Here is a 57,671-nt window from a genome sequence, read left to right as displayed (position 1 = left end):
TGGGCTTGGCCCCTTCCGGAGGTCCGTAGAACATGGGCTGATCTTCCTGCTCCCGGCGCAGCTCTTCCACCTCGTCTTCCCGCTGAATCTGGATGTGGAAGAGGATCCGCACGGTCTCTTCCTTGAGCCGGTGGATCATGTCGTCGAAGAGTTCGTGGGCTTCCTTCTTGTAGACCACCAGCGGGTCCTGTTGGGCGTAGCCCCTCAGGCCGATGCCCTCCTTGAGGTGGTCCATGTTGAGCAGGTGGTCTTTCCAGAGGCTGTCCAGGGTCTGCAGGAGCACGTAGTTTTCCAGATCCCTGAGAAGCGGTTCGCCGAACTCCTTTTCCCGGGCGTCGTAGCGGTCCCGGATCCGATCCCAGAGCATCTCGCCCAGTTCGTCCTGGCTCACATCCTGGAGCTCCTGGGAAGAGGGCAGGAGGCCGGGGCCGAAGAGGCGCTGGATTTCCTTGGAAAGGGTCTCCAGGTCCCAGTCTTCCGCGTAGCTCTTTTCGTCCGTGGTGGCGGCCAGGATCTCGTCCAGCAGCTCCCGGGCCATGTCCAGGATGGTCTCCTTCAGGTTTCCGCCCTGCAGGGCTTCGCGCCGCTGGCGGTAGATGACCTCGCGCTGCATGTTCATCACGTCGTCGTATTCCAGCAGGTGCTTACGAATGCTGAAGTTTTGCTCCTCCACGCGGCTCTGGGCGTTTTCGATGGCCTTGCTCACCAGCCGGTGCTCAATGGGTTCGCCTTCTTCCATGCCCACCCGCTGCATGAGCCCGGAGATGCGGTCGGCGGCGAAGATCCGCATGAGATCGTCTTCCAGGCTGAGATAGAACCGGGACGATCCGGGATCGCCCTGGCGGCCGGCACGGCCCCGCAGCTGGTTGTCGATCCGCCGGGCCTCGTGGCGTTCGGTGCCCAGGATGTGCAGGCCCCCCAGTTCGGCCACCCCGGGCCCCAGCACGATGTCGGTTCCGCGCCCGGCCATGTTGGTGGAGATGGTGACCGCGCCCTTCTGGCCTGCCTTGGCCACGATTTCCGCTTCCTTTTCGTGGTGTTTGGCGTTGAGCACCTGGTGGGGGATGCCCTGGCGCTTGAGCATCTTGCTCAGCTTCTCGGACTTGTCGATGCTCACCGTGCCCACCAACACGGGCCGGCCCAAGGCGTGGAGCTCCTTGATCTCCTCCACCACCGCTTCGAACTTCTCCTTTTCCGTCCGGTAGATGCAGTCCGGATGATCCTGGCGGATCATCTTCTTGTGGGTGGGGATGATCACCACCTCCAGGTTGTAGATCTTGGCGAACTCCTCCGCTTCGGTGTCCGCCGTACCGGTCATGCCCGCCAGCTTGTCGTACATACGGAAGTAGTTCTGAAACGTGATGGTGGCCAGGGTCTGGTTTTCGTTTTCGATCTGGACCCCTTCCTTGGCCTCCAGGGCCTGGTGCAACCCGTCGCTGTAACGGCGTCCCGGCATGAGGCGGCCGGTGAACTCGTCCACGATGATCACCTTGCCGCCCTTGACGATGTAGTCCACGTCCTTTTGAAAGAGCACGTGGGCCCGCAGTGCCTGTTGGACGTGGTGCAACAGGTCCATGTTGCGCGGATCGTAGAGGTTTTCCACGCCCAGGAGCGATTCCGCCGCGGCCACCCCCTCCTCGGTCAGGGTCACCGTGCGGGTCTTTTCTTCCTTGGTGTAGTGCAGATCTTCCTTGAGGTTCGGGATGATGCGGTTGACGCGCACGTAGAGCTGGGTCGATTTTTCGGCGGGGCCGGAGATGATGAGCGGGGTTCGGGCTTCGTCGATCAGAATGCTGTCCACCTCGTCCACGATGGCGTAGTGGAGTTCCCGCTGTACCATGTCCTCCAGGCGGAATTTCATGTTGTCGCGCAGATAATCGAAGCCGAACTCGTTGTTGGTGCCGTAGATCACATCGCACCCGTAGGCTTCCTTGCGCTCCCGGTCGTCCAGCCCATGGACGATGCAGCTCACCGAAAGGCCCAGAAAGCGGTAAACCTCGCCCATCCATTGGCTGTCGCGCTTGGCCAGGTAGTCGTTGACCGTGACCACGTGGACGCCCTTGCCGGTAAGGGCGTTGAGATAGACCGGCATGGTGGCCACCAGGGTCTTTCCTTCACCGGTCTTCATTTCGGCGATCTTTCCCTGGTGCAGCACGATGCCGCCGATCATCTGCACGTCGTAGGGGCGCATGCCCAGGGTGCGCACCGCCGCCTCGCGCACCACGGCGAAGGCCTCGGGGAGCAGATCGTCCAGGGGTTCGCCCTGGTCCAGCCGCTGGCGGAACTGTCCCGTTTTGGCCTTCAAGTCGGCGTCGCTCAGGGCGCGGATGGACGGTTCCAGCCGGTTGATCTCGTCCACCAGCGGGGCGATGCGCTTCAGGTTTCTTTCGTTCTGGGTGCCGAAGATCTTTTTGAGCAGACCACCAATCATGGTGTGGGTTCTCCTTGGTTGTGAGGTAGCGGGCCCGGGTGCGGGCCATGGCTTCTATAACGCACCGGGTCGCTTTTTTCAACGCAGGGGAATGGGGACTCGCGCGCGGTGTGGGCCGTCGTCGGGCAGCGGGTGCCCAAGAACCAATGCCCGACGCATGGATGGCGGAAAAACGAAAAAACCGAGAACCACTCAGCGAGCACTCATGTGGGCCATGCGGGTGGGGCCTGAGGTGCGGGCCCGGGTGATCTCTCGGGCCAGGGTTTCTTTGCCGGCAAAGCCCAGGATGAGACGTCCGTTTACGATGAAGGCGGGGATGGCGTCGATGCCTTTGACTTTGGCTTCCTGCAGGTTGTCCTCCACGGCGGGGCCGTGGCGGCCGGATTCCAGGCAGTGGCGGAAGGTGCGGGTGTCCAGCCCGAGGGACGCGGCAGTGTCCACAAGCCGTTCGGGCGTCAGGTTCTCCGGGTCGCTCAGGGCGTAGAGGGCGTTTCGGTAGTCCAGAAACCGGCCCTGATCGGCGGCGCACCGGGCGGCCTCTGCGGCTTTTCGGGCATGACGGTGGCGGCGCAGCGGGTAGTCCATGAAGACCCACTGCACCTGGTTGCCCATCTCCTGCATCAGCTCCTGGACGGCCCCGTGGGCTTCCCGACAGACCGGGCATTGGTAGTCGGAAAATTCCACCACGGTCACGGGCGCGTCGGGCGGGCCCGCGGACAGGCCTTCCTGGGTGTCCACGATCACCATGGGTTGCGCAGGGTTGGAAAGGTGGATCTCGACTCCGTAGCGCTCATAAAGGGATTGGACGAACTGCTTCCACACATGCTGGCGCTTTTCCAGTAGGGCCTGGACCCTGAGGGTGTGGTCTTCTTCGCTGGGCCGGTTCCCGGCCGTTAGAAAGTCCATCTCCTCCGGGGTGAGGGTCACATCCTTCACGGTGCTCCGGTAGAGCTCTTCCGGGGAGATACCGCGGCGTTGGGCTTCCCGGGCCACCACCACCTGTTCCAGGATCTCTTCCAGCTTCTTTCGGCGGGTTTCGTAAATCCGGCGTTCCAGGCGGTAGATTTCCCCCGCTACCGTGCCGTCCAGTTGCGACAAAGTGATGGTGAGCTCACCGATGGAGGCCACCACCGGGGAGGCATCCACGTGGGCCGCGTAGAGCGCAGGCCGGGGGGAGGAGATGGGTTGGACGAAGACAAAGACCGCAAAGACCGCCAGGGCCGCCGTGGCGGCTTGAAGCCCTGCATCCTTTCGCCAGGACCAGGCGAAGGCGGCCAGCACCAGGAACCCATGGACCAGGCAGACGGGACAGAAGGTGCGGGTAGTCCACAGGATGTGCAGCAGCCAGATCTCGATTCCCGCTCCCAGACTCAAGGTGGGAAGGAACCAGCGGGATCGGGCGGCCCAAAGGGTCAGGGCCAGTGCATCGAAAAGGCATCCCCAGACACCCAGGGGAAGCCCCCACAAGCGGTAGTCCATGGCCTCACGGCATGCCGACGCCTGCCAGCACGGCACGTCCAGTTTCAGGGCGGCGGCCAGGGCCGTGAAGAAGGCGGCCACCAGGAGGGCGAACGGTATCCAGCGGCTCCTGCCAAAGGCAACCATGGGCTTCCTTCCGTACCTGGGTCTTGTGGGTTTGGAGACGGAATGGATCGTTTGACTCATCGGCAACTTGGGCGGATGGCTTGAGGAATTTTTGGGTTCCCTGTTTGGCGATCCACGATGAACGGACTCACCCCTTGCCCTGCACGACTCTTACGACGGCAAATTTGTTCTCGATAGGATGCGGTGGGTGTCCCCAGCATTTTGGGTCATTGTGAAGCAATCGAACACTGGTCGGGAAAAAGGGGCAGGTTCATCCTGCTTCCGTACAAGCCCGATGGATGGGCGGATGGGATGGATCGCGCCTTTCGGCGCTCCTACAGGCGTCCGAAGGGTGCATGGACTTTTTGTAGGAGCGGCGAAAGCCGCCACAAGGTCATCTCTGAAGGCGGTATGGTCGGACGTATCGGACAGGATGCGCGCCTTGGATGGTGCAGGTTCCGCTTATCTTGAGAAGGCCCCAGACAATGGTGCGTTTGCATCAACTGCTGGAAACGCTCCTTCACGGCCAGCACGACCCGACGCCAATGACATGGCGCACATGCGAGGCTTGCTCCCTCCCAATGGAGCACAATCGCCTTCTGTACCATGGGAGGAACAGTGACCAGCGATCATCGTGTCTTTTTCGGATGACTGATTAACCGGTCCTGGACAAATTCAGCGTACCATTCTTTCCTTGACAGGGATCGAGGGGCTCCGCTACGATCCAAATTAAAAAACGGTGTATCGTATGTCAGAACAGCGGGACCGCCCCAACGCCATCGAAAAGGCCCTGCAGCTGCTCCTGGCCTTCCAGACCCAGCGGGCCAGCTGGGGGGTGCGGGAACTGGCCGCCCATCTGGGCTTCAGCCCCGCCACGGTCCAGCGTCTCCTGAAAAGCCTCAAGGCCTACCATTTCGTGGAACAGGATGCCGAAACCCGTCAGTACCGTCTGGGCCATGTGTACTATCGGTTCCTGGAGGTCCTGCAGTCCCAATACCCGGTGACGCGCGAAGCGGCTCCCATCATGCGGCGATTGAGCTACGAAACGGGCGAGACGGTGCATCTCAACGTGATCGACGGCCGCGAGCGGCTCTGCATCGACAGCGTGGAGTCACCGCAGGCCCTGAAGGCGGGCATGCCCATCGGAAACCGAAGCCCGCTTTATGCGGGGGCTTCGTCCAAGTGCCTGTTGGCCTTCTGCCCGGACGCCTTTGTGGAAGCTTATCTGGCGGAGGAAGAACTCAAGCCTTTGACTCCCAACACGGCCCGGTCCGTGGGCCTTCTGCGCGCTGAGCTGAAATCCATTCGGGCCAAGGGGTTTGCGGAGAGTCTGGCCGAGCGCACCTTGGGCCTGGGGTCTTTGAGCGTTCCCGTCTTCGGCCACGGAGGCAATGCCGTGGCGGCGCTCAGCCTGGCCATCCCGGAACTGCGCTACGGCGACCCGGTCCACAAGGCGCGGTGCCTGGCGTTGCTCCAGGAGGCCGGCCGGGAGCTGTCCCAACGCGTGGGCCATACGGGGCCCTATCCCCCCGGATAGGGATGAGCCCCTGGGGATCCCGGCGGGCTGTGCCGTGTCATCGCCCGGGCTGCCGGCACCGAGCTCGGTGGCCCAAACGGCCATGAAAAGACCGCCCAGATTGCTGCCTGCGGGCCCGTGGGGTCGGCCTGGCCAGGCCGCCGTAGGGGCGGGTTCGGAACATGCCCCTACAAGAAGAGCCACAGGAAACAGTGGAATTTCAACCAGTTGGAATTCTACCGAAAGCCTGAAAGACCATTGTGGGACAAGCGCTGGTCGGCTGGGGTCCCAGGGGGATGGCGGACAAACAGGGGATGAAGGAGACGAGCATGGGCGTAGACAGGCCGCTGAGCGATGTGAAGGTCCTGGATCTATCTCGGGTTCTGGCGGGCCCGTATTGTTCCATGATGCTGGGGGACATGGGGGCGGACGTGATCAAGGTGGAGCGCCCGGGCTCGGGGGATGACACCCGCCAATGGGGACCCCCGGAGGCGGGCGGCGAGGCGGCCTACTACCTGTGTGTGAACCGCAACAAGCGCAGCATCGCCGTGGATCTAAAAAAGGAAGAAGGCCGGGAGATCATCCGGCGCCTGGCGTTGCGAAGCGACATCCTCATCGAGAACTTCAAGGTGGGCACCCTGTCCAAGATGGGGCTGGGCTATGAGGATCTGAAGCCGCTCAATCCCCGACTCATCTACTGTTCCATCACCGGATTCGGCCAGAACGGGCCATACAAGGACAAGCCGGGCTACGACTTCATGATCCAGGGCATGGGCGGGGTCATGAGCATCACGGGCGATCCCGAGGGGCCGCCCATGAAGGTGGGTGTGGCCATCGTGGACATCACGGCGGGGCTTTTCGCCTGCAACGCCATTCTGGCGGCCCTGCGCCACCGGGACAAGACCGGGCGGGGCCAGTACATCGACATTGCGCTCCTGGACGCCGTGGTGGCCTGGCTTGCCAACGTGGGCAGCAACTATCTGGTTTCCGGTGAAGTGCCCCCACGCTACGGCAACGCCCATCCCAACATCGTTCCCTACGAGCCCTTCCAGACCAAGGACGGCACCTACATCGCCCTGGCCGTGGGAAACGACCGTCAGTGGCAGGCCTTCTGCCGGCTGGCCGGCCTGGAGCACCTGACCCACGACCCGCGCTTTGCCACCAATCCCCAGCGAGTGGTCCACCGCGGGGAGCTCATCCCCCTGGTGGCGCAAGCCATGCGGCAGAAGACGGCCGATGAATGGCTGGAGGAACTGGACCGGCTCAAGATCCCCTGCGGGCCCATCAACACCTTGGATCGGGTCTTTTCCGACCCCCAGGTGCGGGCGCGGGAGATGGTGGCCGAAGTGGCGCATCCCACGGCCGGATCGGTGAAGCTGGTGGCGAGCCCCATGAAGTTTTCGGATACCCCATGCGGGATCGATCGCCACCCGCCGCTTCTGGGCGAGCACACCGACGAGGTGCTGCGCCGGGAACTGGGCTGCAGCGACCAAGAGATCGCCCGTCTGCGGGAGCGGGGCGTGGCGGCGTGAGACGTACGTGGTTCATCGGGAATTGGGAAGGGGTGAGCGGTGCGTCGTGAACTTCCCCCACTGGAAGGAAATTGCGGGGGGGGTGAGCGACCCGCAATCGAAAACCAAGGATGGATAACCATCCAACAGGAATCCAAACCAATGCGCGAAGCTTTTCTGGTCTTCTTGAACGGTGTGGGCGGCGTCTTTCTGGGCATGGCGGTCCTCTACGGCGCCATTCGCGTGATGAGCTGGCTGGTGGGAATGGGGGGCAAGGGGGAAGCCAAATGACGGATTCCGCAGTGGCCTTTCTTTCTCATCTGGGGATCACGGCCCTCAGCCCGGGCATGGTCTTCATGTGGGCGGTGTCCTTTGGGCTCATCTACCTGGCCATCGCCCGCCGGTTCGAACCGCTGCTCTTGCTTCCCATCGGCTTCGGGATCCTGGTGGCCAACCTGCCCCTGACGGGCCTCATGGAACCCGGCGAGGGATTGATCTGGCGCTTCTATCATTACGGCATCCAGTGGGAGGTGATCCCGCCGGTGATCTTCCTGGGCCTGGGGGCCCTCACGGACTTCGGGCCCATGCTGGCCCGGCCGTCACTCATCTTCCTGGGGGCGGGGGCACAGGTGGGCGTGTACGTCACCTTTTTCGCGGCCCGCGCCCTGGGCTTCACCCTGCCGGAAGCGGCCACGGTGGGGATCATCGGCGGAGCGGACGGGCCCACCACCATTTATCTGGCCACGCGCCTGGCGCCCCATTTGCTGGGAAGCTGCGCCGTGGCGGCCTATTCCTACATGGCCCTGGTGCCCATCATCCAGCCGCCCGTGATGCGGCTGCTCACCACGGAGGCGGAACGGCGCATCACCATGAAGAAGTCGCGCAAGGTGCCTAAGCGGGAAAAGATCCTCTTTCCCATCGTGGCCACCCTGGTGACGATCCTCATCGTGCCCGCCTCGGCGCCGCTCATGGCCATGTTCATGCTGGGCAATCTCTTTCGGGAATCGGGCGTGGTGGAACGCCTGGCCGGGGCGGCCCAAAACGAGCTCATGAACATTGTGACCATCTTCCTCGGGCTGTCGGTGGGCGCCACCATGAAGGCCGAGACCTTCCTGCAGGCCAAGGTGATCTTCATCTTCGTGCTGGGCCTGGTGGCGTTTGCGGTGAGCACGGCCTCGGGGGTGCTTTTCGCCAAGTGCATGAACCTCTTTCTCAAGGACAAGATCAACCCGCTGCTGGGGGCGGCCGGCGTGTCCGCGGTGCCCATGGCGGCGCGGGTGGTGCACCAGGTGGGCAGTGAAGCCAACCGCAAGAACTACCTGCTCATGTACGCCATGGGCCCCAACATCGCAGGGGTCATCGGAACCATCCTGGCGGCGGGCATCTTTCTTTCTCTGCTCCAATAGGAAGAACCCGTTTCATCCCATCCAACCGAACCACAAGGAGGCGGACAATGGCGGAAGAATTGCTGGCACCCATGGTGGGCAAGATCCTCAAGATCAAGGTGAAGCCCGGCGATGCGGTCCGGGAAGACGACGAGATCATGGTCATGGAATCCATGAAGCTGGAGACCGGCATCCATGCGCCCTGCGACGGGGTGGTGAAGGAAATCAAGGTGGCCGAAGGCGACCGGGTGGAGGAAGACGATCTTCTGGCCATCATCGAATAGGGCGAAAGGGGGCGGCCATGCGGTTTGAACTGACCGAAGAGCAAAAGATCGTGCAGGAACAGGCCCGGCGTTTTGCCGAAAACGATATCCTGCCCACCCTGGAAGAAGAAGAGCGGGACTATGTGTTCAACCGGGAGCGCCTGCGCAAGATGGGCGAACTGGGCTTTTTCGGCTGCGCCATCCCGGAAGAATACGGGGGCAACGGCATGGGCTTTGTGGAATCGGTGCTCATGACCGAACAGATCGCCAAGGTGTCCCCGTCCTGGCGGGTGCCCTTCAACATGCAAAATATCGGTCCGGCCATCACGGTGAACCGGTTCGGCACGGAGGATCAGAAGCGGGCCTTCATTCCGGCCTGGGTGTCGGGGGAGAAGGTGGGCTTTTTCGCCATCACCGAGCCCAACGCCGGATCGGATGTGGCCGGCATGCGCACCACCGCCAAGGACATGGGCGATCACTGGGAACTGAACGGCCAGAAGATGTGGATCAGCAACGCGCCCGTGGCCGATGTGGGCCTGGTCTACGCCTATACGGACAAGGAAAAGAAGTACAAGGGCATGACCTGCTTCATCGTGGATGTGGCCAACAACCCCAACATCGCCACCCGGGCCATCGAGAGCAAGCTGGGCCTGCACTGTTCGCCCACGGGGGAGATCCTCTTCGACGGGGCCAAGATCCCCAAGGACGCGGTCCTGGGCCAAGTGGGCGAAGGCTTCAAGATCTGCATGTGGATGCTCAACAACACCCGGCTCAGCTGCGCCGCCGGAGCCCTGGGGGTTTCCGGGGCGTGCGTGGATCTGGCGGTGAAATACGCCAATGAGCGCACCCAGTTTGGAAAGCCCATCTCCACCTACCAGATGATCCAGGCCCAAATCGCGGAGATGGCCGCCGAACACGAAGCGGCCAAATGGCTTGTCTACCACGCCGCTTACCTGAAGGATCAGGGCAAGCCCAACCAGCTCCAGACGTCCATCGCCAAGTACTACGCGTCCGAAGCGGCGGTTCGGGCGGCCAACGAGGCCATGAAGATCTTCGGATCCTACGGCTTTTCCACGGAATATCCCATCGAGCGGTTCTATCGGGACGTCAAGTCCTACCAGATCGTGGAAGGCACCAGCAACGTGCAGAAGATGATCATCGCCGGGATCACCTGTGGCCGCCAGCCCAACCGGTAGGGTGCATGGCAAGTGGGGAGCCGTTGCCCAAGAAGCGACTCCCACCCCTGAGATCCCGAAACAGATAATGGACAACCCACTGCCCCACAGGAGGTCTTTATGGCCGCGGATTGGAAGGAACTGAAAGAAAGGCTGGAGGCCGAGCGGGTGCGGCTGCGAGCCGGAGGCGGCCCGCCGCTCCAGGAAAAGGAACACGCCAAGGGAAAACGGACGGCCCGGGAGCGGATCGATCTTCTTTTCGATCCCGGGACCTTTGAAGAGATCGATCTCTTTGCCAAGCACATCGGGCGTGATTACGGCCTGGACAAGAAGGAGGTGCCCGCCGACGGTGTCGTCATCGGCTACGGGGAAGTGAACGGCCGGGGGTGTATGGTCTATGCCGAGGATTTCACCGTGATTGCGGGAACCTTCGGCGAGCGCCACGGCAAAAAGATCTGCAAGATCATTGACATGGCCCGCAAGTACGGCTTTCCCGTGGTGGGCATCAACGATTCGGGCGGCGCTCGGGTGACGGAGCAGATGGGGGCCCTGTCCCAGTACGGGCAACTCTTTTATCGGCATGTGGCCGCTTCCGGGGTGGTGCCTCAGATCGCCCTCATCATGGGTCCTGTGGCCGGCGGTCAGGCCTATTCCCCGGCCCTGATGGACTTCATCTTCATGGTGGAAAAGACGAGCGCCATGTTCATCGCCGGCCCGCCCCTGGTGGAGGCCGTGGTGTACGAAAAGACGGATGAACAGTCCCTGGGCGGACCCAAGGTGCACGGGCGGATCACGGGGGTTTCCGACGGCACCCTGGCCGACGATCGCCAGTGCCTGGAACACACGCGAAGGCTTTTGGGCTATCTGCCGTTGAACAATCAGGAACGGCCGCCCTACGTCACCCCCGAGGACTCCCCGGACCGGGAGACGTCGGAGCTGGAAGAGATCATCCCCACCGACCAGAAGCGCCTCTACAACATGCGCCGGGTCATCCAATGCGTTTTCGATCGCGGGTCCTTCTTTGAACTCAAAAAGGACTTTGCGCAAAACCTCATCATCGGCCTGGCGCGTCTGAACGGGCATGTGGTGGGGGTTGTGGCCAACAACCCGGTGAAGTATAATGGGGCCCTCGACTACAATGCGGCGGACAAGGGATCCCGTTTCATCCGCTTTTGCAACGCCTTCAACATCCCGCTCGTCAATTTCCAGGATGTGCCGGGATTTCTCATCGGGACCCGGTCGGAACACAACGCCATCATCCGCCACGGTGCTAAGATGCTCTACGCCTACGCCGAGGCCACGGTTCCCAAGATCACCTGCGTGCTCCGAAAGGCTTACGCGGGCGGCTACCTGGCCATGTGCAGCAAGGATCTGGGCGCCGACGTGGTCTTCGCGCTGCCCACGGCGGAGATCTGCCTCATGGGGCCCCAGGGGGCGGTGAACATCCTGTTCCGAAAGGAGATCGCCTCATCGGAAACCCCCGAGGAGACGCGGGCCCGGCGCGAGGCGGAATTCATGGAAAAATACGTCAATCCCACGTATGCCGCCGGTCTCCAGCATGTGGACGACATCATCCTGCCCGGCGAGTTGCGGCGACGCCTCATCCGGGCCCTGGAGATGACCCTGGACAAGGAGGAAGAGGCTCCCAATCGCAAGCACGGCATCATGCCGGTCTAGGGCCTCGCGGTAGACGAAGCGCCCCTTCGGCGGTCCCACCCGGGGGGGGCGGTCATGGAATATCGGTTTCACGCTTTGTGACTTGCGGTTATTGGATCGCCAATAGCGGATACGCCGTTTCATGATGGATTGCTGACGCTCCCTTTCGATTCTTTCTTCGCTTCTCTCGTTCTCTTTCCTGTGGCTTTCCTTTAGCGCTTCCTACGGCAGCTCGATGGCCATCTTCTGCTGTGTTTCCAAAACGGTGCACGGGGCCGACTTGCGTGCCTCTTCCTGGGGCCGGCAAGGGATCGGCCATGACGGCAAGGGGGTGTCGGCGGGCAAGAAGTCTCAGATGGCATGGAACGGATGAGCAGAAAGGAGGAAAAGCGATGAGGATGCGGAAGGAACAAAGGGGGACCCCATCGGTATTTTGGGCCCTTTTGGGATGCTTGGCGCTGGCCCTGGGCGGCTGCGCCGGGTGGATGACCAAAGGCCCCTCGGCGGAAGTGGTGCAATGTCCGGCCGGCATCACATGGGATGTGGCCGAGTCGGCGGCGGTCACCCAGTTTCAGTGCGCGGTCAAGCCCTTCAAGGGCAAGGAAATGCTCCAGTACCTGGTGGAATTGCAAAACGTGAGTGACCAGCCGCTTCGCTACCGGGTTCAGATCATCAACCCGGAAGGAAAGTCCGTCGGGGGGCTTATTCCCCGCAAAGGCAAACCGCCCGTGGTCAAGCCGGGCGAAAAGGCCCAATTCACCTATCCGGTGCCCGGCTATACGCAAATTCCTGACAAGCTGGAAGTGGTGGTCCTGGCCTTGGATTAGGCGGGGGCTTCAGGATGGAACGGATCCACTGCAGGAAAAAATAGAGAGGAGGAAACGATGGATCGCAGATACCGTTGGGTCATGATCGTCCTATTGGCGGCCCTGATGACCGTAGGCTGGGGGATGGGGGACCGGGCCGAGGCGCGCAAGCAATTCATTTCCATCGGTACCGGAGGTACCGGCGGGGTCTACTACCCCTATGGGGGGGCGCTGGCCGAGATCTGGACCCGGTATGTGAAAAATGTACAGGCCGTGGCCGAGGTGACGGGGGCTTCCGTGGAAAACGTGAGGCTGGCCAACAAGGGAGAGACGGTGGTGGGAGAGATCATGGGCGATGTGGCCTATGAAGCCTACAACGGTCTGGGCCGCTTCAAGGGCAAGCCCCAGAAGATCGCGGCCATGTTCATGATGTATCCCAATGTGTATCACGTGGTGGCGCTGAAAGGATCCGGGATCCATTCCCTTCAGGATCTCAAAGGCAAGCGTGTGTCCGTGGGATCTCCGGGAAGCGGCACCGAATACATGAGCAACCTGGTGCTGCATGCCGTGGGCGTGCCCTACGATTCGTTCGATGTGCGGCGTCTTTCCTTCGTGGAAAACGCCAATGCCCTGCGGGACCACACCATCGATGTGGGCATCTGGTGCGTGGGTCCGCCCACTTCGTCGATCATGGATCTGGCCACGACCCACGACATCATGATCGTGCCCTTCAGCGACGAGGACATTCAGAAGGTGACGGGCAAGGTCCAGTACTATTCGCCGTCCGTGGTTCCCGGCGGTGTGTACAAGGGCGTGGACCAGGATGTGCCCACGGTGTCTGTGTGGAACGTGGCCATCTGCACCCGGGATCTGCCCGAAGACCTGGTCTACAAGCTGGTCAAGGCCACCTTCGAGCATCAGGACTATCTGCTCAAGGTCTATCCGGGAGCCAAGTACACCACACCGGAAAACGCCGTGAAGTATTCCCCCATTCCCTTCCATCCGGGGGCGGTCAAGTACTTCCGGGAGCTGGGCCTGAAGGTGCCGGAGGACAAGATCGCCAAGTAGGCACACGCCTCCTTCTTGCGGACGGTCGCGGGGCTTAAGGCCTCGCGACCGCCGTCTCAATCTTTGACGCTTATGTGAGGAAACGAGTCTGCGGATGAAGGCCAAGATGTTCGCCACGGGATGGAGGATCCTTCCGATCCTGGTCCTTTTTCTCTCCCGGCCGGTCTGGGCCGGGCCGAACCCCGCCGCCGATCCCTTCCTGCTGCGCCTGACCCAATGGGCCACCCAGGACGTCCTTTTGGAACTTCCCCTGCGGGCCCACGAGACCTTTACCATCCGATACATCCATTCGGTGGACCATACCCCGGTTTTCGAAGTCTTCGAACTGGACCGTCGGGGGCGACTGGCCATCCGGGAGACCTACTTTAAGATGTTCGGAGCCGGCATGGGCCATTGGCAGGGCAGGGGGTACGTGGATTTCGACGGCACCTGGACCTGGATTCGGGATATTCACCAGACGCTGGGACGGTTCATTCTTCGGGTGGGATCTCCGGGGGTGGACCACACCGTGTTGTATCGAGGACGGGAATACAATTTGAGCGAACGTTGGGCTGGTCAGAGGGTGGTGGTGGAAGTGGTGGCCAACACCGGATCGTGAAACGGCAAGGTAGGAGCGGGGCAAACGATGGCGGAATCAGCGCTCAATCGATCTCTTTCCGGATTCCCAGGGACCATCGCCAAGGTGGTGACGGTCGTGGCCGTCTCCCTGAGCCTCTTTCAGCTCTATACAGCGGGCCTGGGTGCCATGACGGCCATGGTGCAGCGAAGTGTCCACCTGGGGCTCATTCTGGTCCTCACTTTCCTCACCCACCCCCTGCACAAAAAAGCTCCCAAGGACCGATGGCACTGGACCTGGGCGGTGGACCTGGTTCTGGTGGCCGCGAGCCTGGCGGTGGCAGGCTACATCGTCCTGGATCTGGACGGCATCTTTGCCCGCCAGGGCGACTGGAGTTCGTGGGACGTGACGGTGGGCATCCTTTGCATCCTTCTGGTTCTGGAAGCCACGCGACGCGTCATCGGACCCATGATGATGGCCATCGGGGTCATCTTTCTCTTGTATGGGTACTTCGGACCCTACATGCCGGATCTCATCATCCACCGGGGCTACTCGGTGGAGCGGATCGCCACCACGCTCAGCTTGACCACGGAGGGGGTTTTCGGCCTTCCCATCGGGGTGGCCGCCACCTTCGTTTTCATCTTCATCCTCTTCGGCGCCTTCCTGGACAAGACAGGCGGGGGGAACTTCTTCATTGACCTGGCCTATTCCCTTACGGGGCAATTCTCCGGAGGTCCCGCCAAGACGGCCGTGCTGGCCAGCGGTTTCATGGGGTCCGTTTCCGGCAGTGCCGTGGCCAACGTGGTGTCCACGGGAAGCTTCACCATTCCCATGATGAAGCGGGTGGGCTACCGGCCCCACGTGGCGGGAGCCATTGAAGCGGCCGCTTCCACAGGCGGCCAGCTCATGCCCCCCATCATGGGCGCCGGGGCCTTCCTCATGGCCGAATTCACCAACACGCCCTATCTTCACATCATCAAGGTGGCCCTGATTCCCGCCGTGCTCTACTACATGACCACGCTCCTTTTTGTGCACATCGAGGCGAAAAAGGAGGGGCTGGAGGGCCAACCCAAGGAAGACCTGCCCAAGATGGGCGAAACACTGAAAAAGGGCGTCCATTTTCTCATTCCTTTGGCCATCCTCATCACGGTCCTCTTGATGAACTTCAGCCCCATGATGGCCGGATTCATCGCCGTGGTGTCCGTCTACGCCACCGCCATGCTGCGAAAGCAGTCCCGGCTTTCCCTTTCGAAGCTCATCTCGGCGCTGGAAACGGGGGCTCGAAACGCCGTCATGGTTTCCATCGCCTGTGCCGCTGCCGGCATCATCGTGGGGATCACCAACCTGACGGGCATGGGCCTTCGCTTTTCGTCCATGGTCGTCTCGCTGTCCCATGGGATCCCGCTGCTGGCCATCGGGCTCATCGCCCTGGCGTCTCTCGCCCTGGGCATGGGCCTGCCCGTCACCGCCTCCTACATCGTTCTGGTCATCCTGGCCGGCCCGGCGCTCATGGACATGGGCATCCCGCTCATCACCGCCCACATGATCGTCTTCTGGTACAGCCAGGACGCCAACGTCACACCCCCCGTCTCTTTGGCCTCCTTTGCCGGGGCAGGGATCGCCGGATCCAGCCCCATGAGAACGGCCTTCACCTCCTGGAAGCTGGCCAAGGGGCTCTACATCATCCCCGTGGTCATGGCCTACCATCCGTTGCTGCTGAACGGACCGGCGGGGGAAGTGGTCCGCACCATCGTGGGCACCGCCCTGGCGCTCCTGGCTTTTGTGGTGGCCATGGAACGATACTTTCTGGCGCCCATCGGCTGGGTGGAAACGGCGCTCTACGCCGCCAGCGCCGTGGCCATGATCTGGGTGGGCCGTGGAATCAACTATGCCGGCATGGGGCTGTTCGCCCTTCTGGTGGCCTATCACGTGAAAACAGCGCGCCGGGCAAAGGCCACCTGACGTTTCACCCTTGCCTTTCAAGTTCTGACTCCCGTTGGCCGCCTGCCGTGGGTGGAGACCTGGTCAGACTCCTCTGAGGTCTTTCCTCCTTCTTTTCCGCGGTCTTGGGCGATGGCCGCGGCGGACGATCCCTGTGTGCCTATTCCTTCCCCCGGTGGGCCCCCCGCCGGGGGAAGTCGTTTTCGGCAGGGTCTTCCATCCATTGGAACTTGCATGCCGGCACGCGTTCTGCTATGTGAAAACCATCCCGATGCCTTTTTTATCCTGAACCCAACGTTTGTCCCTTTTCCTTCGCGCCCAGGGCGCATATTCGGAGGCTCCCCATGGGAGATCGATTTCTTTCCGCGCTGGATCAGATTGGAGATCTGATTTTCTATTACGATCGGCAGCTACAGATCCTGTGGGCCAACAGAGCGGCCTGCCGGTGGGCAGGCAAGTCCCGGCGGGAGCTTCTGGGAAGAAAATGCTACCGGGTGCTTCACGGGCGGAGCCGGCCTTGCGCGGACTGCGCCGTCCTCCAGGCCATGGAGAAAAGGGCGCCGGTTCGGGTGGAAAAACGTTCCAACGGCGGCCCATTCCGGCGCGGCCGGGCTCTTCCCTTTGTGGACTCCCTGGGAACGCTCATGGGTGTCTTGGAGTTCTTGGCGGACGCGGAGGGTCTTCCCCTGGACGACCAACCGTGGGAGGATCGGCAAACGTGCGGCCGGTTTCCCATGGAACAGATGCTGGACGGGGTCGCCGTGTTGGATGTGCGGCAGAAGCGGATCGAAACGGTCAACCGGTCTTTGGCTTCTTTGCTGGGCTACTCGGAGGAGGAGCTCAGGGGGGTGTCCCTGTCCGATCTTTTGAATGCTCCTCCCGATGAGGTGGAGGCGTGTCTGAACCGCACGATCGGGGCCTTGGACGGTCGGGTGTGCGAAAAGCGACTGCGCACCAAAGGCGGTGAAGAGGTCCCGGTGGAGATGACCCTCAATCCCATTGCCGACACCGGCAGGCTGTGTGTCGTGTGCCGGGACCTGCGCCCGCGGAAGGCCCGGGAGTGGGAATGGCTGCGGGTCCAGAGACTGGAAGCTCTGGGCATGCTGGCTGGAGGCATCGCCCATGATTTCAACAATGCCCTGGCGGCGATCCTGGGTAACATTTCCCTGGCCAAGGTGAGTGCGGAGCCCGGGAGCCGCGTGTATGAACGGCTGGTGAATGCGGAAAGTGCCTGCTTTCGGGCTCAGGCTATCACCCGCCAGCTACTCACCTTCGCGACCGGTGGGGAACCCGTCCGGGTCCCCCTGGATTCAGCAAAACTCCTTACCGAAACGGTCCATTTCGCCCTTTCTGGCTCGGCTGTCACGGCCCATATCCAAACACCAGAAGATCTCTGGCCGATCCAGGCCGATGAAGCCCTGGTGCGACAGGCCATCCACCAGATTACCCTCCATGGAAAGAAGCGAGCCGAACCGGGCGGCAGGATACAGGTTCGAGCCGAAAACGTGGTGATTGCGCAGGATCGGGAGGGGCTTCCGGCGGGACGCTATGTGCGCTTTTCCTTTCGGGATCACGGGCCGGCACTGGCCCGTGAAATGGTGGAGCGGCTGTTCGATCCCTACGGCCAGGGCCTCGGAGCGGGAATCGGCCTTTCGGTGGCCCATTCCGTGATTCGGCGCCACGGGGGGAGCATCTCGGTGAATTCGCAGAAGGGACAAGGAACGGAGGTCCGATTCTTTTTGCCCGCCGCGGCAGGGGAGTGCGCTGCCCAGGAGGGGCCGAGGGATCTTCCGGGATCGTCCCGCACGCAGGGCAAGGTCCTGGTGATGGATGACGAGGAGTTGGTGCGGGAGACCGTGGGCGAGATGCTGCGCTTGCTTGGCTTTGAGGTGAGCCTGGCCCGGGAGGGCTCGGAAGCGGTGGCCGCTTATCGGCGGGCGTTGGAATCGGGCGCGCCCTACGATGTGGTGGTCTTGGACCTCACGGTGCCCGGGGGCATGGGGGGGCAGGAAACCCTGGAAGCGCTGCGATCCATCCATCCCGGCGTGCGGACGATTGTTTCCAGCGGCTATTGCAACGATCCCGTCATGGCCCGCCACCGTGATTACGGTTTCGACGGGGTGGTGATCAAGCCCTACAAGGTGGAGGATCTGGCGGCGACCATCCGCCGCGTCATGGACGATTCCGGAGGGGCCGGGAGCCTGTCTGAAAAGGGCTTTCGGGCTCAAGATGCCGGGAAGTCTCCATTTCTCTCGTAGCAGGCTGTCTGAGAACGCCCAGGTTGTTGCCTTCTTGTGTGGACGAAAGTTTGGAACTGCTAGGCGGGATCGTGCTATCAGCCTGACCTTGCAGCAGTAGGGGCGGGTTCCGAACCTGCCCCCACAAGGCTCAAAAAGAGCCACGGGGCACGGTGGAATTGCGTCCAGTTGATAATCCCCCAGAAGGCCCAAAGGCCCTTGCCGGACAGCCCCCTCAGGCGGGTGACTGCTTCGGGGGAGCGGGCGCGGCCTTGTCTTCTTTTTGTTGTTTGGTGTGGAAGAGCTTGTCCAGCACACCGTTGACGAAGGAGCGGGAGTCTTCGGTGCCGAAGCGCTTGGCCAGTTCGATGGCTTCGTTGATGGACACCCGGGGGGGGATGTCGTCCCGGTGAAACATTTCGTAGAGGGCGATGCGCAAGATATTGCGGTCCACCGAGGACATGCGTTCCACGCGCCAGTTTTCAGAAGCCTCGGCGAGCCGCTGATCGATGGCTTCCTTGTGAAGGCAGACCCCGTCCACCAAGAGCTTGGCGAAGGCCCGGGGTTCCCGGGCCACTTCGAAGCATCGGCACACCAGATCGAAGGCACGTTCGGGCGCCATCTGGTTGAAGTCCATCTGGTAGAGCACTTGCAAGGCCAGTTCTCGGGCCTGGCGACGAAGTCCCATGGGCCTGTTCACCTAGATGTTTTTCAGTAGATTGGCCATTTCCACGGCGGCCATGGCCGCTTCGAAGCCCTTGTTGCCCGCCTTGGACCCGGCCCGCTCGATGGCCTGTTCCAGGGTGTCCGTGGTGAGCACGCCGAAGGTGATGGGAGTGGCCGCTTCCAGGCTCACCGTGGCGATCCCTTTGGAGACTTCGGCGGCCACGTAATCGAAGTGGGGCGTGGCTCCGCGGATAACGGCCCCCAGGCAGATGATGGCGTCGTAACGGCCGCTGGCAGCCACCTTCTTGGCCGTCAAGGGAATCTCGAACGCTCCCGGGACTTTGTAGACGTGGATATCCGCCTCACTGGCCCCGGTCCTGGTGAGGGCATCCACGGCCCCGCCCAACAGCCGTTCGCAGATGAAATCATTGAAACGGCTGACCACGATGCCGAACTTGAGCCCTTCCGCTCGCAGGTTGCCTTCAAACACTCTCATGCTTTTTCACCTCTTCGGCTGAATCCAGACAGTGGAGCACATGGCCCATCTTGGTGCACTTGGTCTTCAGATAGTCGTAGTTGCACGGGTTGGGTTCGATCTCGATGGGCACCCGTTCGGTGACGGTGAGGCCGTATCCCTGCAACCCGACGATCTTCTTGGGGTTGTTGGTCATGAGACGCATCTTTCGCACCCCCAGGTCCACCAGGATCTGGGCACCGATACCGTAGTCGCGAAGATCCGCCTTGAATCCCAGCGCCTCGTTGGCCTCCACTGTGTCGTAGCCTTGCTCCTGAAGGGCGTAGGCCCTGAGCTTGTTGACCAGCCCGATGCCCCGTCCTTCGTGGTTCCTCATGTAGAGGAGGACGCCGCTGCCTTCCCGGTCGATCTTGAGCATGGCGGCCCGGAGCTGGTCGCCGCAGTCGCAGCGCAGGGATCCAAAAACATCGCCGGTGAGGCATTCCGAGTGCACGCGCACCAGCACCTCGTCCTCGGGGCGGATCTCCCCCTTGACCAGGGCCAGGTGGGTGTATTCATCGATCACGTTGGTATAAGCGATCACTTTGAACTCTTCCCCGAAGAGACTGGGCAGGCGAGCCTCAGCCGCACGCTGCACGAAGCTTTCCGTCTGCATGCGGTATTCGATGAGATCGGCGATGGTGACAATCTTCAGGTTGTGTTCTTGGGCGAACTTTTCCAGGTCCGGCATGCGGGCCATGGTGCCGTCGTCTTTCATGATCTCGCAGATCACCCCGGCGGGCTTCAATCCGGCCAGGCGGGCCAGGTCCACCGATCCTTCCGTCTGGCCCGTGCGCACCAGCACGCCGCCCTTCTTGGCCCGGAGCGGAAAGACATGACCGGGGCTCACCAGGTCTTCCGGCTTGGCGTCGTCGGCTACGGCCGTCAGGATGGTGTGGGCCCTGTCCGCGGCGCTGATTCCCGTGGTGACACCGGTTCGCGCCTCAATGGAGATGGTGAACGCCGTCTCAAAAGGGCTCTTGTTGTCCCGGACCATCATGGGAAGCTGCAACCGGTCCACCCATTCGGGGGTGAGCGCCAGGCAGATGAGACCGCGGCCGTGTTTGGCCATGAAGTTGATGGCCTCAGGGGTGACTTTCTCGGCGGCGATGCACAGATCGCCTTCGTTTTCCCGATCCTCATCGTCCACGAGGATGACCATCTTCCCCTGACGAATGTCTTCCAAGGCTTCGGGAATGGTTGCCAGTGGCATGATCGGCTCCTTCCAGCAAAGGAATAGGGAGGCGGAAATCCCGCTCCCGCAAAGAACGACTCCCGACCCGGCAGGCGGGTCGGGAGTCCTATAACATGATGTTTCCCCCGATACAAGAAAGCTTCGCCCGTTACAGAAACCCGTGTTCCACCAGGAAGGCCGTGTCGATCCCAGGCGATGGGGAGTCCGCTTTGTCCTGGGCGTCATAGCCCTTGAGCAGGCGCTCCACGTACTTTCCGATGATGTCCGTTTCGATGTTCACCTCCTCGCCGATCTTGAGCTGCCCGATGGTGGTCACGTCCGCCGTGTGGGGGATGACGTTCACATAGAACCGGCCCGGCTCGCAGGTGTTCACCGTGAGGCTCACGCCGTTGATGGCGATGGAACCCTTGGGCACCACGTAACGGGACAGCTCCGGCGGGATGGCAAAGGTCAGCTTCCAGGACCTTCCTTCCATGGCCCGGTCCTGGAGTGTTCCCAGACCGTCGATGTGTCCGGTGACCAGATGGCCTCCCAGGCGGTCCCCCAGCCGCAGAGCCCGTTCCAGGTTGAAACGGGCTCCCGGACTCTTGGACCCCAGGGTGGTTCGGGAAAGGGTTTCGGCCGAGACGTCCACGCTGAAGGTTCGCCCTTCAAAGGAGACCACGGTCAGGCACGCCCCGTCCACCGCGATGCTCTCTCCCAAGGTGAATCCTTCCGGGTCGAAATCGGCGCGCAGGGCCATGCGCGCGTCCGGACCCCTGCGGTCGATGCGGAGCAGGGTGCCCGTTCCTTCCACCAGTCCCGTAAACATGTGGTTTTCCTTCCTGTGTGCTGGGTTGCTGGGAAGCTGTCCGGCGTTTCGGCCCGGCAGCGGACCGCCCGGGCTTCCCTTAAGCATCCGCGAGGCTTCAGATCTGCGGCAGGGCCCCTTCAGCAGGCGCTTGTGGAATCATGGCGGAGATCGCCTTTCCGGTGAAGCCCGCGGTCAGTAAAGCCCCTCCCGGAATCTTGCGGTGATCAGCAGGTCCGAGTCCATTCTTCGCACTTTGACGCCGTAAAGGCCGGCGGCGTCCTGCATGCTCCATCGGGCCCCGCCCTGAAAGACGGGGACTCCCTCGGCATCTCCCAGGATCTTGGGGGCCAGAAAGAGAACGAGCGTATCGGCCAGGCCCTGATCCAAAAAGGCGCCGTGCACGCGCGCACCGCCTTCCACCAGGAGGCTGGTGATCGATCGCCGCCCCAGTTCTCCAAGGAGCTCGGAAAGATCGCAGCCGGCTTCCGCGCGGGCAAGGCGCAGGACCTCCACGCCCTGGTCTTCCAATCGCCTTTGCTTTTCTTGGGGCGCGTCTTCCGCGCACACCACCCAGACCGGCGATTGAGAAGCGGTGCGAACCAGCTGGGAACTTTCGGGAAGGTGAAGAGTGCTGTCCAAGACGATGCGAAGAGGCTGGCGGCACCTGGTTCCGGGAAGGCGGGCGGTGAGTAGTGGGTCGTCCGCCAGGGCCGTTCCCACGCCCACCAGGATGGCGTCCAGCCGGTGCCGCAGCCGATGCGTATGGCGCCGCGACTTTTCGTTGGACACCCAACGGGCGTCGCCCGTTCGGGCGGCGATCCGACCGTCCAGGGTGGCCGCGGCCTTCAGAGTCACGTGGGGCACACCCTGGGTCACCCACTTGATGAAAGGCTGGTTGAGAAGCCGGCATTCTTCTTCCAAAACGCCGGCCACGACCTGGAGGCCCGCCGCCCGGAGTCTGTCCAGGCCGCCTCCCGCCACCTGCGGGTTGGGATCCAGCATGCCCGCCACCACCCTGCGGACGCCCGCCGCCAAGACCGCTTCGGTGCACGGAGGCGTCCGACCGTGATGGTTGCAAGGCTCCAGGGTCACGTACAGGGTGGCGCCCCGACAGGCGTCTCCCGCCTGGCGCAGGGCGTTCACTTCCGCATGGGCTTCCCCCACCCGGCGGTGGTAGCCTTCTCCGACGATGCGGCCGTCCCGGACCACCACGGCGCCCACCATGGGGTTGGGGCTGGTCCAGCCGGAACCGCGAGCGGCGATCCGCAGGGCTCGCCGCATGTAAAAGGTGTCCGTATCCATTGCGTTTGCGTTCACCCGCCACGCTCCTTGGGGCTCACCCCAGAAGGCTGAGTGGTTATGGGGTTTCGGTTTTCACTGGTCGGTCATCCGGCATCGGTTTCACGAGTTACGATTCCCGATGCATGACTTCATTTCCCGTGCTTACTTCTCATCTTGCCCTGTAGAGCCCGTCCGACAATGGCCTTTTAGATTTCTAACTGTCTGAAATTCCACCGTGCCCTGTGGCTCTTGTTTGAGCTGTCCAGGCCAGCAGCGCAAGCCTGCTTGAAAGTCCCAACCTTCCGTCCACACAAGAAGTGAGGAACCTGGGCGTTCTCAGACACCCTCCTAGCCTTGAGCCGAAAGAACGTGGGAGTGACTTCCGGGGTCGTGCAGCGGAAAGTCATCACAAAAAGAGGCCACCTGGCGTTGGAGCGCCGCCAGGCGTGTCTCGTCCCCCATGGCCGACAGGGCTTGGTGGATAAAGCGGCCGATCTCCACCATGTGGGAAGGTTCCATACCGCGGGTGGTGACGGCCGCTGTACCGATCCGGATACCGCTGGTGACATGGGGCTTTTGCGGATCGAAGGGGATGGAATTCTTGTTCACCGTGATGCCCGCCATGTCCAGGGCCTCTTCGGCCTGCTTGCCCGTGATGCCCTTGTTGCGAAGATCCACCAGCATCAGGTGATTGTCGGTGCCGCCGGAAACCAGCCGATACCCGAGGGACAGGAGTTCCTGGGCCAGAGTGCGGGCGTTTTCCACGATCCGCCGTTGGTATTCCTTGAAGCAGGGCTGCAAGGCTTCCTGGAAGGCCACGGCCTTGGCGGCAATGACGTGCATGAGCGGACCGCCCTGGATGCCGGGAAAGATCTGGTTGTCCAGCTTCCTGCCCAGCTCGGCCCCGCTGAGAATCAGACCCCCGCGGGGTCCGCGCAGGGTCTTGTGGGTGGTGGAGGTGACCACGTGGGCGTGGGGCACCGGATTGGGGTGCACCCCGGCGCTCACCAGCCCGGCGATGTGGGCCATGTCCACCATGAGATAGGCGCCCACTTCATCGCAGATTTCCCGGAAACGGGCAAAATCGATGATCCGCGGATAGGCGCTGGCGCCGGCCACGATGAGCTTCGGGCGATGTTCCCTGGCCAATCGGGCCATCTGGTCGAAGTCGATGGTTTCGGTGTCCGGTTTCACTCCGTAGGCAACCACCTGGAAGAGCCGTCCGGAAAAGCTCACCGGGCTTCCGTGGGTGAGATGGCCACCCTGACGCAGATCCATGCCCATGATGGTCTCACCGGGCTGCAACAGGGCGAAATAGACGGCCATGTTGGCCTGGGACCCGGAATGGGGCTGCACGTTGGCATACTCGGCTTGGAAGAGACGGCGGGCCCGTTCCTGAGCCAGCCGTTCCGCCACGTCCACGAACTGGCATCCGCCGTAGTAGCGCCGCCCCGGATAGCCTTCGGCGTACTTGTTGGTGAGCACCGATCCCTGGGTCAGCCGGACGGCGTCGCTCACGAAATTTTCCGAGGCGATCAGTTCCAGCTTGCTCCGCTGCCGGTGCTCTTCGTCCCGAAGGACTTGGGCGATTTCCGGGTCCGTCGACTGGAGTGAATGCATGTCCATCCTATCCTCGTGCGTTGTGATGTCAAAGATGAGGGCCCGTACCGTCCTTGCCCGTGTCTCGGTCCAAGAGGGTCACGCGCCGGCTGTGGCGCCCCCCTTCAAAGCCTTCGGCGAGCCAGGTGTCCACGATTTCGAAGGCCAGGTCCTGACCGAGAAAGCGGCCCCCCAGGCACAGGACGTTGCTGTCGTTGTGGCGACGGCTCATCTTGGCCGCGTAGGGCTCGCAAGCCAACACGGCACGTACGCCCGATATGCGGTTGGCGGCCATGGACATGCCGATCCCGCTGCCGCACACCAAGATCCCCCGGTCCGCGTGGCCGGCGGCCACGGCCCGTGCCACCCGGAAGGCATAGTCCGGATAATCCACCGAGTCCATGCTGTGGGTTCCGATGTCCTCAACGGGATAACCGGCCTGCTGGAGCCGGGACACGATCTTTTGCTTCAGTTCGAAGCCGGCATGGTCGGCGCCGATCATGATCTTCAGCATGGTTTTCCTCTTTCTGTCTGGATACCGGCAAGGGGGCTCCTGGAGCTTGTCCGGCAATGGCCTTTCGGCCTTTTGGTGGATTTCCATCGAGCTGAAATTCCACTGTGTCATGTGGCTCTTTTTGAGCTTTGTAGGGGCGGGTTCGGAACCCGCCCCTACCGCGGCATGGCCAGGCTGACAGCACGGGCCCTTATGGTAGCCCCAACCTTCCGTTCGCACAAGAAGGGAGCAGCCGGGGCGTTCTGAGACGATCTCCTAGCTTTCCGTCCACTTCCTGAAAACCACGGTGCCGTTGGTGCCCCCAAAGCCGAAGGAATTGGACAGGGCCACCTGGGGATCGGCTTTTCTGGCCGTGTTGGGCACGAAGTCCAGATCGCAGTCCGGATCGGGGGTTTCGTAATTGATCGTGGGCGGTAAGATGCCGTGATAGATGGTCAGGGCCGTGTAGGCACCTTCCACGCCCCCGGCGGCTCCCAGCAGGTGGCCGGTCATGGACTTGGTGGAACTGACGGCCAGCTTCTTGGCATGCTCACCGAAGACGGTCTTGATGGCCTGGGTTTCCAGCCGATCGTTGAGCTCTGTGGAGGTGCCGTGGGCGTTGATGTAGTCCACGTCCGTAGGGGCCAGGCCCGCATCTTCCAAGGCCGCCCGCATGCAGTTGGCCGCACCTTCCCCTCCTGGGGCCGGCGCCGTCATGTGGTAGGCGTCGCCGGAGGCTCCGAATCCGATCACTTCCGCATAGATCCTGGCTCCCCGGGCCCGGGCCCGCTCCGCTTCCTCCAGGATCAGGATGGCGCACCCTTCGCCCAGAACAAACCCGTCCCGATCCTTGTCGAAGGGGCGGGAAGCCTTTTGGGGGTCGTCGTTGCGCGTGGAAAGGGCCCGCATGGCGTTGAAGCCGGCCACGCACAGCGGGGTGATGGTGGATTCCACACCGCCCGTGATCATGAGGTCGGTCACGCCGTCCCGGACGAGGTGAAAGGCCTGTCCGATGGCATGGGTGCCGGCGGCGCAGGCGGTTTGGATCGACATGTTGGGTCCCTTGGCCTTGTGCTGGATGGAGATGAGGCCCGGGGCCATGTTGCCGATGAGCATGGGGATGAAGAAAGGGCTGATTTTGCGCGGCCCCGATTGCAGCAGGGTCTTGTGGTAAGTTTCGATGGTGGTCAGGCCCCCCAGACCGCAGCCCAGGATCACTCCGGCCCGGGGACTCTCCTGGGGATCGATCTGGGTTTGGGCGTCCTGGAAGGCCAGTTGGGCGGCCGCCAAGGCATAGGTGAGAAAGATATCCATCTTGCGGATGTCTTTCTTGGGGATAAAGTCTTCCGGGTTGAAGTCCGAGACTTCTCCGGCGATCTTGCTGGCGAACCCTTCGGTATCGAAGCGGGTGATCGGTCCGATGCCGGAAATGCCCTTGATCAACTTGTTCCAGTTCTGCTCGATACCCACACCCAAGGGCGTCACGAGTCCCAATCCCGTGATCACCACACGACGGCCAGTGCTTCGCTTCATGATCTCCTCGCTTGTTGGAAGGGCTTGCGCCCTGGATCAACCCATGTACATGCCGCCATTGACGTGAAGGACCTGCCCGGTGATGTAAGCGGCTTGCTCCGATGCCAGAAAGCGAACCGCCGCGGCCACTTCCTCCGGCCGGCCCGTGCGTCCTGCGGGGATCTGGGCCACAAGGGCTTCGCGGGCCTTTTCCGGCAAAGCGTGTGTCATTTCGGTTTCGATGTATCCGGGCGCCACGGCGTTCACCGTGATGTTTCTGGAAATGAGCTCACGGGCCAGAGAACGGGTCAGGCCCATGATGCCGGCTTTCGCCGCCGCATAATTGCATTGTCCGGGGTTTCCTGTAAAGCCCACAACGGAGGTGATGTTGATGATCCTACCGTGGCGCTGCTTGAGCATGGGGCGCACCGCCGCCTGGGAGCACAGGAAGATGCCCTTCAGGTTCACGTCCAGCACCAGGTCCCAGTCTTCCGTCTTCAGGCGGGGAAAGACGTTGTCCCGGGTCATCCCGGCGTTGTTGACCAGAACGTCCAGGCGGCCCAGAGAGTCCACCACCTCCTTGAAGGCCTTTTTGACAGCGTCGGGATCGGCCACATCAAAGGGGCAGAGCACCGCCTTGCCTCCCTGCTTTTCTACGGCACGGGCCGTCTCTTGGGCGGCCTCCTGGCCGGAACGGTAGTTGACCACGACCGTCGTTTCGGGCTCGGCAAAGGCCAAAGCCACGGCGCGTCCGATGCCGCGGCTGGCACCCGTGACCAAGACGACTTTGTTGTGTTCCATACCCGCCTCCTTGGCTGCTCAAAGACGTAAAGTTGGGGTCTTTGAAGGTGTCTGGATTCTTTTGCGAGAACTTGCCAAACGCTTGGGACGGCTGGCAGCCCGTTGGATCGGCCAAAGTGGGGCGTTGGAAAAACCGGGCCCGCCGTGCCCCAAAAGGGTGCACGCCGTGGTACACGATGCGGCGCGGGTGATGGCTGGGCCCTCCGTTGAGGGCTCACCACCAAGGCCTCTTTCCGCACCACGTAGCCCTGGCGCCTTGCCATTCAGCCTTCCCGTTTCAAGCGCTGAATGAAGGCCGGCACGAATTCAAAAAGATCCGCCACCACGCCGCAGGAGGCCACGTCGAAAATGGGAGCCTCCGGGTCCTTGTTGACGGCCACGATGACCTTGGAGCCCTGCATGCCCACGATGTGCTGGATGGCCCCCGAGATGCCCACGGCCATGTAGAGGGTGGGGGCCACGGTCTGACCGGTCTGGCCCACCTGGTGGGACGGTGGGGCCCAGCCTTCTTCTACCGCACTTCGCGAAGCACCCACGGCGCCTTTCAGGAGCTGGGCCAGTTCTTCCACCAGGTGGAAGTTTTCCGCCTTCTGAAGGCCACGGCCGCCGGAAATGATCACCTCCGCCTCGCTGAGCTTGGCCGTCACGTCCTCTTCCGGGATGACCTGGAGCACCTCCACGCGGGTTTGGAAGACCTCCTCGGGCAGGGTCACCTTTTCGATGCGGCCGTTTCGGGCATCCTTTTCCGGCCGCATGACCCGGGGGCGAACGGTGGCCATCTGGGGACGGCTGTTGGGGCAGACGATGGTGGCCATGACGTTGCCGCCGAAGGCAGGTCGGGTCTGCAGCAAAAGGCCCTCTTCGCTGATGTCCAGATCGGTGCAGTCGGCCGTGAGGCCCGTCTGGAGCAGGGCGGCCACCCGGGGAATGAAGGACCGACCCATGGTGGTGGCGCCGGCCAGAAGGATTTCCGGTCTCTTCTCCCGGACCAGGGCCACCAGGCTGTTGGCGTAGGCCTCGTCGGTGAAGTCGGCCAGGTTGGGATGGTCGATCACATAGACCGTATCCGCGCCGTATTCCAGCAGGGAAGGAGCGGCCGCGTCCAGGTCGGAGCCCAGCAGTACGGCCGCGCACGGCACGCCCTTCTTGTCCGCCAGCTTCCGGGCGGCGCTGAGCAGTTCGTAGCTCACCCGATGGATCGTTCCCCGGCGCCATTCGGCGAAGACCCACACCCCCCGGTAGGCGCTAAGATCGTCCTTGGGGCCGGTACCCACTTGGGGCAGGGAGATGGCGCCGAACTCGCACGTATCCACGCACATACCGCACAGGGTGCACTCATCGGAGACGGTGGCGGCCGTCTCCCCTACGGAGATGGCGCCCACCGGGCAAACGTCTTCACAAACACCGCAAACCGTACACTTTTGAGGATCGATCAGAGCTTTCATAGGCCGGGCACCTTGGCTTCCTTGAGGTAACGGTAGAGCTGTTCCACCTGGTCTTCCACGGGTCCCTGGAGCATCACGCGGTCGGCTCGACGCGGCGGGCTGAAGACCTTCACCACCTGGGTGTAGGAGCCGCTCAGGCCCACCCGGTCCTGGTCCAGGCCCACGTCCTGGATGCCCCAAACGGGGAGGGTCGCCTTTTTCGCCCTCATCTTGTGCTTGAGTGACGGCACCCGGGGATCTCCCACTTCCCGAAGGACGGTGACCAGGGCGGGGAGGGGCAGGCGCCACACCTCCGTTCCTTCGTCTGTGCGGCGAACCACCTTGAGATGATCGGGGCCGTCCAGATTCAATTCCTTGACGAAGGTGGCGTAGGGGATGTCCAGGATGGTGGCCAGTTCGGGGCCCACCTGGGCGGTGTCTCCGTCGATGGCCTGCTTGCCGCAGAAGATGAGGGAGACGTCACCCATCTTTCGAACGGCGGCGGCCAAGGCCGTTGCCGTGGCCCAGGTGTCGGCGCCGGCGAAGGCCCGATCGCTCAAAAGGACGGCATCGTCCACGCCGCGGCTCAGTACGTCTCGAAGGGCTTCTTCCGCCTGGGGCGGCCCCATGGTGATGGCCGTCACGTGGGCCCCGTGGCGATCCTTGAGGCGCAGGGCCGCCTCCACGGCGAACAGGTCGAAGGGATTGATGATGGATTCCACTCCCTGGCGCACCAGGGTGTGGGTGTTGGGATCGATGCGCACGTTTTTCGCATCGGGAACTTGCTTGATGCACACCACGATCTTCATGGCAGATCTTCCCTCGTCTGAGAAACAACGGAAAGAGGCGGCGGCTTAGAAGAAGGTCTCCTTGATGCGCCCGTATTCCTTGTTCAGCTCCTGGCCGATGATGTTCCGCTGGATTTCGTTGGTGCCCTCGTAGATCTGGAGGATCTTGGCGTCACGGAACATCTTTTCCACCGGGTAGTCGCGCATGTAGCCGTAGCCGCCCAGGATCTGGACCGCCTCCGTGGTGACTTCCACGGCCACGTCGCTGGCGAAGACCTTGCACATGGCCGCCACCTTGCTGGCATCCGGAGGGTTGGTGTCCATGTGTCGGGCGGCGGAATAGATGAGGGCGCGGGCCGCTTCCGTCTTGGTGGCCATGTCGGCCAGCTTGTGCTGTACGGCCTGGAAGCTGATGATGGGCTTACCGAATTGGACCCTTTTGCGCGCGTATTCCACGGCGATGTCCAAGGCTCCCTGGGCCAGGCCCACCCCCAGGGCGCCGATGCCCGGCCGGGACTTGTCGAAGGTCTTCATGGCGATGATAAAGCCCATCCCTTCCTTGGCGATGAGACGCTCCTTGGGGATGCGACAATCCTGGAAGACCAGCTCCCGGGTGGCCGAAGCGCGAATGCCCAGCTTCTTTTCCTTCTTGCCGAAGCCAAAGCCCGGGTCTCCCTTTTCCACAATAAAGAAGCTGGCACCCCGCGGCCCCTTGGCCTTGTCGGTCACGGCCAGCACGCTGTAGATGTCCGCTTCGCCGCCGTTGGTGATCCATTGCTTGGTGCCGTTGAGGATGTAGTGGTCGCCGTCCTTGACCGCAGTGGTCTTGATGGCGGTCACATCGCTGCCCGCTCCCGACTCGGTGACCGCAAAGGCGGCCAAACGGCGGCCGGCTGCTATGTCGGGCAGATAGGCGCTCTTTTGTTCTTCGCTCCCGTAAAGCAAGATGGGATAGGCCCCCAGGCCGCTGGCGGCAAACGACGTGGCCACCCCGATGCAGGCCCGGGCCAACTGTTCCACGGCCAGGCAGTTTTCCAGGATGCCGCCGCCCAGGCCGCCGTATTCTTCCGGGATGTAGACGCCGAAAAGGTCCGACTGGGCCAGGACCTGCATGAGTTCCGAGGGAAATGCTTCCGCTTCGTCCAACTGGGCCCGCACCGGGCGAATCTTCTCCCGGGCGATCTGCTCGGCCAGTTCCTGGATCATCTTCTGCTCTTCGCTCAAAAAGTAATTCAAGGCCCACCTCCCTTATCCGTTTCAGCCTTTGATCCGATGGATTTCCACCGGCGCCTCCAGCGGCCCAGCCGCCACAGGGTGTCTTGGTTGCGCAGCGCCGTCAGGCGCCTTTTCAGCTCTTCGTCCGCCGCCATCTTTTGAGCCAGCCTTTCCCGTGCCAGGCGTTCGGCTTCCAAAATGGCGTTGGTCACTTCGGGGGCCCGGGATCTGCCGTGGGCCACGATCACGGGCCGGTCCAATCCCAAAAGCGGTGCTCCGGAGAGCTGCGCCGCCGCCATCCTGGCGGGCCACCCGCTTTCGTGGGACCGGCCTTGTGCGTTCCGGGAAAGGCGCAAGGCTTCTCCAACGCCCTCGAGAAGCTTCAAGAGCGCATTTCCCAAAAAACCGTCACAGACCACCGCGTTCACGTTGCCCAAGAGGATCTGGTGGGCTTCCACAAACCCTTGGTGGGGTACGGACGCCTGGGTCAGCAGGGTGGCCGCGTCCCGGATGACCTTGGGCCCTTTGGTGGCCTCGCGCCCCAGGTTGAGCAGACCGGCCCGGGGATGCTCCATCTTGTGCCTGTGTTGGAGGTAGGAAAGAACCAGACACAGGGTCTGAGCCAGATGGAGGCTTTGGGACTGGGTATGGGCGCCGGCATCCGCAAGATGAACGAGGCCGTTGTGCGAAGGGATCGCCGCCACCAGCGCCGGTCGTTTGAGCCCCGGCAAAAGCCCCAGATCGTGGGTGGCCGCCGCCACGATGGCGGCGCTGTTTCCTGCGCTGACGACAGCATCGGCTGAGCCTTGAGCGAGCTGCTGGATGGCGACGGACAGTGATGATGGGGTTTTCTTGCGGAGGACCCGGGGGCCGATCTCCCCCATGCCCACCGTGTGGGGCGCATGGAGGATGTCCAAACCCGGCGGATGCGGTCCCGCGGGCAGGCAGCGGTGAATCTTCTTCTCGTCACCAATCAGTAGGATCCGGGCAGATGTGCGAGTCAATGCCAGGTACGCCCCTCGAACCACCTCATCGGGGGCCGCATCGCCTCCCATGGCATCGACGGCAAGGATCATCTGCCCAGTCCTTCAATGGAGCACCGCTCCCGGGGCCGTTCAGACCTCTTCCACCTCCAGGATGGGGCGCCCGTTGTAGTAGCCGCAGGTCGGACACACGCGGTGCGGCAGTCGCTGTTCGTGGCACTGGGGGCACTGCGCAAAGGAAGGGGCCGTCATGTGCTTGTGGGCCCGCCTCTTGTCTCTTCTCGCTTTCGATGTCTTTCTCTTGGGTACAGCCATGGTCGTCTCTCCTCGTCAATGTGCAGTGTGGTCGTCCTCGCATTCAAATGGGATCGGCCGGTCCCGGCCCCGCCATCAGGAGGACCCATTCAGCTTGAGCGTTGCCAAACGCGCAAACGGATGATCCGCGTGCCGCCCCTCACACGTGCACGGCTCGGTGTTGAGATTGGCACCGCACCCGGCACACAGGCCTTTGCACTCTTCGGAACACAAGCTCCTGAAGGGTAGATCCAGGAAGATCTCTTCGGCGATTAGACGATCGATCTCCAGGGTCTCCCCATCGAAGAATTCGTATTCCAGATCTTCCGGGGCCAGTTCCACCTCTTCCTCACCGGCCTCTGAGGCCTCTTCGTGGTAGAGGAGGATCCGTACGCTTCGCCGCAACTCCTTATGATAGCTTTCCAGGCATCGGTCGCACAACAGGGAAATGATTCCCGTGAGAGTGCCCGTCACCTCCACGTGATCCGCCCGGCGGTGGATCTCCAGATCCACGTTGAGCGGCCTTTTCAGCTTCAACCCGGAAGGATCGTGGGGCGGAATCAACTTTTCCAGACTCTCTTGCGTCCAATGAAGGTGCAAGAACCGCCCCGCCTCCGGAATTTCATCCAATCGAATCTTCATGCCTTCTCCTGGGCGTCGCGAGTAAATGGTTGAGTATAGGGATCGGCTTTGCCGTGTCAAGCACTTTGCGAATCCCGTTCAGTGCCGATGGATGGGCGCTCTTGGACCTGGGGAACCAGGAAAAAGAAGCAGGCCACGAAGAACAGCACGCTGCCCGACAGGCTCCAGGGATCCCCGGCCAAAAGACCGGCCACTGCAAAGCAGAGAGCGGATCCCATGAAAAGCAGCCAACCCCATGTCTCCAGTTTTCGCTTGCGATCTCTTTTGCCCAAACACCCTCTCCTTTCCGTCGCCCTGGTTCGTGTTGTCTTGCGGCGCCGGGCCTCCTTGAGATTCCCCAGCCGGTGTGTTATCTGTCTACGTCTTTGACCATTGGAAGGTCACCCTTAATCTATCCAAAACGTATGGGGAGTGGAAATAGATGGAACAGGTCATCACGCGATTTGCCCCCAGTCCGACCGGGTACCTTCACATCGGGGGCGCCCGGACGGCCCTTTTCAACTGGTTGTTTGCCCGGCACCACGGCGGCAAGTTCATACTGCGCATCGAGGATACCGACCGCGAAAGATCCACCGAAGAGTCCATTCGAGCCATTCTGGACGCCATGCAGTGGCTCGGCATGGACTGGGACGAGGGGCCCTATTACCAGACGCAGCGCTTGGATGTATACAGGGATTACCTGCAGCGCTTATTGGACAAGGGACTCGCCTACTATTGCGACTGTTCTCCGGAGGATGTGGAGCGGCGCCGCCAGGAGGCCTTGAAGGCCGGCAAGAAGCCCAAGTACGACGGCAGATGCCGGGACAAGGGGTTGGGGCCCGGTCCAGGAAGGGTGGTGCGCTTTCGGTGCCCCCAGGTGGGAACCACCGTGTTGAACGACCTGATCAAGGGGGCCATCGAGTTTGAAAACTCCGAACTGGACGACCTGGTGCTTCAGCGAAGCGACGGATATCCCACCTACAACTTCGCGGTGGTGGTGGACGATGTGTCCATGAAGGTGAATTATGTGATCCGCGGCGACGATCACGTGAACAACACGCCCCGCCAGATCCTTCTCTACCAGGCCCTGGAGGCGCCGCTTCCGCGCTTTGCGCATGTGCCCATGATCCTGGGGCCCGACCGAACCCGTCTTTCCAAGCGGCATGGGGCCACTTCCGTCATGGCCTACAAGGACCAGGGCTATCTGCCGGAAGCCTTGGTCAACTACCTGGCCCGACTGGGCTGGTCCTATGGGGATCAGGAGATCTTCAGCCGCCAGGAGTTGATCGAAAAATTCGATTTGGACCGTGTGGGGGCGTCGGCCGGTGTGTTCGATCAGGAAAAGCTCCTATGGCTGAATGCCCATTACATCAAAGAAAAACCAGCCGGGGAAATCGCGGGTCTCCTCAAGCCCTTCCTGGCCCAGCGCAACTATCCGGAACACGACGACGCCTACCTGGAGCGGGCCGTGACCACCTTGCAGCCCCGGTGCCGAACCCTTCAGGAAATGGCCGACGCCATCGCCTTCTACCTGGTGGAAGAGGTGGACTACGATCCCAAGGCGGCCACCAAATTCTTGAAACCGGAGCTGGCCGCTCCCTTGCGCAGCCTGATCGAGACGCTGAGAGGCATGGAACCGTTCCAGGAAGAGGAACTGGAAAAGGCGTTTCGCCGGATGGCCGAGGAGATGGGCGTGAAGCTGGGCAAGATCGCTCAACCGGTTCGCGTGGCGCTGACCGGAGTGACGGCCAGCCCGGGTCTCTTTGAAATCATCGACATCTTGGGCAAGGAAACCGTGTTGAGGCGTTTGGAAAAGGCCCTGGAATTTGTGGAGGCGCGCGCGCAGTAAAATGGTCTGGGCGCGCCGATCGCCCCTCTTTCGCGGCCGCGGGGTGCCGCTGCATGGCAGGGGGTGGGCGCAGACTGGTGAAGTGGCCGGCCGCAGCCGGTCGGGCGCTCCCCGGTGACTCTCCCGCAGCCGCGAAGGACTGTGAGAAAAGCGCTCATCCCTGGCAGTGCCGCCCCGCCTCCTGGTCACATGCCCGCTTGGCGAAAAAAGCCAGGGAGCCGTCTGGCGGGAGTCGTGGGCCTTTGACGTTTCGGAGCAACTCGGGATCACAGAAGTCTTCGAGGAATAGCCGGCCGGCGGCAGGAAACGTGGGTGGTTCCATGGAAAAAGACCGGCGATCATGGCGTTTTCTGGAACGACTCAAGGGGCTGCCGCTTCGATACCGCCTGATCATTCCTTTCATTCTCCTGGCCCTCTTCGGGACCTCCTCCCTGGTCTGGATCTCCATCCTCAGCCAGAACACCCTGATCCGACAGCAGGAGGAGCAACGGCTGGACGGCCTCCTGCACACCTTTTCCCAGGCACTGGATTTGCGGAGCCGGTGGGCCGTCTCCCTGGCGGCGGGGTTTGCCAAAAATCCCGAACTGGCTCGGGCTCTGGCCCAACGGGATCGACTCCGGCTTCTCGCCCTGTACTATGAATCGTATCTCTTCATGGAGCGCCAATACGGCGTCAAGCAATTCCATTTTCAGGTGACGCCGGGCCGTTCGTTTCTTCGTCTGCATCGCCTCTACCAATACGGAGACGATGTGCGGGCGACGCGCAAACAGGTCCGGGACGCGCTGAGCCAGGGCAAGGCTGTCTACGGCCTGGAAAGGGGAGCCACCGGGTACGGCATCCGCGGTGTTGCGCCCGTTTCCTGGAAGGGGTCCGTGGTGGGAACCGTGGACATCGGCTTCGCGCTTTCCGACGAGATCCTCCAGAATCTTCACCTCAGGCCCGATGAACGCATCTCGCTGCTCATGCCTGCCGGATCGGAAAACGGTCACCTGACCTTTCGGTCCGTGGCCACCAACTTGGACCAGCCCTTCCTTCGAACCGACCCGGTGTATGAAAACGTCTTTCAAACCGGGCGCAACGCCCATATCCACCGCATGTTGGCAGGGCATCCCTTCTGCGTGCTGCTCAGCGTGATCCGCGACTATGGGGGACGCCCCGCCGCCCTGGTGGAATTGGGCGTGGATCGCTGGCAAACCCTTCAGCAGACCACCCGCTACCGTCGCTGGATGATCGGGCTGGGGCTGGTGGGCATGGTGCTTTCCATCGGAGCCATCTACCTCATCAGTTATCTGTTTACCCGGCCCATCGACCGCATGATCGAGTTGGCGCGGGAGATCGGACAGGGGCACCAGGTTCGTCCGCTGGATGTGAGACCGTCCGGGGAGCTGGGAACGCTGGCCGACGCTCTGGCCGACATGCTGCGTTCCCTGGAAATGTCCCGGGAGCAGATCAAGCTCTATGCCGCCACCCTGGAAGAAAAGGTTCAGGCTCGGACCCGGGAACTGAGGGAATCGGAGGAGAAGTACCGGAGCCTGGTGGAGCGGGTGCCATTGGTGGTCTACCGTGTGGATGTGACGGGGCGCACAGTCTACGTGAACCATTTCGTGGAGGACCTCTTGGGCGTGAGTCCTCCCGAGATCTTGGGCGATACCTGGTTCTGGAAGGAAAAGGTGTGGGAGGAGGACCGGGAGCGCATCTGGCCGCTCATGGACCGCTGCCTGAATGAAGGGCGGGAGTATCGGGAGGAATACCGGGTGCGGCACCGGGAGGCCCGGGCGGTGCACGTGCTGGACCATGCCATTCCCGTGCTGGGCGACGACGGTCGAGTGCAGATGGTGGACGGTTTTCTGGTGGATGTGAGCGAGCGATACGAGCTGCAGCAGCAGATCATCCAGACCGAGGAACTGAAGACCCTCAGCGAGATTTCGGCCCGCCTGGCCCACGAGATCCGAAATCCCATCGCCGTGGCGGGAGGCTTCGCCCGGCGCCTTCTCAACCGCCTTCCCCAAGGAGACGCCAACCGGCGAAAAGCCGAGATCATCTTAGAGGAAATGGCCCGCCTGGAAGGCATCCTGGAAAAGGTGCTGGCCTATCTGCGGCCCGTGGAGGTCTCGCTGCAGAAAGGCGATATCAACGGGCTCATCGAAGAGGTGCTGAAGGAAAGTGAGTCCGGCCATTTTCAGAAGTCGATTCGCACCACGGTTTCACTCCAACCCGATCTGCCGCCGCTCATGCTGGACCCGGCTTGGATGAAAAGGTCCCTGACGGTTCTGCTCGCGGCCCTGGTGAGCTATTGCCCGGCCGAAGGCGGATTGCTGCAAATCCACACCCACGGTCTTCCCGCCTCGGTTCTTGTGGAAATCAAGGCCTGCGGCCTCCACCTGTCCGACGACGATATCGAACACTTCTTTTACCCATTTACCAGCCGCCTGGACGAGACACGCCAACTGGACCTTCCTCTGGCCAAGATGATCCTGCACAAACACGGAGGGCTGGTCCGCCTCCAGCGCACGGGAGAAAGGGAGCTGCTCCTGACCATCACGCTCCCTGTGTGCTGAAGCCCCCAAGAAAAACACCCGGGGTGGACAAAAGGCCTGGTGGCTGGCTCCGGAAAGGAAGAAGGTGTTTCCGGGCGGGGCTCCGGCGTCGGCGGGGAGCGCGGGGCCGATCCGATCCGTCCGGTTCAAGACGGCTTCCAGCATTTTCCCTGGTACAATCCCTTTTCATCCATGTAACGGTGGAGTGCCTCCAGGTTTCTTTGTTTTTCCAGGGCCCAGGCGGGGGCCACCAGCTCTTGGCGGTGCGGATCTCCGGTGACCCGTTGCACGATCACCTGGGGGGGCAGTCGGGAAAGGAAGGCCGCACACGCCTCCACGTACTCTTCCCGTTCCAGGCACCGGTATTTTCCCTGGGAATACCATTCATGCAGCAAGGTGCCCCGCACCACGTAAAGCAGGTGAATCTTGACCCCCTGGATATCCTGGCGGGCCAGGAAGCGGGCCGTCTCCAGCATGTCGCCAAGCGTTTCCCCGGGAAGTCCCAGGATGATGTGCACGCAGATGGGTAGCCCCCGCTTGCGGGTTCTTTCCACGGCGTCGCAAAACCGGGCCACGTTGTGGCCTCGGCCGATGCGTTCCAGGGTCCTATCGTGGGCGGATTGCAGACCGTATTCCAACCACACCAGATGGTCCCGGGACAGTTCCTGCAAATGATCCAAGACGGGATCGGGGACGCAATCGGGCCGGGTGCCGATGGTCAGTCCCACCACGTCCGGATCCGAAAGGGCCTGGCCGTAGAGGTCCCGGAGTTTGGGCAGGGGGGCGTAGGTGTTGGAAAAGGATTGGAAATAGGCCAGAAATTTCTTGGCCTTGTAGCGTCGGGCAAGATAAGATTTCGCGCTCTGGATCTGGTCGGCGATGGGAATGCCCCGGGCGGCGGCACCGGTTCCGGAACCTCTGGCGTTGCAGTAGGCGCAGCCCCGGGTTCCCACCGTGCCGTCCCGGTTGGGGCAGGTGAGTCCCGCGTCGATGGTGATCTTGTGCACCCGGCAGCCGAACAGGCTCCGCAGATAGGAGCTGTAGTCCCTGTAGGGTTTGCGCATGGGCTTCTTTCCCACAATGAATCGTCGTTTTGCCCACCGGACGTCCTCGCCGGCTGGGCGGGGACGGTTCCGGGGGGGGGCATCTGAACAGTCGACGCAAAGCGTGTTGGGTGAGGGGGCAGTGGTTGGCGTTTCGCGCGCCTGTCGCTCACCTGGCTTCGGCGTCGTTCATCCGTCGCTATGACGGCCTTGCCTGGTGGAGGTTTATACCATAATCGAGGAACGATCCAAGATGAGCGGGCACTATGAGGTGATCGTGATCGGAGCGGGCCATGCCGGATGCGAAGCCGCCTTGGCGGCTTCGCGCATGGGATGCCGAACCCTGCTGCTCAGCATCTATCTGGACACTGTGGCACACATGCCCTGTTCGCCTTCGGTGGGCGGGATCGGCAAGGGGCATCTGGTCAAGGAGATCGACGCCCTGGGGGGCATGATGGCCCGCATCAGCGACAAGACGGCCATCCAGTTCCGTCGGCTCAACACCAAGAAAGGCCCTGCGGTCCGCGGTACCCGGACCCAGAACGACAAGGTCCGGTATCGGACCCTGATGAAGCACGCGCTGGAGCGGGAAGAAAACCTGGAAATCAAGCAGGCCCTGGTGGAACAGCTGGTGGTGGAAGGTGGCAGGGTGCGGGGTGTGGTGGACCAGCTGGGGGTCTTTCATGGTGGGGCCGCCGTGGTCTTGGCCACCGGAACCTTTCTCCATGGCCTCATCCACATCGGACGATCCCGCATCCCCGCCGGACGGGCGGGAGAATTTCCTTCCCTTGCGCTGGCGGACCAACTGCAGGCCCTTGGCTTAGCACTGGGTCGCATGAAAACCGGAACACCGGCGCGCATAGCCCGAAGATCCATCGACTTTACCCGCTTCCACAAGCAGGAAGGAGACCCCGATCCCAGTCCCTTTTCGCTCTTTACGGACCGCATCGAACTGCCGCAGGTTTCGTGCTACGTGGGCCGGACCCACCAGCGAACCCACCAGGTGGTGCGCCGCCACATTCATCTTTCGCCCCTTTACAACGGAACCATTCAAGGGGTTTCGGCCCGCTATTGTCCGTCGCTGGAAGACAAGGTCATGAAATTTCCCCACAAGGAGGAACACCAGATCATCCTGGAACCCGAGGGGCTGGATACGGAAGAGATCTACGCCAGTGGTACGGGCAATTCCCTGCCCTATGAAGTCCAGATGGAACTGATCCATTCCATCCCGGGCCTGGAAGAGGCCCAGGTGATGCGTCCCGCCTATGCCATCGAGTACGACTTCGTGCAGCCCACCCAGCTCAAGCCCACTCTGGAGACCAAGCGGGTGGAAGGCCTTTACATGGCGGGACAGATCAATGGGACGTCCGGATACGAAGAGGCGGCCGCCCAGGGACTCTGGGCGGGAATCAACGCCGCGTTGAAGGCCCAGGGGCGTCCTCCCTTTGTCCTGGACCGATCCCAGGCCTACATGGCTGTGATGGTGGATGATCTGGTCACCCGGGGAACCAACGAGCCCTACCGGATCTTCACCTCCAGGGCCGAATACCGTCTGCTGCTCCGGGAGGACAACGCGGATCTGCGCCTGCTGGAAAAGGGATTCGAGCTGGGCCTGCATTCCCGGGACGTCTACAAGGAGCTCAAGGAGCGGCGCGCCGCCATCCGCGCCGAGCTGGAGCGGCTCAAGACCACACGGCTTCGTCCTGGTCCATCGGTCAATGCATATCTGAGCGGGCGCGGCTCGGCGCCGTTGGATGAGGCCGTTTGCCTGGATCGCCTGCTCAAGCGCCCCGAACTCACCTACCAGGACATCGAACACCTGGCGCCGCCGCCGTCAGCGCTTTCTCACAGGGTCCGGGAGCAGGTGGAGATCGAGTGCAAATACGAAGGCTACCTGAGGCGGCAACAGCAGGAGGCGGAGCGATTCAAGAATCTGGAAAACACCCGGATACCGGAAGACTTTTCCTACGATCAGGTCCCGGGCCTTTCCAACGAGGTGCGTCAGAAGCTTTCGTCCGTCAGGCCCCTTTCGTTGGGACAAGCGTTGCGGATTCCGGGCATGACGCCGGCGGCCTTGTCCATTTTGCTTGTCTATCTCAAGCGTTGGAAGGGGGAAGGGCGGCCGGAAGAATCTGAATGAACTATCATTCATTTTTTTCTTGGCTTTTCTTTTCCCCTTCGTGTATGTAGGGTGCTGCCCGTAGAAAAGCAGGCGGACGGGATCCCAGCAGGATGTGAAGAAAATGTGTGCCCGATCCAAGAGATGGCCGGATGCTCTTTCCACAGGAACACCGCTCTGGCCTAAGGTGAAACGGGGAAAGGAGGACATGCCGTGAACATTGTTGTCTTGCTCAAACAAACGCCCGACACGGAATCAGTCATTCGCATCGCCGACGACGGACAGTCCATTGTGACAGACGATCTCAAGTGGATCATCAACCCGTACGATGAATTTGCCGTGGAAGCCGCCCTGCGTCTCAAGGAAAAGCATGGCGGGACGGTGACCATCGTCAGCTACGGCCCGCAGCGCGTGGTGGAATCCATCCGAACGGCCATGGCCATGGGAGCCGACAAGGGCGTTCTGATCGATGACCCGGCCCTGGAAGGGGCGGACAGTCTGGGTGTGAGCCGGGCCCTGGCGGCGGCCGTTAAAGAACTGGAACCGGACATTGTGTTGTGCGGTTCCCGCGCCGTGGACTACGACCAGGCGCAGCGCGGCCCCATGGTGGCGGAATGGTTGGAATGGCCCCATTTGGGCCTGGCCGTGGCTTTGGATTCAGATGGCTCCACCGTGACCATCGAGCGTCCCATCGAGGGCGGCAAGGTGACCCTGGAAGCCGAGTTGCCGGCCCTGGTCACCATGGGCGGGTCCCACGCCGTGTGGAACCCCCGCTATGCGTCGCTTCCCGGCATCATGAAGGCCAAGAAGAAGCCTCTGGAAGTGAAGACCCTGGCCGACTTGGGCCTGGATCCTGCCGAGTGCGGCGAAGAGGCCGCCAAGATCCGCATTGTGTCCCTGGAAATGCCTCCGGAACGACAGGCCGGTCGCATTATCGACGACGGACTGGATACGGAAGGCAAGGCGGCGGAGTTGGTTCGTGCGCTGCATGAGGAAGCCAAAGTCATCTAAGCGGACGCCTTTTGCGGGTGGGATCCGAAGACGCGCAAAGAACAAGGAGAGTGAAAATGGCCGATTGTGTCTTTGTAGTTGCCGAATTCCGCGGCGGGGATTTCCGCCGAGTCTCTTATGAGGTGGCCAGCGAGGGCCGAAAGATTGCCGATGCTTTGGGAGTGAGCCTGTATGGGATCGCGGTGGGTTCCGGTGTGACGGACAAGGCGTCTCAACTGGGCTTCTACGGGGTGGACAAGGTCTTCGTGGCCGATGACCCGGCCCTGGAAAGCTACGTGGCGGAGACCTACGTGCCCGTGATCGCCTCCATCATCGAACAGGCCGACCCGGCGGCCGTACTGCTGGCCGCTTCGGTGGACGGCAAGGATCTGAGCGCCCGTCTGGCCGCTCGTCTGGAAGCGGGTCTGGCGCAGGATTGCACGGAGGTGGTGTGTGAGGACGGAGCGCTCAAGGCCAAGCGTCCCATCTTTGCCGGAAAGTGCCTGGCCTGGTGTGAATGGGCCGAGGACGCTCTGCCCATGATTTCGTGCCGGCCCAACGTGATGGATTGCCGCGATGCGGACGCCACCCGGGAGGCCGAGGTGGAAGCGGTGGCCGTGGAGATCCCCGAGGCACGATCCCGGGCCACGGGTCTGGAGCTGGATACCTCCGGCAAGGTGGAACTGACCGAAGCGGAAATCATTGTTTCCGGCGGCCGCGGCATGAAGGCTTCGGAAAACTTCTCCATCCTGGAAGAGCTGGCTACGGAACTGGGAGCCGCGGTGGGTGCGTCCCGCGCTGCGGTGGACGCCGGCTGGCGCCCCCATTCCGATCAGGTGGGCCAGACCGGCAAGGTGGTGAACCCGAACCTCTACATCGCCGTGGGCATTTCGGGGGCCATCCAGCACCTGGCGGGCATGGGCTCGTCCAAGTATATCGTGGCCGTGAACAAGGATCCGGAGGCTCCCATCTTCACCAAGGCCGACTACGGCGTGGTGGAGGATCTCTTCAAGTTCGTCCCGGCCTTCACGGAAGAGGTCCGCAAGATGAAAAGCACCTGCTAAGGGCTGCCGGCGCCGCAAGACCGCCTGAAGTAACGTTTTCCATACCCTCCCCGGCTGGGGAGGGGAGGGCGGCGCCCACGCCGCCCTCTGACCCACCGAAGCCTGAAACATTCGGGACACGACGGCGAAGCCCCAGCGATTCATCAAGCTCCTTTCCGTCCCCTTCCCGTTCCCGCTCCATTCGCCCGTGTCGCTCCCGCATCCATCGCTGCTTGCATCCCTTGGTCGTCACGGCACGCCGTGATCGGCTTTTTCTTGTAGAGAGGGGTTGATCTCCACATAGTGAGTCGAAGGTGCATGAACCTGCGACTCTGGCCTATCGCAAAGGAGGGAAGGATGGATCGCCTGTGGTACCGCCATTACAACCCGAAAGTGCCCCACCAATTGGACTACCCGGATAAGCCGCTTCCGGTGCTATTGGAACAGACCGTCGCCAAGTATCCCCGCAATGTGGCCACCTACTTTATGGGAGCGACTCTGACCTATAAGGCGCTGTGGGATCAGATCCAGCGCATGGCCACCGCCCTCCGAGATTTGGGGGTACAGAAGGGGGATCGGGTCGGCATCATGCTTCCCAACTGCCCGCAGACCATCGTGGCCTATTACGCCACGTTGCAGGTTGGGGCCGTGGCGGTGATGACCAACCCCATGTACGTGGAGCGGGAGATGGAGCACCAGTGGAACGATGCCGGGGTCCAAGTGGTTTTCACCCTGGATCATCTCTATCCCAAGGTGGATCGGGCCGCGGCGGCCACCCGGGTGCAAAAGATCGTCGCGACGAGCCTGCGGGAATGCCTGCCCTTCCCGCTCAAATGGCTCTATCCCTTGAAGGCCCGCAAGGACAAGCTCTTTACGGCGGTGCCCTACGACGACCGTCGGGTCTTCTCTTTCACCCGGCTCCTGCGCCAAAGTGCTCCTTCCACAACACCTTGTCCGGCCACACTGGAAGATCTCGCCCTCCTGCAATACACCGGGGGAACCACGGGTGTGTCCAAGGGCGTGATGCTCTCCCACGCCAACATCCTGGCCAATGTGATCCAGATTTGCGGCTGGAACCCGGAGTTGCAGTGGGGCAAGGAAAAGGTGGTGGGGATTCTGCCGTTCTTCCATGTGTTCGGAATGACTGTGGCCATGAATCAGCCCCTCTACACCGGGGCCACCATCATCTTGCTGCCACGTTTCGAAATCGACTCCTTGCTGAAAACCCTCCATAAGACCAAGCCCACCCTGTTTCCCGGGGTGCCCACCATCTACGTGGCCATCGTCAACCATCCCAAGATCAAGGAATTCGATCTGTCTTCCATCCGATTCTGCATCACCGGGTCGGCTCCCATGCCGCTGGAGATTCTCAAAAAATTTGAAGAAATCACGGGCGGGTTGATCATCGAAGGCTACGGTCTTTCGGAGGCGAGCCCGGTGACCCATGTGAACCCCATCGGCGCGTTGCGCAAGCCGGGCTCCATCGGCGTGCCGGTTCCCGATACGGATTGTCGCATCATCAGCTTGGAGGATGGGGTGAGCCAGGTGCCCGTGGGCGAGGTGGGAGAATTGGCCGTCAAAGGCCCGCAGGTCATGAAGGGCTACTGGAACATGCCCGAGGAAACGGCTCAGACCCTTCGGGACGGCTGGCTCTATACGGGCGACATCGCCAAGATGGACGAGGACGGTTTCGTCTATATCGTGGACCGCAAGAAGGACATGATCATCGCCGGCGGATACAACATTTATCCGCGGGAAGTCGATGAGGTGCTCTATGCGCATCCCAAGGTTCTGGATGCGGTCACCGTGGGGGTTCCCGATCCGTACCGGGGCGAGACGGTCAAGGCGTTTGTGGTGCCCAAGCCGGGCGAGACGGTGACTCCGGAGGAGATCATCGCCTTCTGCAAATCCAAACTGGCCGCCTATAAGGTTCCCAAGGCGGTGGAGATCCGCGAGTCCCTTCCCAAGACCATGGTGGGAAAGATTCTGAGAAAGGAATTGCGCGAGGAGGAGATCCGAAAGTACGAACAGTCCAAGGCCTCGTCCTGACGCGGGTGGGGGCTTGGCCCCTTTGGCGCAGCCTCTCCATTGAGCTAAAATATAAGCGTTGTTCCCAGAACCACCCCTTTTCTCCGGTGAGGGAAGGGGTGGCTTTTTGAGGCGCCGGACGACGGAACAGAGGTGGCACGGATGGAACACAAGGACTATTACCGCATCCTCGGGCTCCCTCCAAGCGCCTCCGGAGACGACATACGACGGGCCTATCGACGGCTTGCCCGCCGACACCATCCGGACCGAAACGAGGGGAGCCCGGAATCCGAAGAGAGGCTCAAGGAAATCAATGAAGCCTACCGGGTGCTGGGAGACCCGGATCGGAAGAAGGATTACGACCGGAGTGCCGGTCGAAGCGTTCCCGTCCGAGTGGGAAGGAAGGCGGGCGCTTCAGACCCGGTGGATTCCGGAAAGAGGGTGACCAGGTCCCGGAGCCACCCTTTGGACCCCTTCTTGGCCGTGTTTGCACGGTCTTTTGCCCGTGGGGGCGGGGGAGGGCCTTTCGGAAGCGCCTTTCCGGTGGAGACCGACCGGGGAAAACGCTCGGCGGGCCGAAAGGGCCCGTCCGTGGTGGTGAAGGTCCCTCTCACGGAAAAGGAACGACGGGAAGGGGGCGAAAGGGAAATCCGCTACCGAGCCGGTGGGCGCTGGGAGCGGCTGGTGGTGCGGATTCCGCCGGGCCTTTCGGACGGGGAAACGGTGAGGATGGCCGGTCGGGGGGAGGTCTCTCCGTGGGGCGGTCCGCCCGGGGACCTGGTCCTGGTCATCTGCCGTGGGGAATCCGCCGCCGGCTAGGGATGCCGGGCCGGTGCGCATCCTTTCCCTTGGTCCCGTGCAAGAGTTTCCGGCGCGCTGCAGCCGGCATCCGGCCGCGGGGAGCGGCAGAAGGCGTAACGGGATGGGAAGGAACGGGGAGACGCCCGTGAACGACGAGACCGGGGTGATCCACGAGGCGGCCGAAGATCTTTTCCTGCTTTTGAACAAGGGCTATCCCCGGTCGTCGGCCATCACCTGGGTGGGCAATCGATACAACCTGCCCCGCGAAGGCCGCGAACTTCTCCGGCGTGGCATCTTTTCCCAGACGGCGGCGCTGCGACGTCGAGCCAAGAAGGTCCGAGGGGCCGCCTGGCGATCCCGCCTGCTGGTGGTGGACGGGCACAACGTGCACATCACCGTGGAAAGCGCCTTACTGAGGCGCCCTCTTGTGGTGGGAAACGACGGAGCCCTGCGGGACATCGCCGCCCTGTCCGCCCGCTTTCGCCCCGGTCCCACGACGCAAAGGGTGGTGGATCTGGTGTGTGGGACTCTGGAAAGATTCCTTTCGGCGCAGGTGCGTTTCTACTTCGATGCGCCCATGAGCCGCAGCGGGGAGCTGGCCGGGATGTACGAACGATGCCTGAAGGAGCTGGGGGTGCCGGGGTGGGCCCGGGCGGTGGCCGTGCCGGAACAGCACTTTCCGGCCCGGGGTTGCGTGATCGCCTCCAGCGACCGCGCGGTCGTGGACGGCTGTGAGTCTTGGTTGGATCTGGCACGGTGGGTGATCGACTACCATCGCCTGGCGCATCCCGCCTTCGACTTTTCCTACCTGATCCATGCCCGGCCTGCTCCTTTCTTGCCTCGCCCCTAGAGCTATGATAGGGAGTGGGCCTACCGAAGAAGGCCGTACCATTCGGTGACAAGAAAACGGGTTTTCCCATCTCGAACGCACGTCAAAGGATCTTGCCTCCATGGCCGATATCGCTCCGTTTCGCGCATTGCGTTATAACACCCGCCTCGTGCCCGATCTGGGACAGGTGATCATTCCGCCCTACGATGTGATCGATCGGGAAGAGCAGAAGCGCTTTCATGAACAGCACCCTTTCAATATGATCCGACTGGATCTGGGGGAGGCCCTTCCCGGCGACAACGAACGTGAAAACGCCCATTCCCGGGCGGCCGCCTATTTGAGGGATTGGCGGGAACGCGGAGTGCTGATCCGGGATTCCGAGCCCTGCCTCTATCCCTACGAACTGGACTACCAGGTGGGGGGGGAGAAGAGAACCCGAAAGGGCTTTTTCGCCCTCTTGAGGCTGGAGGAGCTCGGTGGTGGTTGTGTGCGCCCCCACGAAAAGACCTTCCAGGACGTGAAAGACGAACGCCTTGGACTCATGAAGGTGTGCAGCGCCCAGCTCAGTTCCATCTTTGTCCTGTACGGGGACCCGGAAGGGCGGTTGGACGAGATCGTGGGTTCCGAGGCGCACCGGGATTTCTGTGCTTCCTTTTCGGACCGGCAGGGCATGACCCATCGGCTTTTCAGAATGACGGACCTGGATCGGGTGCGGAAGGTCAAGGATTTCCTGAGGGACAAGGAGATCTTCATCGCCGACGGCCACCATCGCTACGAAACCGCCCTGGCCTATCGGGACTGGATGCGGGCTCGGCATCCGAACGCTTCCTCCCAGGCCCCTTTCAACTATGTGATGGTTTACCTCTCTTCCATGGACGATCCGGGCCTGACCATCCTGCCCACCCACCGGTTGCTGCTCCGCGTGGACCCGGCTTGCGGGGACCGGTTGCTGGAGTCGGTGGAACCCTATTTTCAGGTCCGCAGCTACGAGCTCACGGATGCGGGGATCGGCCGGTGGCGCCAGGCGCTGGCGGAAGCGGCGGCGCGCAAGGAGCCGGCCGTGGGGCTGGCTGTGCAGGGACACGCCAAGTGTTATCTCCTTCAAGGGGTCCCCGGGGCGCTGCGGGATTTCCTGGCACGGAAAGGTTTTCCGCAAGTGCTCCAGGACCTGGACGTGATGGTGGTGGATCACCTGCTGCTGCGCGGGCACCTGGCCTTGGGGGAAGACGTCCTCCACGATCCTCGAAACATCCGCTTCAGCCACGACGCGCAAGCGGCGCTGGACGAGGTGCGAAACGGCCGGGTGGCTTTGGCCTTTATCCTCAACCCCACCCGCATGGAACAGGTCCGGGCTGTGGCGAGCAGCGGATGCACCATGCCCCACAAAGCGACCTACTTTTATCCCAAGGTGGGAAGCGGTTTGCTGATCCATCCCATCGATCCCGGTGAGGTCGTGGAGTAGGCCGTCATGGGGCCCGACAGGGAAAGCACCACCCGGGACAGCCTGTTCAACGGGCGATTGACGCTGTGTCAGCCCCGGGATGGATACCGTTTTTCCATCGATGCGGTCCTCTTGGCCGGACTCACGTCCATCCAGCCCCATGAACACGTTGTGGAGCTGGGAACGGGCTGTGGTGTGGTCTTGCTCGTTGTGGCGGTTCAGGGCAAGGGAAGGACCTGGGAAGGGGTCGAGGTGCAACCGGAGCTGGCCGAGCTGGCAAGGGCCAACGCGGAGCTCAACGGCTTGAGCGGGCGGGTGGTCATCCACACCATGGATGTGCGGAAGGTGCCGGACCGGCTGCCGGAAGGAACGGCGGATGTGGTGCTTTCCAATCCGCCTTACCGGCGGGCGCACTCCGGGCGCATCAATCCCAATCGGCAGAAGGCGGTGGCCCGCCATGAACTGATGGGAAGCTTGGACGATTTCTTCCGCGGCGCGTTCCATCTCCTGCGCGAGGGGGGGCGATTTGCCCTCATCTACCCCGCTGCGCGTCTGGACGATCTCATGGTGGCCGCCGTTGGGCAGGGTTTCCGCCCCAAAAGGCTCACCCTGATCCATTCCCGTCCGGGCGAGTCGGCGCGCCTTGTGTACATGGAATGCCGAAAGGGGAGTGGACCGGAGGTGCTTGTGACGGCTCCCTTCCATATCTACGAGGCGGCGGGTGGATACACGGAGCAGATGGCGCGTCTGTACCAATGGCCCGCCGACGGGGCATCCAATTCCAACTCAAAGGACAACAAGGAGTGCATCTATGGATTTGGGACTTAGGGGTAAGGTGGCGTTTGTGGCTGGGGCCAGTCAGGGTCTGGGCAAGGCCGTTGCCATGGAGCTGTGCCGGGAAGGCGCCCGGGTGGCCATCTGCGGCCTGGACGATCCGGAACTGCCCAAGGCGGTGGAAGAGATTCGTGAGGCCACGGGAGCCGAGATCATCGGGGTTCCGGCGGACGTGACCCAGGCCGAAGAGGCCAAGGGCTTCATTCGCAAGGGTCTGGAACACTTCGGCACGGTGGACATCCTGGTGAACAACGCCGGCGGGCCGCCATCGCGAACCTTTCTGGAGGTGGACGACGAGATGTGGTTCCAGGGCATCCGTTTGAACCTCATGAGCACCATCCGGATGACCCGTGAAGCGGTCCCTGTCATGATGGAAAAGAAGTGGGGCCGCATCATCAACATGACTTCCATTTCCGTCAAGCAGCCCATTGACGGCCTCATCTTGTCCAACACGGTGCGATCCGGCGTGGTGGGGCTGGCCAAGACGCTTTCCAACGAATTGGCTCCCTACAACATCACGGTGAACAACGTGTGTCCCGGCTACACCCTGACGGAACGGGTGCGAAGCCTGGCCGCCGTCACGGCCGAAAAGGAGGGAACCACCCCCGAGGAAGTCATCGCCCGATGGCAGTCGACCATTCCCATGGGGCGCTTGGGAACCCCCGAGGAATTCGCCGCCCTGGTGACCTTCCTGGCGTCCGAAAGGGCGGGCTATATCACGGGGGCCAGCATTCAGATCGACGGAGGATGGTACAAGGGCGTCATGTGAAAGACGTGGTGCGGCTTGAGGTGCTGCCGCTCGAACGCTGCTCCCCCGATGGCCCCGGTTTTCGGAGGAAGGACCTGGGCCATCATCCTTTGGTGTCGCGGCGCCCCGCCACGGCACTTTGCGTGAAAGGACGATGGAGATGAAACCACGACGAGCCAGGATCCGTTCCGTGGGGCGTTTTCTTCCGGAACGGAGGCTGACCAATGAGGATTTGGAAAAGATGGTGGACACCACCGACGAATGGATCCGAACCCGGACGGGGATCCGGGAACGCAGGGTCCTGGAACCGGGTCGGGGCTGCTCCTACATGGCCATCCGGGCCGCTCAGGAATGCCTGGACCGGGCGGGTGTCGCAGCCTCGGAGGTGGACGCCATCATTGTGGGAACGGTCACGCCGGACATGTTCTTCCCGTCCACCGCATGTCTGGTGCAACAGGGCCTCGGGGCGGAAAAGGCCTGGGGATTCGACCTGTCCGCCGGCTGCTCCGGCTTTGTCTTTTCGCTCACCACCGGGGCCCAGATGATCGAATCCGGCCGTTACGACAAGGTCCTGGTGATTGGTGCGGATGTCATGAGCACCATCATCGACTACACGGATCGAAACACCTGTGTGCTGTTCGGTGACGCCGCGGGGGCCGTCCTTCTGGAGCCTTGCCAGGAAGAAGATTACGGCGTTCTGGACTTCATCCAGCGTGTGGATGGAAGCGGGGAGCCGTACCTGCACATGAAGGCGGGGGGGAGTCGGAAGCCCGCCAGCCTTGAAACGGTGGAGGCGCGGGAGCACTACGTGTACCAGGAGGGAAAACGCGTCTTCAAGTTCGCCGTGACGGGAATGGCCGATGTTTCCGTCAGGATCCTGGAAAAGAACGGCCTGGAGGGAAAGGACGTGACGCTGTTCATCCCCCACCAGGCGAACCTTCGCATCATCGAGGCGTGCGCCCAGCGCATGGGACTGGCCATGGACCGGGTGGTGGTCAATATCGATCGGTACGCCAACACCACAGCCGCCACCATCCCCCTGTGTCTCTATGAGGCGGTGGTGGAAAAAGACGCGCTGAAAAAGGGCGACTATCTGGTCATGTCGGCCTTCGGCGCGGGCTTTACCTGGGGAAGTGTCCTGGTGCGCTGGATCTGATCGATCGGGACTGGATCCCTGGAGAGCGCGGAAGACGTGGGGGCGGAAGCCCTTCCGCCCCTATCGTCTTCTTAATACCGCCTTCCGAGGGCTTCTGGCCAATGGTTCCCTGATCGTCCCCTCGGGGCTTGGCACCCTGTGTGCGCGGGCGCCAAGCTCAGATGCCCGCCCGCTCCAGCAGCCGTTCCCAGCGTTGATCGACCCACTGCTGGAAGGCTTCCACCTGTTCCGGCGTCATCTTCTTGAACCGGGCCTGCCCCGCCACGTATTCACTCACCGGCCGCTTCCGCCCCGTCTTGGCCATGTTCAGACTCTTTCCCGTGAGCCGAAACCGGCCGTCTTCCACCTCGTAGAGGACCACCACGGCCGTTTCCACCGCCAGACGTCCCATCTTCACCGTTTGACGCGTGGGAAATCCCCATCCAGCCGGGCAGGGAACCGCCAGATGGATGAAACGGGTGCCTCGAATCTCCTTGGCCTTCACAAACTTGTTGTACAGATCGGCCGGGTAGGAAGAACAGGTGGTGGCCAGATAGGCCGGGTGGTGCGCTTCCATGATCTGGATGAAGTCCTTTTTGGGCTGCTCCTTGGGGCGCACCGGCGTGGTGGTGGTGACGGCTCCGGCCGGGGTGGCGCTGGAACGCTGAACCCCGGTGTTCATATAGGCTTCGTTGTCGTAACAGACATAGATGAAGTGGGTCTGGCGCTCCGCGGCGCCGCTCAGGGCCTGGATGCCCATGTCGAAGGTGCCGCCGTCCCCGGCCATGGCCAGCACCGTGTAGTCTTCTCGGCCGGTGACCTTGAGGCCCGCCACGAGCCCGGAAGCGGAAGCGGCCGTACTGGCGAAGGTATTGTTGACCGAATTGACCGCCACCGGCGTCTTGGGGTACATGCCGTGCAAAATGGTCAGGCAGCAGGCCGGCAGGGTGACCACGGTCTTGGGGCCCAGGGCCTTCAGGATGTGGCGGTAAGCGATGGGCAAGCCGCAGCCGGCGCATGTGCGCGTTCCTGGTAGGATGTATTCTTTTTCGGGGAGATCCATGATTGCCGTTGCCATGCGTCCATCCTTTATGTGGGTGAGAGCGCGGCGTCCTGGACGTCCGCCGCCGGCGTTGTTCTTTGGATGTGGGGCCTGGATGTGTCAAACCTCGTTGGACAACCAAATGGGACGGTCCGGAACCTCATCCGGGCCGGAAAAGGCCAGGGCCCTTCGGGCCGCTTCGCACACATCGGCGGGTTTCACGTCCTTGCCCCCCAGTCCCAGGATGAAGTTGGCCGCCAGAGGCTGGGCGCCGTTGAGGCCATACAAGGCCGCTTTCACTTCCGACGCCAACGCTCCTTCATAACCGTAACTCACCGCCTTTTCCACCACGGCCATGGTTTCCTTGCCGGCCAGGGCCTCCCTCAGGGCCTTCTTGGGGAAAGGTCGAAACACCCGAATGCCGATGACTCCCGCCGCCACCCCTTCTTCGCGCAGGATGTCCACGGCCTCCGTGGCTTCGCTGGACAGTGAACCCATGGTGACGAAGATCAGCCGGGCGTCTTCCGTGCGGTAGCGGTAGAGGGGATCTTCGTAGCTTCTTCCGAAGTGCTCCTTGAAAAGCCGACCTTCTTCCAGGATCACCTGGAGGCTGGATTCCAGGGCCTCCTGAAGCCGCTGGCGAAAGCCCATGTAGCCGGGATGGGGCCGGCCGTCGGGACCCGGCAGCGGGTCCGTGAGGACCACCGGGTTGATGTTCACAGGATTCTCCGGATCCAAATGATAAGGAGCTTGCAGGGGAGGAAGATAGGCGTCCACCTGGTCCTGGTCCGGGATCTCCACGGGCATCATGGTGTGGGACAGTCGAAATCCGTCGAAACAGACCATGACGGGCACCAGAACCCGCTCAGCCACCTTGTAGGCTAGCAGGATCTGGTCCAGAACTTCCTGGTTGTCCATGCAATAGAGCTGGATCCAGCCCGTGTCCCGCTGGCTCATGGTGTCCTGCATGTCGTTCAGGATGGTCCACGGAGCTCCCAAGCCCCGGTTGCTCACCGGCATCACAATGGGAACCCGTGCTCCCGCCGCCCAATGGAGCTGTTCATGCATATAGGCCAGGCCGTTGGATGCCGTGGCCGTGAAAGCGCGGGCCCCCACCAGGGACGCCGAGATGCACACCCCCATGGCGCTGTGTTCGCTTTCCACCCGCACAAATTCAGCGTCCAGCTCGCCCCGTTCCACGTATTCCGAAAGAACTTCGGGAATCTTGGACTGGGGGGTGATGGGATAGGCGGCCACCACCTGGACCCGACACAGCTTGGCGGCCAAAGCCGCCGCCTCATTGCCTGTCAAGATTTTGTTCCGTCCCACGCCGTCCTTCCCTTTGTGTGTCACGTAAAACTGTGTTTGAAAAAGACAAACCCTTTCCCAAAACGGTTCTACTCACATATCGACGCCGGCCCGGGAAGTCAATGGGATTGCGTGGAAGCGGTCGGCGTTGGGAAAGGATGGAGGAGGGAGCGGGCTTGCAGTGGAGAGGAAAGTGTGGAAACAAAAAAAAGTGAGAGCTCTTCTCATGGGGGTCCAATGAGGGAGGCTCTCACCCTGTCGTGCTCGGCATGAACCGGACCGGCTACTTGCGCTTCGTGGCTCGCTTGGATGCCTTGAGCGGGTTGATCTTCGCCTGAGCGGTCGAGACCGGGGCCTTCACATGCGTGGCAAAGTTGCAATGCCCCGTCTTCCACTTGATGCTTGGATTGGGATAGCTCGAGCAGAATCGGCCTGCGGGGAATTCCACGATCCGTGCGCACCCTTCACACTGCTCTACGACCTGGTGACACTGTCCCCCATTGTACCCACATCCGGACTTCGTCATGAAGGCGCAGTCGGCACCCGCCTTCATCGTTTGGCAAACCATGATGACCACCTCCCATTTCTTTCTAGGTTCTCCAGTGAAAATCGCGGTAATACTACTCACGAAACGGGCGATGTCAAGCGCTTTGAAAGGGGAAAAGATCCGCCGTCGGAAGTCGGTCAAAATCCCTCTGAGCGCTCATGGAATGGGGGACGGGGCCGTTGGCCCCGGGCGGACGGCTGAAAAAAATCGGGCGGAAGGTTAAAGTTTTTTGTGGATGTGGCGATTTTCTTAAAGGGACCTGGTGTCGTCCCTGGGGGAAATCCTACGGATGCGCACTGGAAACGGGGCGTCTATGTCGACCATAAAGGATTCGGCGAAGAGCCGGGCTACATCTTTGCGAAATAAGATCGGCCAGTTACTGGTGAATGCGGGCCTTATCAGCTCGGAGGATCTGGAAGAAGCACTGCGGGAACAGGCCCGCAGCGGCGAAAGGCTGGGGGCCGTCCTCATCCGAAAAGGGCTGATCGATGAAAAAATCCTGGCGGAATTCCTGGCCAAGCAGTTTCGGGTTCCGGTGGTCAACCCCGCCGCCAAAGAAATACCCAAAAAGGTCCTGGAGCTGCTCCCCCTCCAGGTGATCCAGAAGTACCAGGTGGTTCCCCTGGCACTGGTGGGCAACACCTTGCACCTGGCCACGCCCGATCCGGGCAACCTCTTCGTTATCGATGACGTGCGCTTCATCACCCAAAAGAACGTCCGGGTGCATGTGGCTCCGGAAGGATTGATCCAGCAGACCCTTGAGCATCTCAACGCCGGCTCCCAGGAAAGCCTGGAAGAAGTCATGGGCATGATCCAGGAGGAAACGGGGGACGTGGACCTGGTCGAGTCGTCCGACGAAATCGACCTGGCCAACCTGGAAAATGCCGCCGGCGAGGCCCCCGTGGTGAAGCTGGTCAACCTGATCCTGCTGGATGCCATCCGCAAGAAGGCCAGTGACATCCACGTGGAGTGTTATGAAAAAAAGATGCGGGTGCGGTACCGTATCGATGGGGTGCTCTACGAGGTGATGAACCCCCCGTTCCAGCTGCGAAACGCCATCATTTCCCGGCTCAAGATCATGAGCCGTCTGGACATTGCCGAAAGGCGCCTTCCCCAGGACGGACGCATCAAGCTGAGAGCCAAGGGCGGGGAGATGGAGTTTCGGGTTTCCGTTCTGCCCACCCTTTTCGGTGAGAAGGTGGTGCTGCGTCTTCTGGACAAATCGAATCTGCAGCTGGACATGACCAAACTGGGCTTCGAGCCCAAGCAGCTGGACGCCTTCCGGGAGGCCATCTACCGGCCTTACGGCATGGTACTGGTCACCGGCCCGACGGGAAGCGGCAAGACCACCACGCTCTACAGCGCCCTGTCCGAACTGAACCAGGTCAGCCACAATATCTCCACGGCGGAGGATCCCGTGGAGTTCAGTCTGCCGGGCATCAACCAGGTGCAGGTCCATGAATCCATCGGCCTCAATTTTGCCGCGGCGCTCCGGTCCTTCCTGCGTCAGGACCCGGATATCATCATGGTGGGCGAGATCCGTGACTTTGAAACGGCGGAGGTGGCCATCAAGGCGGCCCTCACGGGCCATCTGGTGTTGAGTACCCTGCACACCAACGACGCCCCCAGCACGGTGAACCGGCTGCTCAACATGGGGGTGGAGCCCTTTCTGGTGGCTTCGGCCGTGAACCTGATCTTGGCCCAGCGCCTGGCTCGAAAGGTATGTCCGGAATGCAAGGTGGAGGAAGAGGTTCGGCCGGAAGCCCTGTTGGATCTGGGGGTGCCCGAACAGGAGGTGGGCACCTTCAAGTGTTACCGGGGCCGGGGCTGCATGGCCTGCAGCAATACGGGCTACCGGGGCCGTATCGCCCTTTACGAGGTGATGCCCATGACGGACCCCATCCGGGATCTGGTGCTGGTGGGTGCCTCCGCTTCAGAGATCAAGGAAGAGGCCATTCGGCAGGGCATGCTGACCCTGCGCATGAGCGGCATCAACAAACTCAAGGAAGGCATCACCTCCGTGGAGGAGGTCATCCGCTCAACCGTTAAGGACTAGGGAGAAGCTCATGCCCGAATTCATCTGGAAAGGCGTCAACCGAAAAGGCCTGAAGGTGAAGGGAGAATTGGATGCGGACAACATCACCATCGCCCGCCAGATCCTGGAACGCCAAGGGGTCACCATCAAGTCCCTCAAGCCCCGGCCCAAGGATCTGCTGGAATACATCCCGGCGCTCCAGGAGAAGGTGAAAGAAAAGGACCTGGTCCTCTTCACCCGGCAGTTTTCCACCATGATCGATGCGGGCCTTCCCATCATCCAATGCCTGGAGATCCTGCGGGACCAGACGGAAAACAGGGCCTTTCGAAGGGTGTTGAAACAGATCAAGAAGGATGTGGAGGAGGGGGCCACCTTTTCCGAGTCGCTGCGAAAGCACCCCAAGGTCTTCGATCAGTTGTTCGTCAACCTGGTGGCGGCCGGGGAAGCGGGCGGCATCCTGGACGTGACCCTGACGCGCCTGGCTGCCTATTTGGAAAAGGTGGCCGCCCTGAAAAAGAAGGTCAAAGGGGCCATGACCTATCCGGCCATCGTGGTCTCCATCGCCGTGATTGTCATCGCCGTGATCCTCATCTACGTCATTCCCGTCTTCGCCGGTCTTTTCCGGGACGCCGGCGCGGCGCTTCCGGCCATGACCCAGGCGGTCATCAGCTTGAGCGACTTCACCAAGAACTACTTCCATTGGATGATCCTGGGCGGGATCTTATTGGCCTTTCTCTTTTCCAGGTTTCGAAAGACCAAGGCAGGTCGGAACATCACGGATCGGATGGCGTTGCGCCTTCCCGTCTTCGGCCTGCTGATCAAGAAGGTGGCTCTGGCCCGCGTCACCCGCACCTTGGGCACCATGCTGGGAAGCGGCGTGCCCATCCTGGAAAGCATGGATCTGGTGGCGGCCACGGCGGGTAATTCCGTCATCGAGCGGGCCATTCGGGATGCCCAACAGGCGGTGTCGGAAGGAAAGACCCTGGCCGAACCGTTGCAAGATTCGGGGATCTTCCCGCCCATGGTGATCCACATGGTCTCGGTGGGGGAAGCCACGGGGGCCTTGGACGCCATGCTGGGCAAGGTGGCGGATTTCTACGACGAGGAAGTGGACGCCACCGTGGAGGCGCTCACCTCCCTTCTGGAACCCATGCTCATCGTCTTTTTGGGCGTGACCATCGGCGGGTTGCTGGTGGCCATGTACATGCCCATCTTCCAGTTGGCGGACGTGGTGTCCCGCGGATCCTGATCGAAGCCGCCGGCGAGGGCCGCCAAGACCGATGGGATGGGGACGCTGCCGGCAGACGGCGGTCGCCCTTCCGTTTCCTTCCCTGGCCGATGGGTAAGTCCGAGGGCACCCGGGCGGCCCGTGGAGCGGATCTCGGATTACGGATCACGGAATCGATGCCAAAGTCCCTTGCCCCAGCCGACGATTCTTCTAAGGAACCTGGACCGAGCGACTTTCTGCGGCGGATCCAGGCACACCTGGTCTTCCGCCTGCTGGCGGCCGTGTTCATCCTGGTGGTGACGCTCCTTTTCCAGTTCCGGCTGCGGGGGAACCTGCTGGCGCCGCCCCTCACTCCCCTTTATCTCTTTTCGGCCATCCTTTTTCTGGTCACCCTGGTGGGGGCCGGGATGCTTCGGTTCATCCAGGTGACGCCGACCTTCGCCGCCGCCCAGTTTGTCATCGATATCCTGGCCGTGACCATCCTGATCTTCCTTTCCGGAGGCGTGGAAAGCCCCTTTGGATTCCTCTATATCCCCGTCATCATCACCGCCGCGCTCTTTTTCTATCAACGAGGGGCCTTCTGGGCCGCGGCCGCATCGTCTGTGGCCTACGGTGCTATGTTGGATCTCCAGTATTTCGGCTGGATCCGGCCGCTGCAGTTCCTCCCCGGCATGCACTTTTCCAGGGGAAACGAAAACTATTTTTACATCCTCAGTCTCACCCTGGCCGCCTTCTTTCTGGTGGCCTTCCTGAGCGGTCATTTGGCGGCCCAGTTGCGCCGATCCCTCCAGGAGGCCCGCGAAAGAAAGAAGAAATTGGAATGGATGGAAGATTCCTACCGGACCATAGTGGAACGCATGGGAGCCGGGCTGCTCATCCTGGACGGTTCGGGTATCGTCCGTTTTGCCAACCGCACCAGTCATCTGCTCCTGGGGGCGCCGCCGGGCGCTCTGGTTGGACGGTCCCTGGAGTCCGTGGATCGTCGGTTGTACGAAATGGTCCGGGAAGTGGAAGAGGCCGGAAAAGAGGGGGCCGCGTCGGATCTGGAAACGCTCTATCCCAGGGAAGTGACGGTGGGTGCATCCGGAACCATCCAGCGGTCCCTCCTCGTTTGCCTCACCCAGCTTGGCGAAGGATCGGAAGCGGACGGCGGCGAGCGCATTGTGCTCCTTCTGGACCAGACGCGCCTCAAGGCCATGGAAGAACACGTGCGGCGCCTGGAACAGCTGGCGTTCGCCGGCAAGATGGCCGGTGAGATCGTTCATGAAATCAAGAATCCCCTGGCCGTGGTGAGCGGCGTGGCGGAGATGCTGGAAATGGGAGGGGCCGCCGACGCATCCACCCGGAGGCTGAATGAGATGCTGCGCCGGGAGATCGATCGCATCAACAATCTGGTGACCCGCTACCTCTGGCTGGCCCGGGAAGCTCGGGACGGGGAAGGCGCGCAGCCGGTTTCTGTTCGGGACGCCGTGGAACAGGTGGTGGAAGCTCTGCGGGATTCCAAACATCTGAGCTCGTCCCATGAGATCCAGCTGGATGTGGATCCCAAAACCCGGGTGCAGATGCCGCCCCGGCACCTGCACCAGATCCTGTGGCACCTTCTGGCCAACGCCGCCGAGGCCCAGCCCGGCGGCGGGGTGATCCGAGTGGAGGCCCGAAGGGAGAGCGGCGCCCACCACCCAAGGATCCAGTTGCGGATCTCCGATACGGGGCCCGGGATCGATCCGGCCCATGGGCCGCGAATCTTCGAGCCGCACTTCACCACCAAGGACGGCCACATGGGCCTGGGCCTGAGCATCGTCTATC

Annotated in this window: 49 protein-coding genes (2 of these 49 cut by a window edge); 27 read left to right on the top strand and 22 right to left on the bottom strand. The window is 62.1% G+C overall.

Features of this window, described 5'->3' with window-relative positions; translation table 11 throughout:
• Nucleotides 1-2,431, bottom strand: the 5' portion of a protein-coding gene (secA, locus tag B9A12_RS03730) for a preprotein translocase subunit SecA (RefSeq protein WP_084056410.1). The gene continues 89 nt to the left of window position 1, outside the view; 2,431 of the gene's 2,520 nt are visible here — the first part of the coding sequence; its start codon is at nucleotides 2,429-2,431; the stop codon falls past the left edge of the window.
• A gap of 192 nt (nucleotides 2,432-2,623) precedes the next feature.
• Entirely contained in the window at nucleotides 2,624-4,036 is a 1,413-nt protein-coding gene (locus B9A12_RS03725) for a thioredoxin domain-containing protein (protein ID WP_170920320.1), read from the bottom strand.
• Between the two features lie 727 nt (nucleotides 4,037-4,763).
• Here B9A12_RS03725 and B9A12_RS03720 point away from each other — a divergent pair.
• The 12 genes from B9A12_RS03720 to B9A12_RS03670 all read left to right on the top strand — a co-directional run bounded on the left by B9A12_RS03720 (nucleotide 4,764) and on the right by B9A12_RS03670 (nucleotide 18,150).
• Entirely contained in the window at nucleotides 4,764-5,552 is a 789-nt protein-coding gene (locus tag B9A12_RS03720) for an IclR family transcriptional regulator (RefSeq protein ID WP_084056406.1), read from the top strand.
• Between the two features lie 308 nt (nucleotides 5,553-5,860).
• Nucleotides 5,861-7,063: a CaiB/BaiF CoA transferase family protein gene (locus B9A12_RS03715; protein ID WP_084056404.1), complete on the top strand. Its 1,203-nt coding sequence runs from the start codon at nucleotides 5,861-5,863 to the stop codon at nucleotides 7,061-7,063.
• A 141-nt stretch (nucleotides 7,064-7,204) separates the two neighbouring features.
• The gene (locus tag B9A12_RS16885; protein ID WP_170920319.1) at nucleotides 7,205-7,333 is read left to right on the top strand and encodes an OadG family protein; all 129 of its coding nucleotides are present in this window, start codon (nucleotides 7,205-7,207) and stop codon (nucleotides 7,331-7,333) included.
• The gene (locus tag B9A12_RS03710) at nucleotides 7,330-8,448 is read left to right on the top strand and encodes a sodium ion-translocating decarboxylase subunit beta (protein WP_084056402.1); all 1,119 of its coding nucleotides are present in this window, start codon (nucleotides 7,330-7,332) and stop codon (nucleotides 8,446-8,448) included. Before B9A12_RS16885 ends, B9A12_RS03710 begins: the two co-directional genes overlap by 4 nt.
• 47 nt (nucleotides 8,449-8,495) lie before the next feature.
• On the top strand, nucleotides 8,496-8,711 hold the full coding sequence (locus B9A12_RS03705; RefSeq protein ID WP_084056400.1) for a biotin/lipoyl-containing protein: 216 nt from the start codon (nucleotides 8,496-8,498) through the stop codon (nucleotides 8,709-8,711).
• A gap of 17 nt (nucleotides 8,712-8,728) precedes the next feature.
• On the top strand, nucleotides 8,729-9,886 hold the full coding sequence (gene acd, locus B9A12_RS03700) for a glutaryl-CoA dehydrogenase Acd (protein WP_084056398.1): 1,158 nt from the start codon (nucleotides 8,729-8,731) through the stop codon (nucleotides 9,884-9,886).
• A 99-nt stretch (nucleotides 9,887-9,985) separates the two neighbouring features.
• Nucleotides 9,986-11,542 (top strand): acyl-CoA carboxylase subunit beta, encoded by a 1,557-nt coding sequence (locus B9A12_RS03695; RefSeq protein ID WP_084056396.1) that lies wholly within the window; start codon nucleotides 9,986-9,988, stop codon nucleotides 11,540-11,542.
• A gap of 371 nt (nucleotides 11,543-11,913) precedes the next feature.
• Nucleotides 11,914-12,348, top strand: coding sequence for a motile sperm domain-containing protein (locus tag B9A12_RS03690; protein WP_084056394.1), 435 nt, complete (start codon nucleotides 11,914-11,916; stop codon nucleotides 12,346-12,348).
• Between the two features lie 57 nt (nucleotides 12,349-12,405).
• Nucleotides 12,406-13,395, top strand: coding sequence for a TAXI family TRAP transporter solute-binding subunit (locus tag B9A12_RS03685; protein WP_139796472.1), 990 nt, complete (start codon nucleotides 12,406-12,408; stop codon nucleotides 13,393-13,395).
• 94 nt (nucleotides 13,396-13,489) lie between these two features.
• Complete coding sequence (locus B9A12_RS03680; RefSeq protein WP_084056392.1) at nucleotides 13,490-13,993, top strand: DUF1850 domain-containing protein; 504 nt, start codon at nucleotides 13,490-13,492, stop codon at nucleotides 13,991-13,993.
• Nucleotides 13,994-14,020: 27 nt separating this feature from the next.
• Nucleotides 14,021-15,913 carry a TRAP transporter permease gene (locus B9A12_RS03675; RefSeq protein WP_084056391.1) on the top strand — a complete coding sequence of 631 codons (1,893 nt, stop codon included), beginning with the start codon at nucleotides 14,021-14,023 and terminating at the stop codon, nucleotides 15,911-15,913.
• Nucleotides 15,914-16,236: 323 nt separating this feature from the next.
• A complete protein-coding gene (locus B9A12_RS03670) occupies nucleotides 16,237-18,150 on the top strand; it encodes a PAS domain-containing hybrid sensor histidine kinase/response regulator (RefSeq protein ID WP_084056389.1) in 1,914 nt (637 codons plus the stop codon).
• A 214-nt stretch (nucleotides 18,151-18,364) separates the two neighbouring features.
• Here B9A12_RS03670 and nusB read toward each other — a convergent pair whose 3' ends face one another.
• The 16 genes from nusB to B9A12_RS03590 form a co-directional block, all read right to left on the bottom strand.
• A complete protein-coding gene (gene nusB, locus B9A12_RS03665) occupies nucleotides 18,365-18,817 on the bottom strand; it encodes a transcription antitermination factor NusB (RefSeq protein ID WP_084056444.1) in 453 nt (150 codons plus the stop codon).
• A 12-nt stretch (nucleotides 18,818-18,829) separates the two neighbouring features.
• A complete protein-coding gene (gene ribH / locus B9A12_RS03660; protein WP_084056387.1) occupies nucleotides 18,830-19,291 on the bottom strand; it encodes a 6,7-dimethyl-8-ribityllumazine synthase in 462 nt (153 codons plus the stop codon).
• Nucleotides 19,278-20,522, bottom strand: a complete 1,245-nt coding sequence (locus tag B9A12_RS03655) for a bifunctional 3,4-dihydroxy-2-butanone-4-phosphate synthase/GTP cyclohydrolase II (protein WP_084056385.1) — start codon at nucleotides 20,520-20,522, stop codon at nucleotides 19,278-19,280. Before B9A12_RS03655 ends, ribH begins: the two co-directional genes overlap by 14 nt.
• A 130-nt stretch (nucleotides 20,523-20,652) precedes the next feature.
• Nucleotides 20,653-21,315 (bottom strand): riboflavin synthase, encoded by a 663-nt coding sequence (locus B9A12_RS03650; RefSeq protein ID WP_084056383.1) that lies wholly within the window; start codon nucleotides 21,313-21,315, stop codon nucleotides 20,653-20,655.
• Nucleotides 21,316-21,489: 174 nt separating this feature from the next.
• Nucleotides 21,490-22,614, bottom strand: coding sequence for a bifunctional diaminohydroxyphosphoribosylaminopyrimidine deaminase/5-amino-6-(5-phosphoribosylamino)uracil reductase RibD (gene ribD, locus B9A12_RS03645; RefSeq protein ID WP_245802335.1), 1,125 nt, complete (start codon nucleotides 22,612-22,614; stop codon nucleotides 21,490-21,492).
• Between the two features lie 312 nt (nucleotides 22,615-22,926).
• On the bottom strand, nucleotides 22,927-24,198 hold the full coding sequence (locus B9A12_RS03640; RefSeq protein WP_084056379.1) for a serine hydroxymethyltransferase: 1,272 nt from the start codon (nucleotides 24,196-24,198) through the stop codon (nucleotides 22,927-22,929).
• Between the two features lie 28 nt (nucleotides 24,199-24,226).
• Complete coding sequence (gene rpiB / locus B9A12_RS03635; RefSeq protein ID WP_139796471.1) at nucleotides 24,227-24,691, bottom strand: ribose 5-phosphate isomerase B; 465 nt, start codon at nucleotides 24,689-24,691, stop codon at nucleotides 24,227-24,229.
• A 255-nt stretch (nucleotides 24,692-24,946) separates the two neighbouring features.
• Nucleotides 24,947-26,203 carry a beta-ketoacyl-ACP synthase II gene (fabF, locus tag B9A12_RS03630; RefSeq protein WP_084056377.1) on the bottom strand — a complete coding sequence of 419 codons (1,257 nt, stop codon included), beginning with the start codon at nucleotides 26,201-26,203 and terminating at the stop codon, nucleotides 24,947-24,949.
• 36 nt (nucleotides 26,204-26,239) lie between these two features.
• On the bottom strand, nucleotides 26,240-26,983 hold the full coding sequence (gene fabG, locus B9A12_RS03625; protein WP_084056375.1) for a 3-oxoacyl-[acyl-carrier-protein] reductase: 744 nt from the start codon (nucleotides 26,981-26,983) through the stop codon (nucleotides 26,240-26,242).
• Nucleotides 26,984-27,246: 263 nt separating this feature from the next.
• On the bottom strand, nucleotides 27,247-28,428 hold the full coding sequence (locus B9A12_RS03620) for an electron transfer flavoprotein subunit alpha (RefSeq protein ID WP_084056373.1): 1,182 nt from the start codon (nucleotides 28,426-28,428) through the stop codon (nucleotides 27,247-27,249).
• Nucleotides 28,425-29,216 carry an electron transfer flavoprotein subunit beta/FixA family protein gene (locus B9A12_RS03615; RefSeq protein ID WP_084056371.1) on the bottom strand — a complete coding sequence of 264 codons (792 nt, stop codon included), beginning with the start codon at nucleotides 29,214-29,216 and terminating at the stop codon, nucleotides 28,425-28,427. The genes B9A12_RS03620 and B9A12_RS03615 overlap by 4 nt, the downstream gene beginning before the upstream one ends.
• A gap of 45 nt (nucleotides 29,217-29,261) precedes the next feature.
• Entirely contained in the window at nucleotides 29,262-30,431 is a 1,170-nt protein-coding gene (locus B9A12_RS03610; RefSeq protein ID WP_084056369.1) for an acyl-CoA dehydrogenase family protein, read from the bottom strand.
• Nucleotides 30,428-31,486 carry a phosphate acyltransferase gene (locus tag B9A12_RS03605; RefSeq protein WP_084056367.1) on the bottom strand — a complete coding sequence of 353 codons (1,059 nt, stop codon included), beginning with the start codon at nucleotides 31,484-31,486 and terminating at the stop codon, nucleotides 30,428-30,430. The genes B9A12_RS03610 and B9A12_RS03605 overlap by 4 nt, the downstream gene beginning before the upstream one ends.
• A gap of 39 nt (nucleotides 31,487-31,525) precedes the next feature.
• Nucleotides 31,526-31,708, bottom strand: coding sequence for a 50S ribosomal protein L32 (gene rpmF / locus B9A12_RS03600; RefSeq protein WP_084056365.1), 183 nt, complete (start codon nucleotides 31,706-31,708; stop codon nucleotides 31,526-31,528).
• Between the two features lie 75 nt (nucleotides 31,709-31,783).
• A complete protein-coding gene (locus B9A12_RS03595) occupies nucleotides 31,784-32,329 on the bottom strand; it encodes a YceD family protein (RefSeq protein ID WP_084056363.1) in 546 nt (181 codons plus the stop codon).
• 56 nt (nucleotides 32,330-32,385) lie between these two features.
• The gene (locus tag B9A12_RS03590; protein ID WP_084056362.1) at nucleotides 32,386-32,601 is read right to left on the bottom strand and encodes a hypothetical protein; all 216 of its coding nucleotides are present in this window, start codon (nucleotides 32,599-32,601) and stop codon (nucleotides 32,386-32,388) included.
• Between the two features lie 149 nt (nucleotides 32,602-32,750).
• Here B9A12_RS03590 and gltX point away from each other — a divergent pair, with 149 nt between their 5' ends.
• Together gltX and B9A12_RS03580 are read left to right on the top strand one after the other, a co-directional pair.
• Nucleotides 32,751-34,157: a glutamate--tRNA ligase gene (gltX, locus tag B9A12_RS03585; protein ID WP_084056360.1), complete on the top strand. Its 1,407-nt coding sequence runs from the start codon at nucleotides 32,751-32,753 to the stop codon at nucleotides 34,155-34,157.
• 320 nt (nucleotides 34,158-34,477) lie between these two features.
• Nucleotides 34,478-36,715, top strand: a complete 2,238-nt coding sequence (locus B9A12_RS03580; RefSeq protein ID WP_170920318.1) for a cache domain-containing protein — start codon at nucleotides 34,478-34,480, stop codon at nucleotides 36,713-36,715.
• A 125-nt stretch (nucleotides 36,716-36,840) separates the two neighbouring features.
• On the opposite strand, the gene mnmL is transcribed toward B9A12_RS03580, so the two are convergent.
• Entirely contained in the window at nucleotides 36,841-37,758 is a 918-nt protein-coding gene (mnmL, locus tag B9A12_RS03575) for a tRNA modification radical SAM protein MnmL/YtqA (RefSeq protein ID WP_084056356.1), read from the bottom strand.
• 232 nt (nucleotides 37,759-37,990) lie between these two features.
• Between mnmL and mnmG the strand changes: the two genes are divergently transcribed.
• The 10 genes from mnmG to B9A12_RS03525 all read left to right on the top strand — a co-directional run bounded on the left by mnmG (nucleotide 37,991) and on the right by B9A12_RS03525 (nucleotide 49,726).
• Nucleotides 37,991-39,877, top strand: a complete 1,887-nt coding sequence (gene mnmG, locus B9A12_RS03570; RefSeq protein ID WP_084056354.1) for a tRNA uridine-5-carboxymethylaminomethyl(34) synthesis enzyme MnmG — start codon at nucleotides 37,991-37,993, stop codon at nucleotides 39,875-39,877.
• A gap of 192 nt (nucleotides 39,878-40,069) precedes the next feature.
• Entirely contained in the window at nucleotides 40,070-40,867 is a 798-nt protein-coding gene (locus tag B9A12_RS03565) for an electron transfer flavoprotein subunit beta/FixA family protein (protein ID WP_084056352.1), read from the top strand.
• A gap of 56 nt (nucleotides 40,868-40,923) precedes the next feature.
• Nucleotides 40,924-41,910 (top strand): electron transfer flavoprotein subunit alpha/FixB family protein, encoded by a 987-nt coding sequence (locus B9A12_RS03560; RefSeq protein WP_084056350.1) that lies wholly within the window; start codon nucleotides 40,924-40,926, stop codon nucleotides 41,908-41,910.
• Between the two features lie 336 nt (nucleotides 41,911-42,246).
• Nucleotides 42,247-43,938 carry a long-chain-fatty-acid--CoA ligase gene (locus tag B9A12_RS03555; RefSeq protein WP_084056348.1) on the top strand — a complete coding sequence of 564 codons (1,692 nt, stop codon included), beginning with the start codon at nucleotides 42,247-42,249 and terminating at the stop codon, nucleotides 43,936-43,938.
• A 141-nt stretch (nucleotides 43,939-44,079) separates the two neighbouring features.
• Nucleotides 44,080-44,736 (top strand): DnaJ domain-containing protein, encoded by a 657-nt coding sequence (locus B9A12_RS03550; RefSeq protein WP_084056346.1) that lies wholly within the window; start codon nucleotides 44,080-44,082, stop codon nucleotides 44,734-44,736.
• 127 nt (nucleotides 44,737-44,863) lie between these two features.
• Nucleotides 44,864-45,568 carry a DUF434 domain-containing protein gene (locus B9A12_RS03545; RefSeq protein ID WP_170920316.1) on the top strand — a complete coding sequence of 235 codons (705 nt, stop codon included), beginning with the start codon at nucleotides 44,864-44,866 and terminating at the stop codon, nucleotides 45,566-45,568.
• Nucleotides 45,569-45,668: 100 nt separating this feature from the next.
• Nucleotides 45,669-47,009: a DUF1015 domain-containing protein gene (locus B9A12_RS03540; RefSeq protein ID WP_084056342.1), complete on the top strand. Its 1,341-nt coding sequence runs from the start codon at nucleotides 45,669-45,671 to the stop codon at nucleotides 47,007-47,009.
• 6 nt (nucleotides 47,010-47,015) lie between these two features.
• Nucleotides 47,016-47,816: a tRNA1(Val) (adenine(37)-N6)-methyltransferase gene (locus B9A12_RS03535; RefSeq protein ID WP_084056340.1), complete on the top strand. Its 801-nt coding sequence runs from the start codon at nucleotides 47,016-47,018 to the stop codon at nucleotides 47,814-47,816.
• Entirely contained in the window at nucleotides 47,800-48,591 is a 792-nt protein-coding gene (locus tag B9A12_RS03530) for an SDR family oxidoreductase (protein WP_084056338.1), read from the top strand. Before B9A12_RS03535 ends, B9A12_RS03530 begins: the two co-directional genes overlap by 17 nt.
• Nucleotides 48,592-48,730: 139 nt before the next feature.
• Entirely contained in the window at nucleotides 48,731-49,726 is a 996-nt protein-coding gene (locus tag B9A12_RS03525; protein WP_084056336.1) for a beta-ketoacyl-ACP synthase III, read from the top strand.
• A 157-nt stretch (nucleotides 49,727-49,883) separates the two neighbouring features.
• On the opposite strand, the gene B9A12_RS03520 is transcribed toward B9A12_RS03525, so the two are convergent.
• The 3 genes from B9A12_RS03520 to B9A12_RS17245 all read right to left on the bottom strand — a co-directional run bounded on the left by B9A12_RS03520 (nucleotide 49,884) and on the right by B9A12_RS17245 (nucleotide 52,608).
• On the bottom strand, nucleotides 49,884-50,783 hold the full coding sequence (locus B9A12_RS03520; protein ID WP_245802334.1) for a thiamine pyrophosphate-dependent enzyme: 900 nt from the start codon (nucleotides 50,781-50,783) through the stop codon (nucleotides 49,884-49,886).
• An 84-nt stretch (nucleotides 50,784-50,867) separates the two neighbouring features.
• A complete protein-coding gene (locus B9A12_RS03515; RefSeq protein WP_084056334.1) occupies nucleotides 50,868-52,076 on the bottom strand; it encodes a transketolase C-terminal domain-containing protein in 1,209 nt (402 codons plus the stop codon).
• A gap of 262 nt (nucleotides 52,077-52,338) precedes the next feature.
• Nucleotides 52,339-52,608 carry a PxxKW family cysteine-rich protein gene (locus tag B9A12_RS17245; RefSeq protein ID WP_342752480.1) on the bottom strand — a complete coding sequence of 90 codons (270 nt, stop codon included), beginning with the start codon at nucleotides 52,606-52,608 and terminating at the stop codon, nucleotides 52,339-52,341.
• Between the two features lie 307 nt (nucleotides 52,609-52,915).
• Between B9A12_RS17245 and pilB the strand changes: the two genes are divergently transcribed.
• The 3 genes from pilB to B9A12_RS03495 all read left to right on the top strand — a co-directional run.
• Complete coding sequence (gene pilB, locus B9A12_RS03505) at nucleotides 52,916-54,658, top strand: type IV-A pilus assembly ATPase PilB (RefSeq protein WP_084056332.1); 1,743 nt, start codon at nucleotides 52,916-52,918, stop codon at nucleotides 54,656-54,658.
• Nucleotides 54,659-54,668: 10 nt separating this feature from the next.
• A complete protein-coding gene (locus B9A12_RS03500) occupies nucleotides 54,669-55,886 on the top strand; it encodes a type II secretion system F family protein (RefSeq protein ID WP_084056330.1) in 1,218 nt (405 codons plus the stop codon).
• A 155-nt stretch (nucleotides 55,887-56,041) separates the two neighbouring features.
• Nucleotides 56,042-57,671: the 5' portion of an ATP-binding protein gene (locus B9A12_RS03495; protein WP_170920314.1), read on the top strand. It continues 89 nt past the right edge of the window; 1,630 of the gene's 1,719 nt are visible here — the first part of the coding sequence; the start codon lies at nucleotides 56,042-56,044; its stop codon lies off the right edge, out of view.

The organism is Desulfacinum hydrothermale DSM 13146, from assembly GCF_900176285.1.
Classification (GTDB): Bacteria; Desulfobacterota; Syntrophobacteria; order Syntrophobacterales; family DSM-9756; genus Desulfacinum; species Desulfacinum hydrothermale.
The sequence above is the reverse complement of the archived record's forward strand: the minus strand, read 5'-3'. Positions and strand labels throughout refer to the sequence as shown.

Bases quoted from the DNA above. Each gene is read 5' to 3' on its own strand.
- B9A12_RS03725 (WP_170920320.1), bottom strand. From the start codon at position 4,036: ATGGTTGCCTTTGGCAGGAGCCGCTGGATACCGTTCGCCCTCCTGGTG.
- B9A12_RS03720 (WP_084056406.1), top strand. From the start codon at position 4,764: ATGTCAGAACAGCGGGACCGCCCCAACGCCATCGAAAAGGCCCTGCAG.
- B9A12_RS03715 (WP_084056404.1), top strand. From the start codon at position 5,861: ATGGGCGTAGACAGGCCGCTGAGCGATGTGAAGGTCCTGGATCTATCT.
- B9A12_RS16885 (WP_170920319.1), top strand. From the start codon at position 7,205: ATGCGCGAAGCTTTTCTGGTCTTCTTGAACGGTGTGGGCGGCGTCTTT.
- B9A12_RS03710 (WP_084056402.1), top strand. From the start codon at position 7,330: ATGACGGATTCCGCAGTGGCCTTTCTTTCTCATCTGGGGATCACGGCC.
- B9A12_RS03705 (WP_084056400.1), top strand. From the start codon at position 8,496: ATGGCGGAAGAATTGCTGGCACCCATGGTGGGCAAGATCCTCAAGATC.
- acd (WP_084056398.1), top strand. From the start codon at position 8,729: ATGCGGTTTGAACTGACCGAAGAGCAAAAGATCGTGCAGGAACAGGCC.
- B9A12_RS03695 (WP_084056396.1), top strand. From the start codon at position 9,986: ATGGCCGCGGATTGGAAGGAACTGAAAGAAAGGCTGGAGGCCGAGCGG.
- B9A12_RS03690 (WP_084056394.1), top strand. From the start codon at position 11,914: ATGAGGATGCGGAAGGAACAAAGGGGGACCCCATCGGTATTTTGGGCC.
- B9A12_RS03685 (WP_139796472.1), top strand. From the start codon at position 12,406: ATGGATCGCAGATACCGTTGGGTCATGATCGTCCTATTGGCGGCCCTG.
- B9A12_RS03680 (WP_084056392.1), top strand. From the start codon at position 13,490: ATGAAGGCCAAGATGTTCGCCACGGGATGGAGGATCCTTCCGATCCTG.
- B9A12_RS03675 (WP_084056391.1), top strand. From the start codon at position 14,021: ATGGCGGAATCAGCGCTCAATCGATCTCTTTCCGGATTCCCAGGGACC.
- B9A12_RS03670 (WP_084056389.1), top strand. From the start codon at position 16,237: ATGGGAGATCGATTTCTTTCCGCGCTGGATCAGATTGGAGATCTGATT.
- nusB (WP_084056444.1), bottom strand. From the start codon at position 18,817: ATGGGACTTCGTCGCCAGGCCCGAGAACTGGCCTTGCAAGTGCTCTAC.
- ribH (WP_084056387.1), bottom strand. From the start codon at position 19,291: ATGAGAGTGTTTGAAGGCAACCTGCGAGCGGAAGGGCTCAAGTTCGGC.
- B9A12_RS03655 (WP_084056385.1), bottom strand. From the start codon at position 20,522: ATGCCACTGGCAACCATTCCCGAAGCCTTGGAAGACATTCGTCAGGGG.
- B9A12_RS03650 (WP_084056383.1), bottom strand. From the start codon at position 21,315: ATGTTTACGGGACTGGTGGAAGGAACGGGCACCCTGCTCCGCATCGAC.
- B9A12_RS03640 (WP_084056379.1), bottom strand. From the start codon at position 24,198: ATGCATTCACTCCAGTCGACGGACCCGGAAATCGCCCAAGTCCTTCGG.
- rpiB (WP_139796471.1), bottom strand. From the start codon at position 24,691: ATGCTGAAGATCATGATCGGCGCCGACCATGCCGGCTTCGAACTGAAG.
- fabF (WP_084056377.1), bottom strand. From the start codon at position 26,203: ATGAAGCGAAGCACTGGCCGTCGTGTGGTGATCACGGGATTGGGACTC.
- fabG (WP_084056375.1), bottom strand. From the start codon at position 26,983: ATGGAACACAACAAAGTCGTCTTGGTCACGGGTGCCAGCCGCGGCATC.
- B9A12_RS03620 (WP_084056373.1), bottom strand. From the start codon at position 28,428: ATGAAAGCTCTGATCGATCCTCAAAAGTGTACGGTTTGCGGTGTTTGT.
- B9A12_RS03615 (WP_084056371.1), bottom strand. From the start codon at position 29,216: ATGAAGATCGTGGTGTGCATCAAGCAAGTTCCCGATGCGAAAAACGTG.
- B9A12_RS03605 (WP_084056367.1), bottom strand. From the start codon at position 31,486: ATGATCCTTGCCGTCGATGCCATGGGAGGCGATGCGGCCCCCGATGAG.
- rpmF (WP_084056365.1), bottom strand. From the start codon at position 31,708: ATGGCTGTACCCAAGAGAAAGACATCGAAAGCGAGAAGAGACAAGAGG.
- B9A12_RS03595 (WP_084056363.1), bottom strand. From the start codon at position 32,329: ATGAAGATTCGATTGGATGAAATTCCGGAGGCGGGGCGGTTCTTGCAC.
- gltX (WP_084056360.1), top strand. From the start codon at position 32,751: ATGGAACAGGTCATCACGCGATTTGCCCCCAGTCCGACCGGGTACCTT.
- B9A12_RS03580 (WP_170920318.1), top strand. From the start codon at position 34,478: ATGGAAAAAGACCGGCGATCATGGCGTTTTCTGGAACGACTCAAGGGG.
- mnmL (WP_084056356.1), bottom strand. From the start codon at position 37,758: ATGCGCAAACCCTACAGGGACTACAGCTCCTATCTGCGGAGCCTGTTC.
- mnmG (WP_084056354.1), top strand. From the start codon at position 37,991: ATGAGCGGGCACTATGAGGTGATCGTGATCGGAGCGGGCCATGCCGGA.
- B9A12_RS03560 (WP_084056350.1), top strand. From the start codon at position 40,924: ATGGCCGATTGTGTCTTTGTAGTTGCCGAATTCCGCGGCGGGGATTTC.
- B9A12_RS03555 (WP_084056348.1), top strand. From the start codon at position 42,247: ATGGATCGCCTGTGGTACCGCCATTACAACCCGAAAGTGCCCCACCAA.
- B9A12_RS03550 (WP_084056346.1), top strand. From the start codon at position 44,080: ATGGAACACAAGGACTATTACCGCATCCTCGGGCTCCCTCCAAGCGCC.
- B9A12_RS03540 (WP_084056342.1), top strand. From the start codon at position 45,669: ATGGCCGATATCGCTCCGTTTCGCGCATTGCGTTATAACACCCGCCTC.
- B9A12_RS03535 (WP_084056340.1), top strand. From the start codon at position 47,016: ATGGGGCCCGACAGGGAAAGCACCACCCGGGACAGCCTGTTCAACGGG.
- B9A12_RS03530 (WP_084056338.1), top strand. From the start codon at position 47,800: ATGGATTTGGGACTTAGGGGTAAGGTGGCGTTTGTGGCTGGGGCCAGT.
- B9A12_RS03525 (WP_084056336.1), top strand. From the start codon at position 48,731: ATGAAACCACGACGAGCCAGGATCCGTTCCGTGGGGCGTTTTCTTCCG.
- B9A12_RS03520 (WP_245802334.1), bottom strand. From the start codon at position 50,783: ATGGCAACGGCAATCATGGATCTCCCCGAAAAAGAATACATCCTACCA.
- B9A12_RS17245 (WP_342752480.1), bottom strand. From the start codon at position 52,608: ATGAAGGCGGGTGCCGACTGCGCCTTCATGACGAAGTCCGGATGTGGG.
- pilB (WP_084056332.1), top strand. From the start codon at position 52,916: ATGTCGACCATAAAGGATTCGGCGAAGAGCCGGGCTACATCTTTGCGA.
- B9A12_RS03500 (WP_084056330.1), top strand. From the start codon at position 54,669: ATGCCCGAATTCATCTGGAAAGGCGTCAACCGAAAAGGCCTGAAGGTG.